Annotated in this window: 53 protein-coding genes and 2 rRNA genes (2 of these 55 cut by a window edge); 23 read left to right on the plus strand and 32 right to left on the minus strand. The window is 66.6% G+C overall.

The features are described 5' to 3' along the window. The 8 genes in view from JOF55_RS06970 to JOF55_RS07005 are tightly spaced (at most 56 nt apart) and all read right to left on the minus strand, a layout consistent with a single transcriptional unit that may run on beyond the window. Window positions 1-487 carry the 5' portion of an amino acid kinase family protein gene (locus tag JOF55_RS06970; protein ID WP_310271327.1) on the minus strand. The gene continues 329 nt to the left of window position 1, outside the view, so the window shows 487 of its 816 coding nt (coding positions 1-487); the start codon lies at window positions 485-487; its stop codon lies beyond the left edge, outside the window. A gap of 56 nt (window positions 488-543) precedes the next feature. Further along, window positions 544-1,191 carry a hypothetical protein gene (locus JOF55_RS06975; RefSeq protein WP_310271330.1) on the minus strand — a complete coding sequence of 216 codons (648 nt, stop codon included), beginning with the start codon at window positions 1,189-1,191 and terminating at the stop codon, window positions 544-546. Beyond that, window positions 1,188-1,460, minus strand: coding sequence for a phosphopantetheine-binding protein (locus JOF55_RS06980; RefSeq protein ID WP_510184009.1), 273 nt, complete (start codon window positions 1,458-1,460; stop codon window positions 1,188-1,190). Before JOF55_RS06980 ends, JOF55_RS06975 begins: the two co-directional genes overlap by 4 nt. Window positions 1,461-1,496: 36 nt before the next feature. Next, the gene (locus JOF55_RS06985; RefSeq protein ID WP_310271336.1) at window positions 1,497-2,675 is read right to left on the minus strand and encodes a nucleotidyltransferase domain-containing protein; all 1,179 of its coding nucleotides are present in this window, start codon (window positions 2,673-2,675) and stop codon (window positions 1,497-1,499) included. After that, window positions 2,672-4,339: an amino acid adenylation domain-containing protein gene (locus tag JOF55_RS06990; protein ID WP_310271339.1), complete on the minus strand. Its 1,668-nt coding sequence runs from the start codon at window positions 4,337-4,339 to the stop codon at window positions 2,672-2,674. Before JOF55_RS06990 ends, JOF55_RS06985 begins: the two co-directional genes overlap by 4 nt. After that, window positions 4,336-5,394 (minus strand): 2,3-diaminopropionate biosynthesis protein SbnB, encoded by a 1,059-nt coding sequence (gene sbnB / locus JOF55_RS06995; protein ID WP_310271342.1) that lies wholly within the window; start codon window positions 5,392-5,394, stop codon window positions 4,336-4,338. Before sbnB ends, JOF55_RS06990 begins: the two co-directional genes overlap by 4 nt. Beyond that, on the minus strand, window positions 5,391-6,359 hold the full coding sequence (sbnA, locus tag JOF55_RS07000) for a 2,3-diaminopropionate biosynthesis protein SbnA (protein ID WP_310271346.1): 969 nt from the start codon (window positions 6,357-6,359) through the stop codon (window positions 5,391-5,393). Before sbnA ends, sbnB begins: the two co-directional genes overlap by 4 nt. A gap of 47 nt (window positions 6,360-6,406) precedes the next feature. Next, complete coding sequence (locus JOF55_RS07005; RefSeq protein WP_310271350.1) at window positions 6,407-7,144, minus strand: isocitrate lyase/phosphoenolpyruvate mutase family protein; 738 nt, start codon at window positions 7,142-7,144, stop codon at window positions 6,407-6,409. 329 nt (window positions 7,145-7,473) lie between these two features. Between JOF55_RS07005 and JOF55_RS07010 the strand changes: the two genes are divergently transcribed. The 6 genes from JOF55_RS07010 to JOF55_RS07035 all read left to right on the plus strand — a co-directional run bounded on the left by JOF55_RS07010 (window position 7,474) and on the right by JOF55_RS07035 (window position 13,289). Further along, window positions 7,474-8,424: a hydroxyacid dehydrogenase gene (locus tag JOF55_RS07010; protein WP_310271353.1), complete on the plus strand. Its 951-nt coding sequence runs from the start codon at window positions 7,474-7,476 to the stop codon at window positions 8,422-8,424. 14 nt (window positions 8,425-8,438) lie between these two features. After that, window positions 8,439-9,494 (plus strand): zinc-dependent alcohol dehydrogenase, encoded by a 1,056-nt coding sequence (locus tag JOF55_RS07015; protein ID WP_310271356.1) that lies wholly within the window; start codon window positions 8,439-8,441, stop codon window positions 9,492-9,494. Then, on the plus strand, window positions 9,491-10,588 hold the full coding sequence (gene argC / locus JOF55_RS07020) for an N-acetyl-gamma-glutamyl-phosphate reductase (protein WP_310271359.1): 1,098 nt from the start codon (window positions 9,491-9,493) through the stop codon (window positions 10,586-10,588). The genes JOF55_RS07015 and argC overlap by 4 nt, the downstream gene beginning before the upstream one ends. Window positions 10,589-10,679: 91 nt before the next feature. Continuing rightward, complete coding sequence (gene pgk / locus JOF55_RS07025) at window positions 10,680-11,813, plus strand: phosphoglycerate kinase (protein WP_310271362.1); 1,134 nt, start codon at window positions 10,680-10,682, stop codon at window positions 11,811-11,813. Then, window positions 11,810-12,931 (plus strand): iron-containing alcohol dehydrogenase, encoded by a 1,122-nt coding sequence (locus JOF55_RS07030; RefSeq protein ID WP_310271365.1) that lies wholly within the window; start codon window positions 11,810-11,812, stop codon window positions 12,929-12,931. The genes pgk and JOF55_RS07030 overlap by 4 nt, the downstream gene beginning before the upstream one ends. A gap of 145 nt (window positions 12,932-13,076) precedes the next feature. Beyond that, window positions 13,077-13,289 (plus strand): DUF6104 family protein, encoded by a 213-nt coding sequence (locus JOF55_RS07035; protein ID WP_310271368.1) that lies wholly within the window; start codon window positions 13,077-13,079, stop codon window positions 13,287-13,289. Window positions 13,290-13,336: 47 nt separating this feature from the next. Here JOF55_RS07035 and JOF55_RS07040 read toward each other — a convergent pair whose 3' ends face one another. Continuing rightward, window positions 13,337-14,059 (minus strand): TetR/AcrR family transcriptional regulator, encoded by a 723-nt coding sequence (locus tag JOF55_RS07040; protein ID WP_310271371.1) that lies wholly within the window; start codon window positions 14,057-14,059, stop codon window positions 13,337-13,339. Between the two features lie 178 nt (window positions 14,060-14,237). On the opposite strand from JOF55_RS07040, the gene JOF55_RS07045 reads away from it, so the two are divergent. The 5 genes from JOF55_RS07045 (at window position 14,238) to JOF55_RS07065 (ending at window position 22,340) form a co-directional block, all read left to right on the plus strand. After that, window positions 14,238-16,961, plus strand: a complete 2,724-nt coding sequence (locus tag JOF55_RS07045) for an MMPL family transporter (RefSeq protein WP_310271373.1) — start codon at window positions 14,238-14,240, stop codon at window positions 16,959-16,961. Between the two features lie 19 nt (window positions 16,962-16,980). Next, complete coding sequence (locus JOF55_RS07050; protein WP_310271376.1) at window positions 16,981-18,930, plus strand: YhgE/Pip family protein; 1,950 nt, start codon at window positions 16,981-16,983, stop codon at window positions 18,928-18,930. A gap of 277 nt (window positions 18,931-19,207) precedes the next feature. Beyond that, a complete protein-coding gene (gene tdh, locus JOF55_RS07055; protein ID WP_310271378.1) occupies window positions 19,208-20,242 on the plus strand; it encodes an L-threonine 3-dehydrogenase in 1,035 nt (344 codons plus the stop codon). After that, window positions 20,242-21,444 (plus strand): glycine C-acetyltransferase, encoded by a 1,203-nt coding sequence (locus JOF55_RS07060; RefSeq protein WP_310271379.1) that lies wholly within the window; start codon window positions 20,242-20,244, stop codon window positions 21,442-21,444. The genes tdh and JOF55_RS07060 overlap by 1 nt, the downstream gene beginning before the upstream one ends. Next, window positions 21,441-22,340 (plus strand): LysR family transcriptional regulator, encoded by a 900-nt coding sequence (locus tag JOF55_RS07065; RefSeq protein WP_310271382.1) that lies wholly within the window; start codon window positions 21,441-21,443, stop codon window positions 22,338-22,340. Before JOF55_RS07060 ends, JOF55_RS07065 begins: the two co-directional genes overlap by 4 nt. Before the next feature lie 32 nt (window positions 22,341-22,372). Here the strand turns inward: JOF55_RS07065 and hutI are convergent, their stop codons facing one another. The 8 genes from hutI to JOF55_RS07105 all read right to left on the minus strand — a co-directional run bounded on the left by hutI (window position 22,373) and on the right by JOF55_RS07105 (window position 31,804). Further along, window positions 22,373-23,539, minus strand: a complete 1,167-nt coding sequence (gene hutI, locus JOF55_RS07070; RefSeq protein WP_310271384.1) for an imidazolonepropionase — start codon at window positions 23,537-23,539, stop codon at window positions 22,373-22,375. 155 nt (window positions 23,540-23,694) lie between these two features. Continuing rightward, entirely contained in the window at window positions 23,695-24,897 is a 1,203-nt protein-coding gene (locus JOF55_RS07075) for an allantoate amidohydrolase (RefSeq protein WP_310271387.1), read from the minus strand. A 147-nt stretch (window positions 24,898-25,044) separates the two neighbouring features. Continuing rightward, entirely contained in the window at window positions 25,045-26,703 is a 1,659-nt protein-coding gene (gene hutU / locus JOF55_RS07080) for a urocanate hydratase (protein ID WP_310271390.1), read from the minus strand. Then, complete coding sequence (hutH, locus tag JOF55_RS07085) at window positions 26,700-28,274, minus strand: histidine ammonia-lyase (protein WP_310271393.1); 1,575 nt, start codon at window positions 28,272-28,274, stop codon at window positions 26,700-26,702. The genes hutU and hutH overlap by 4 nt, the downstream gene beginning before the upstream one ends. 138 nt (window positions 28,275-28,412) lie before the next feature. Then, window positions 28,413-29,297: an ABC transporter substrate-binding protein gene (locus tag JOF55_RS07090; RefSeq protein ID WP_310271396.1), complete on the minus strand. Its 885-nt coding sequence runs from the start codon at window positions 29,295-29,297 to the stop codon at window positions 28,413-28,415. A gap of 43 nt (window positions 29,298-29,340) precedes the next feature. Beyond that, window positions 29,341-30,024, minus strand: coding sequence for an ABC transporter permease (locus tag JOF55_RS07095; RefSeq protein ID WP_310271399.1), 684 nt, complete (start codon window positions 30,022-30,024; stop codon window positions 29,341-29,343). Next, window positions 30,021-30,695: an ABC transporter permease gene (locus JOF55_RS07100; RefSeq protein WP_310271402.1), complete on the minus strand. Its 675-nt coding sequence runs from the start codon at window positions 30,693-30,695 to the stop codon at window positions 30,021-30,023. Before JOF55_RS07100 ends, JOF55_RS07095 begins: the two co-directional genes overlap by 4 nt. Next, window positions 30,692-31,804, minus strand: a complete 1,113-nt coding sequence (locus JOF55_RS07105; protein WP_310271406.1) for an ABC transporter ATP-binding protein — start codon at window positions 31,802-31,804, stop codon at window positions 30,692-30,694. The genes JOF55_RS07100 and JOF55_RS07105 overlap by 4 nt, the downstream gene beginning before the upstream one ends. Window positions 31,805-32,144: 340 nt before the next feature. On the opposite strand from JOF55_RS07105, the gene JOF55_RS07110 reads away from it, so the two are divergent. Then, window positions 32,145-33,815, plus strand: coding sequence for a bis-aminopropyl spermidine synthase family protein (locus tag JOF55_RS07110; RefSeq protein ID WP_310271409.1), 1,671 nt, complete (start codon window positions 32,145-32,147; stop codon window positions 33,813-33,815). A gap of 46 nt (window positions 33,816-33,861) precedes the next feature. Here the strand turns inward: JOF55_RS07110 and JOF55_RS07115 are convergent, their stop codons facing one another. Both JOF55_RS07115 and JOF55_RS07120 read right to left on the minus strand, forming a co-directional pair. Further along, a complete protein-coding gene (locus JOF55_RS07115) occupies window positions 33,862-36,234 on the minus strand; it encodes a putative bifunctional diguanylate cyclase/phosphodiesterase (protein ID WP_374727412.1) in 2,373 nt (790 codons plus the stop codon). A gap of 366 nt (window positions 36,235-36,600) precedes the next feature. Then, the gene (locus tag JOF55_RS07120) at window positions 36,601-37,812 is read right to left on the minus strand and encodes an NAD(P)-dependent malic enzyme (protein WP_374727413.1); all 1,212 of its coding nucleotides are present in this window, start codon (window positions 37,810-37,812) and stop codon (window positions 36,601-36,603) included. A 393-nt stretch (window positions 37,813-38,205) separates the two neighbouring features. Here JOF55_RS07120 and JOF55_RS07125 point away from each other — a divergent pair, with 393 nt between their 5' ends. After that, window positions 38,206-38,814 carry a dTDP-4-dehydrorhamnose 3,5-epimerase family protein gene (locus JOF55_RS07125; RefSeq protein WP_310271417.1) on the plus strand — a complete coding sequence of 203 codons (609 nt, stop codon included), beginning with the start codon at window positions 38,206-38,208 and terminating at the stop codon, window positions 38,812-38,814. A 90-nt stretch (window positions 38,815-38,904) separates the two neighbouring features. On the opposite strand, the gene JOF55_RS07130 is transcribed toward JOF55_RS07125, so the two are convergent. Then, window positions 38,905-39,219 (minus strand): S26 family signal peptidase, encoded by a 315-nt coding sequence (locus JOF55_RS07130; RefSeq protein ID WP_310271421.1) that lies wholly within the window; start codon window positions 39,217-39,219, stop codon window positions 38,905-38,907. Between the two features lie 79 nt (window positions 39,220-39,298). Between JOF55_RS07130 and sodN the strand changes: the two genes are divergently transcribed. The 3 genes from sodN (at window position 39,299) to JOF55_RS07145 (ending at window position 40,738) form a co-directional block, all read left to right on the plus strand. Then, window positions 39,299-39,706, plus strand: a complete 408-nt coding sequence (gene sodN, locus JOF55_RS07135; RefSeq protein WP_374727242.1) for a superoxide dismutase, Ni — start codon at window positions 39,299-39,301, stop codon at window positions 39,704-39,706. A 132-nt stretch (window positions 39,707-39,838) separates the two neighbouring features. Next, window positions 39,839-40,321 carry a GNAT family N-acetyltransferase gene (locus JOF55_RS07140; protein WP_374727243.1) on the plus strand — a complete coding sequence of 161 codons (483 nt, stop codon included), beginning with the start codon at window positions 39,839-39,841 and terminating at the stop codon, window positions 40,319-40,321. Between the two features lie 78 nt (window positions 40,322-40,399). Beyond that, window positions 40,400-40,738 (plus strand): hypothetical protein, encoded by a 339-nt coding sequence (locus JOF55_RS07145; protein ID WP_310271428.1) that lies wholly within the window; start codon window positions 40,400-40,402, stop codon window positions 40,736-40,738. 92 nt (window positions 40,739-40,830) lie between these two features. Here JOF55_RS07145 and JOF55_RS07150 read toward each other — a convergent pair whose 3' ends face one another. Then, window positions 40,831-41,265, minus strand: a complete 435-nt coding sequence (locus JOF55_RS07150) for a hypothetical protein (protein WP_310271433.1) — start codon at window positions 41,263-41,265, stop codon at window positions 40,831-40,833. Window positions 41,266-41,491: 226 nt separating this feature from the next. On the opposite strand from JOF55_RS07150, the gene JOF55_RS07155 reads away from it, so the two are divergent. Beyond that, on the plus strand, window positions 41,492-42,418 hold the full coding sequence (locus tag JOF55_RS07155) for a diacylglycerol/lipid kinase family protein (protein WP_310271436.1): 927 nt from the start codon (window positions 41,492-41,494) through the stop codon (window positions 42,416-42,418). 245 nt (window positions 42,419-42,663) lie between these two features. Continuing rightward, window positions 42,664-42,918, plus strand: a complete 255-nt coding sequence (locus tag JOF55_RS07160; protein ID WP_310278298.1) for a WhiB family transcriptional regulator — start codon at window positions 42,664-42,666, stop codon at window positions 42,916-42,918. Between the two features lie 250 nt (window positions 42,919-43,168). On the opposite strand, the gene JOF55_RS07165 is transcribed toward JOF55_RS07160, so the two are convergent. Continuing rightward, window positions 43,169-44,659, minus strand: a complete 1,491-nt coding sequence (locus tag JOF55_RS07165; protein WP_310271439.1) for a sensor histidine kinase — start codon at window positions 44,657-44,659, stop codon at window positions 43,169-43,171. 39 nt (window positions 44,660-44,698) lie between these two features. Next, window positions 44,699-44,914: a biotin/lipoyl-binding carrier protein gene (locus JOF55_RS07170; protein WP_310271442.1), complete on the minus strand. Its 216-nt coding sequence runs from the start codon at window positions 44,912-44,914 to the stop codon at window positions 44,699-44,701. 139 nt (window positions 44,915-45,053) lie between these two features. Between JOF55_RS07170 and JOF55_RS24740 the strand changes: the two genes are divergently transcribed. After that, window positions 45,054-45,134 carry a 50S ribosomal protein bL37 gene (locus JOF55_RS24740; RefSeq protein ID WP_033374540.1) on the plus strand — a complete coding sequence of 27 codons (81 nt, stop codon included), beginning with the start codon at window positions 45,054-45,056 and terminating at the stop codon, window positions 45,132-45,134. A 76-nt stretch (window positions 45,135-45,210) separates the two neighbouring features. On the opposite strand, the gene rsrA is transcribed toward JOF55_RS24740, so the two are convergent. The 5 genes from rsrA to JOF55_RS07195 form a co-directional block, all read right to left on the minus strand. Continuing rightward, on the minus strand, window positions 45,211-45,543 hold the full coding sequence (rsrA, locus tag JOF55_RS07175; protein WP_310271446.1) for a mycothiol system anti-sigma-R factor: 333 nt from the start codon (window positions 45,541-45,543) through the stop codon (window positions 45,211-45,213). After that, entirely contained in the window at window positions 45,540-46,229 is a 690-nt protein-coding gene (locus tag JOF55_RS07180; protein ID WP_310271449.1) for a sigma-70 family RNA polymerase sigma factor, read from the minus strand. The genes rsrA and JOF55_RS07180 overlap by 4 nt, the downstream gene beginning before the upstream one ends. Before the next feature lie 274 nt (window positions 46,230-46,503). Then, window positions 46,504-47,115, minus strand: coding sequence for an alpha/beta hydrolase family protein (locus JOF55_RS07185; RefSeq protein ID WP_310271451.1), 612 nt, complete (start codon window positions 47,113-47,115; stop codon window positions 46,504-46,506). Continuing rightward, a complete protein-coding gene (locus JOF55_RS07190; protein ID WP_310271454.1) occupies window positions 47,112-47,846 on the minus strand; it encodes an SOS response-associated peptidase in 735 nt (244 codons plus the stop codon). The genes JOF55_RS07185 and JOF55_RS07190 overlap by 4 nt, the downstream gene beginning before the upstream one ends. A gap of 6 nt (window positions 47,847-47,852) precedes the next feature. Continuing rightward, a complete protein-coding gene (locus JOF55_RS07195) occupies window positions 47,853-48,662 on the minus strand; it encodes an SOS response-associated peptidase (RefSeq protein WP_374727414.1) in 810 nt (269 codons plus the stop codon). A gap of 115 nt (window positions 48,663-48,777) precedes the next feature. Here JOF55_RS07195 and aroA point away from each other — a divergent pair, with 115 nt between their 5' ends. The 3 genes from aroA to JOF55_RS07210 all read left to right on the plus strand — a co-directional run bounded on the left by aroA (window position 48,778) and on the right by JOF55_RS07210 (window position 52,034). Continuing rightward, complete coding sequence (gene aroA / locus JOF55_RS07200; RefSeq protein WP_310271459.1) at window positions 48,778-50,046, plus strand: 3-phosphoshikimate 1-carboxyvinyltransferase; 1,269 nt, start codon at window positions 48,778-48,780, stop codon at window positions 50,044-50,046. Further along, on the plus strand, window positions 50,046-51,059 hold the full coding sequence (gene rsgA, locus JOF55_RS07205; RefSeq protein ID WP_310271461.1) for a ribosome small subunit-dependent GTPase A: 1,014 nt from the start codon (window positions 50,046-50,048) through the stop codon (window positions 51,057-51,059). The genes aroA and rsgA overlap by 1 nt, the downstream gene beginning before the upstream one ends. A 129-nt stretch (window positions 51,060-51,188) precedes the next feature. After that, window positions 51,189-52,034, plus strand: coding sequence for an SCO4651 family lipoprotein (locus tag JOF55_RS07210; RefSeq protein ID WP_310271463.1), 846 nt, complete (start codon window positions 51,189-51,191; stop codon window positions 52,032-52,034). Window positions 52,035-52,082: 48 nt separating this feature from the next. Here the strand turns inward: JOF55_RS07210 and JOF55_RS07215 are convergent, their stop codons facing one another. Together JOF55_RS07215 and JOF55_RS07220 are read right to left on the minus strand one after the other, a co-directional pair. Continuing rightward, window positions 52,083-52,586 (minus strand): DUF6912 family protein, encoded by a 504-nt coding sequence (locus JOF55_RS07215; RefSeq protein WP_310271466.1) that lies wholly within the window; start codon window positions 52,584-52,586, stop codon window positions 52,083-52,085. Next, entirely contained in the window at window positions 52,583-54,019 is a 1,437-nt protein-coding gene (locus JOF55_RS07220) for a WS/DGAT/MGAT family O-acyltransferase (RefSeq protein WP_310271469.1), read from the minus strand. Before JOF55_RS07220 ends, JOF55_RS07215 begins: the two co-directional genes overlap by 4 nt. Before the next feature lie 68 nt (window positions 54,020-54,087). Between JOF55_RS07220 and JOF55_RS07225 the strand changes: the two genes are divergently transcribed. Then, window positions 54,088-54,849 carry a TrmH family RNA methyltransferase gene (locus JOF55_RS07225; RefSeq protein WP_310271472.1) on the plus strand — a complete coding sequence of 254 codons (762 nt, stop codon included), beginning with the start codon at window positions 54,088-54,090 and terminating at the stop codon, window positions 54,847-54,849. 98 nt (window positions 54,850-54,947) lie between these two features. Here JOF55_RS07225 and rrf read toward each other — a convergent pair. Both rrf and JOF55_RS07235 read right to left on the minus strand, forming a co-directional pair. Further along, a 5S ribosomal RNA gene (gene rrf / locus JOF55_RS07230) occupies window positions 54,948-55,064 on the minus strand. Between the two features lie 93 nt (window positions 55,065-55,157). Then, window positions 55,158-57,671 (minus strand): 23S ribosomal RNA (locus tag JOF55_RS07235); it runs 573 nt beyond the window's last position.

Genomic DNA, 57,671 nt, shown 5'->3' on the forward strand with positions numbered 1-57,671 from the left:
GCGTCACGATGCGCACAGGAGCGAGGGAATCTTCGATGAGCATCCCGGGCACATGGTCGCTTCCGAATATCCGCAAGCCCCCGGCAGCCGTGAGAACGCAGTCACCCGACAGCACCGGCAGCACACCTTCGGCCAAGAGCCGTCGAACAACTGTGATGTCAGCTGCGATGCCGTCCCCGCGTTCCGAGCAAATCGCCGCGACCTGCATTGGCATGGCACGTATGCCCGCCTCGCGGAACGCCGTGGTCCACGCCCACTTGACGGCGAACGTCGCATTGGTGAGTCCCAGAGATGCGAATTCGTCCGCGGCATCGAGGTCGCGGACCGAACCGTGGCCAAGTGCGCCGCCACCGGCGACGAAGACGGCCCTCCCCGGGAAGGTCCGTACGAGATCGGCGACGAGACTCGCGTAGTCACGTACGGCGGTGGCGTCGAGATGGTCGTCGGTGCACTTGTCGGAGACCAGACTGCCCCCGACCTTGATCACGAGTGTGCGCGGCTCCCCCACCCTGCAACATGGCCGGGACACCGCTGTCCGCGTCCTCACCGGGCCCCCACAGCGACCCGGGAAGCCTCGGTGACGACCCGTTCGACCACGTCGTCCAAGGGCTCTTCCGCGTCCACGGTCAGCCACCCGTATCGTTCCGCCCAACCGTCGAGCACGGAGAGGAGGCGCTCCTGGTGCGTCAGGAAACTCTCCCGGGCACACTCCGGGTCCATCCCGCACTCGTACGGAACGACGTCCCTGCCGACCTTGCGTTCCCAGGCTCGCTCGGGGGAGAGCCGAAGGTAGATGGTCTGCTCGGGGACGGGCAGAGCGGACACCACACCCTCCGCCCAGGAGCTGTCGAGACCGTAGACGATCTCGCTCGCGGCATGCTTCATCCAGTAACCGTCGAGCAGCGTGACCGTATCCGAGCGGATCGCCTCGGGGACTCGCCCCAGGAGGGCGTGGGAGATGGACCACATCAGAAAGAGAAACCGGGTGGTGTTCGGCATCTCCGCGACGCAGAGCCGGGTGTCGGGAACATCCGGCTTCATGAAGCGAGTCGCAGGGTAGGCGGAGTTGTCGACGATGTCCCACCGATCGACCCGCTCGGTTGGTATCTCGCTGTCATCGAGGCGTTGAGCGACGAGCCGGGTGACAGTGGACTTGCCGGCTCCGTCGGAACCTACGAGCGAGACGATCATGCCGTACCCCCCTTGCTCGGAATCCGCTCCTGCAACTCGGAAACGACCGACCACAGAACTCCCGGAGTCGCGAAAGTCTGCTGAGTAAGTTTCTCGTCCTGAATCTCGATGCCATAGGTGTCCTCGAGGGAGACGACCAGCTCGACGATGGCGATGGAGTCGAGCCCATGGCCGGGCAGATCTGTGTCCACCCGCATTACGGCATCGGAGGCGAGGTCGACATGGCGCCTCACCAGCTCCTCGAAACGGCTGTCCCAGAGTGGGTTCATGGATTACCCCGATTTCGATGAAGTAGCGGATGCAAATCAGTCGTGGGGAACATTCGAGCTTCCGCTGCCCTCCTTGCGTCCGGTGTCGAAGAGACGTTCCAGGAATCCCAGTGACCACCGAGCCGTCCTGCCGTCGAGGGTTCCGTACTCCTCCAGGTAGTCGGTGTTCCCGGGCCGCAGCGCATCGAGAACCTTCGTCGGAATCGCTTCCGGATAGAGCACGGCGGTAAAATGCAGCGAGTAGTACACGATCGACTCGGCGCCGTAGTTCCCGACGCGGACGAGGAACTCCTGCCAGTCGGCATCGCGGTAGCTTTCGGCCACGAGTGCGAGGTCGAGAAACTTGCTCATCTGCAGATCGACGCTGTCCTCGATGAAGCGCAGGCTGGTCGCCTCCTTATGCAGGTGGGAGCACAGGTCCAGAAGGCGGTCAGCGGGGCTCGGAACCCGAGTCCTGGATCCGCACAGTACAGCGGGCACACTCCTGTCCAGCAGTTCAGCGGCCGGTGCACTCACGCCCGATTTCTTCTGGAAAACGTCCTGACACAGGTCCACGTTGAATTCCGGCACATCCGGTCGGTGCCCGGCTTTCAGGTAGGGGAGCTGATTGCTCAGGTTGACGCGCCAGAAGATCCGAGTCTTTCGGCTGAACGGCTGCACCTGTTCGCCGTCCTCGACGAGCTGTCCTTGGACGTAGCCGAGTCGTTCCAGCACCTCGTGAGCCCGCGGAACGTCCTCGATGTCCACCAGCAGGTCCAGGTCGTTGATCCGACGCAGCGACGGGTCACCGTACTCACCTTCAGCGAGGGAGAACCCCTTGCGCACGGCATGCCCGACTCCCGCCTCCGCCATCTCGCCGAACACCCTGCCGAACTCGTCGGCCAGTGCCAGGTTTCGCTGACGGTTCCCGAGATGGGCGGTGGTGAAGACCCACCCGTAGGGAAATCCCTTCATTCCATCGACGGCGCGGTCCAGCCGATAGTTGAAGACATGGCGCCCAACCAGGGGGAGCAACTTGTGTCGAGCCGCAGCGTCGAGGAAAGCGCCCCAGTCAATCTCGTCGCTCGCCGTGAGGGCACGAACAGCATGCCGCTGCTCCGGGCCGAGCCGTAGCCGAGCCAAGATCAACAGCAAGCGGGCGTGTGCGGGCAGTTCGGAATCGGCCGTGGAGGCGGTCCCGGCAGGAGAGGAACTCCTCTCCGGTGCAGTGGTCATCGTGCTCCTTCCTGATCGACAGCCGCCCGGAGGGATCGGTGGTCGACCTTTCCGTTGTGGGTAAGGGGCAACTGGTCCCATTCCCGCCATTGCCGGGGCACCATGGCCGGAGGGACTGCGGCACGAAGGGCTTCCTCCAGCTCCTTCGGTGCGACCGGTCCGCGCGGGGAGTAATGGGCGACGAGTTCCGGGCGATCCCCATCGCCCGAGACCGTGACGGCGCAGTTCTCGATTCCCGGATGACGGCTGAGTGCAACCTCGATCTCGTCGAGTTCCATCCGCACACCGGCCACCTTGACCTGCCGATCACTACGCCCGAGGTACTGGACGAACCCCTCGTCGAAACAGGCGAGATCACCGGTTCGATACAGCCGCCGGGTCGGTGAGGCCGGGTCGAAAGGGTCATGGAAGAAGGCCCGTGTGGTGGTTTCGGGATCGTTGAGGTATCCCAAGCCGACGCCGGTACCACCGACGAACAGTTCACCGGGCTCACCCGGCTCGGCCGCGCGCCAAGTGCCGTTCTCCCCCTGCACGAGAAGGTAGAGCACCGTGTTGGCGATCGGTGAACCGACCGGGAGCCGCGGGCGGGCGATGTCCGCCCGCGTCACCACATGATGGGTCACGTCGTCGGAGCACTCGGTCGGCCCGTAAGCGTTGATCAGGGACACGTGCGGCAGCGCCTCGAGAACACGTGCCGCCGTGGCCGGACGGAGTTCCTCCCCTGTGGAGAGCAGTCGGCGCAGTCCGTTCAGCTCCGCACCGCCGGGCCGGCACGTCTCGTCGACGAGCCAACCGACGACGGTGGGAACGAGTTCGACGACAGTCACGCCGGTGCGCTCGAGGGTCTTGACGAGGCGGCGCGGGAAACGCATGTCCGCGTCGTCGACGACCACGACATGTCCGCCGACCAGCAGCGGGCAGAGCATCTGCCAGATCGAGATGTCGAAGACCAGCGGGGCCGTGAAGGCGAGCACGTCATCGGCGTCCAGTGCCAGGTCTGCGACCTTGGCCCACAGGTGATTGAGCATGCCTTGGTGCTCGACCGTCGCCCCCTTGGGGCGTCCGGTGGTGCCCGAGGTGAATATCGTGTAGCGAATTTCCTGTGAGCGGTCCGACACGTCCATCGGCGGGAGTCCCCCCGTTCCGCCCAACTCGGACAAGCGCAGCACCTCAGTCTGTTCGGCGACCGCGGCCGCCCGCGCAGTCCGGGAGTCGCTCTCGGTGGCGGCGTAGTCGAGCAGCAGGGCGGACCGGCTGCGTCCGAGCACGTAGCGGACGCGCTCCTCCGGCCAGTCCGGGTCGATGGGCAGGTAAGACGCCCCGATGCTCTCCAGAGCCAAGAAGACGACGAGGGTGTCGGTGCTACGGGGACCGACGGTCGCGACGACCTCTCCAGCACCGAGTCCTTGGGCCAGCAGCGACGTACGTACCCCGGTGACCCGCTCCAGCAGGGCGCGGTAACTCAGCGTCAGATCACCTTCGGTGATGGCGGGACGCCCCGGGTCGCTCTCCGCGCGCCTGGTGACGTACTCCAGAACACCGGTCCCCGTGTCGATCTCCACGGAATTGCGCAGGGCCAGGTCGGCGGCGCGCGAGGTCGCTTCGGGGGCGAGGGGCAGTTCCCCCCGGATACGCGCGGCCCCGCCCGTGTGCTGCGTTGTCATCGTTCAGCACCCCCGGCGGGGCTGCGATGACGCTCCACGTCGTGGAAGAACCGTTCGACCACGGTGAGTTCACCGGCTTCCCTGGCGCGGGTGTGGACGTGCTCGCCCACCGCCAGGTCGAGCACGCCGAGCCCGAAGGGCGAGAAGACCACAGTGCGGTCGGTGGGGATGTCGGTGGTTCCGGTGAGGACGTCGTACAGGGTGCCGTCGATGAAACCCCTCCCACCGGCCCGCTGTGCGGCCAGGTGAACCGAAGTGTTCGCCTGGAGGACGTGCTCGGTGTCGTCGACCACGTTGACGCTGTCGAGGATGACCTCCGGGCTCAGGTCACGCAGGGACACGTGGAGCACCAGCGGATGGTGGTCGAACCAGGACGGCTCGGTGATGTGCGGAGTGGCCGCGGTGGTGGCGCAGACGACCACGTCCGACGACCGGATCAGCCGCTCGGCGGAATCGTGGACCCGGACGGGGACACCGCCCGCGGTGTTCCGCAAATGGTCCGCAAAGCCCTGGGCGTATTCCTCCGACAAGTCGTGCACACCGAACTCCTCCGGCGCCCAACCGAGATCGGACAGGTATGCGTGCAAATAGCGGGCGATGAGGCCGGTGCCCAGGTAACCGATACGGCGTGGTGCAGGCCTGCCTCCGGTGAGGGCACGTGCTGCCACCGTGGCAGACGCGGCCGTGCGAGCCGCGCTGATGATGGAGCTCTCCAGACAGGCGTATGGGTATCCGGTAACCGGATCGTTGAGGATGAGGACAGCGGAAGCCCGGGGGATCCCTCGCTCCGGGTTGTCCGGGAAGCTGGCGATCCACTTGAGACCGTCAACCGCGGAAGCACCGCCGAGCGAAGCGGGAAGGGCGATGATGCGAGCGGTGGGGCGGTCGGGGAACTTCAGGAAGTACGAGGGCGGGTTGACGGTCCTGGCTTCTCCGTGCAGGAGGTAGGTCTTCTGAACGAGTTCGACGACCTCGTGCTGCCTGCCGTCGAGCATGCGGTGAACGGTTCCCCCCGGTACGACCGAGAAGTCCGGGATTTCAGCCTGATTGTTCACTGGTTCTCCAAGAAATCCTGCGGGATGTCGCGGTAGTGCTCGGCTACCCATGCGTCGTCGTAGATCGTGTCGATGTATCGCTCACCGAGATCGGGGGCGATGGCTACGGCTGTGGGCGCCTTCGCCGCGTACCGGTTCAGCCACTGGAGGGCAGCACTGACCACGGTTCCCGACGAACCGCCGAGAAGCACCCCCTGCGCCGCGAGCCTTCTGCACATTCGAATGGCGTCCGGCTCGGGGACCCGTACGACCTCGTCCACCAGTTCGGGATCGATCAGTGGCATGGGGGTGCTCGCGCCGAGTCCCGGAATGTGCCTGGCCCCGGGGGCACCGGAGAAGTTCACCGATCCGACGCTGTCGACGGCAATGATGCGCACCTGCGGCCGATGTTCGCGGAAGTACCGAGCGCAGCCCATGAGAGTGCCGCCGGTACCGGTCCCGATGAACAGGGTGTCGAGGTGGGGGAACTGCTTGGCGATGTGGGCGGCGGTGTTCTCGTAGTGTGCGATCCAGTTGTCGGGGTTCTCGTACTGGTTGAGCCATACACACGACGGATCTTGCGTGCAGCGTTCCCGCACATAGGTCTTGCGGGCGGCGAGGTAGCTCCCGGTGGCATCGGGCTCGTCGACCACCACGACCTCGGCACCGAGTGCCCGCATGAGACCGGCCGTGGACGGGTTGCACTTCGGGTCGGTCACGCAGACGAATCTCAGCCCCTTCGACGCGGCGACCATGGCCAGTGCCACGCCGAGATTGCCGGAGGACGACTCGATCAGCACGGAGTCGGGGCCGATGATCCCTTCGCGCTGTGCGCTCGCCACCATCCAGGCGGCGGATCGGACCTTGACCGAGCCCGCGAAGTTGAAACCTTCGCACTTGAGGTACAGGGGGGAGTCGAGTACGTGGCGCAGGTCTATGTACACCTCGCTGTCGAGAAACTCGTGGGCCCCGGTTATGACGGTCATGCGCTCTGTTCACCTCCAGCCCGCCCGCCATGCGTCATGAGCAGTTCTCACGCGTGCTTTTGCCAGTCGGACATACGCTGCAGATGAAAGATTTCCCCCACGGAAGCGATCTTCTGCTCCAGAACAGTGGTATCGCCGGCTTCGTAAATGGCGCTGTACGCGTTGCGCAGGGCGGTGAGCGCGGCACGCATGCCCTGGTTGGCGTAGATGACCGCGGAGACGCCGGCCGCCCGGACATCGTCTATATGCCAATCGGGGTACGTGGTGGGAACTATGACCACCGGTAGGCGGTTGTCCCAGCGATCGAGGAAGTCCATCACCTCGTCCTTGCTCGGAGCCTTGGAATGAATGAGCACGGCATCGGCACCTGCCTGGGCGTATGCCGCGCAGCGCTCCACGGCCTTATCGACCCCCAGGCCGGCGATGAGAGCCTCGGTCCGAGCGATGACGAAGAAGTCCTCGGATGACTGCTCATTTTTGGCGGTCTCGATTTTGCTCGCGAAATCCATGGTGCTCAGCAGGGTCTGGTCACCACTCGCGAAGCTGTTCATCTTGGGAAACAGCTTGTCCTCTATACAGACCGCAGTAATGCCGGAACCCTCGAATTCGTGGACCATGTGGGCCACGTTGTAATTGCCTCCGTAGCCCGTGTCGCAGTCGGCCACCACCGGGATCTCCAGAGCCTTCTGAATGTTGGCGGCCGCCTCGAGGTACTCCTTCATGCTGAGAATACTGGCGTCGGGAAGGCACCGCGATGCGGATACCTCGAAACTCGACGACCACACCGCCTAAAAACCGGCCTCCTGAGCAAGAGCTCCACTGAAAGCATGGTGGGCCCCTGCCACGCGGACCACTTCATTTGCCTCGAGCACGGAGCGGAACGAGGGATAGCTGCACTTGAGCATCTCCGGCCTTTCTAAAGAAATGCATGGGCGATACCGGGCGAGCACGCGACTTCGTCGATAACGCTTCCCCGGCTCTTTTCCCACAATTCTGCTGCGTCGATCGGCATGTTCCGGGGAAGCCAATCAGAGGCTGTCAACTCTGTCAACTAATGCACCAAAAGTTGTCATGTGCTTGTCAAGGTGCCTTCGCTCGGTGCAGCATGTCGTGCATGACATACCGGCCACACATCGTCGTGCTGGATCCCGTGTCCTCAAATGCCCTCGCTGACCTGCGTCAATACCACGAGGTCACAGTGCGGACGCATCCCGGCCACGACGAACTCCTGGCCCTGGCCGCAGAAGCCGAGGCCTTGGTGGTGCGCAGCGGAGTGCGGATTACCGCCGATGTCATCCGGGCAGGGCAACGCCTGAGGGTCGTGGCACGGGCCGGCTCCGGAACCGACAACATCGATCTGGCTGCATGCCGTGAAGCCGGCGTGCAGGTCTTCAACATCCCGGGTGCCTCGGCACCTGCGGTGGCCGAACTTGCCATCGGACTCATGCTCGCCGTGACTCGCAACATTGCCTTCGCCGACCGCCAGGTCCGCTGTGGACTGTGGGACAAGCCCAACCTGGCCGGGCCGGGACTGCAGGACCGCATTCTGGGCATGGTGGGCTTGGGCCCGATCGGCTCCCGAACGGCCGAACTCGGCGCGGCCTTCGGCATGCGCGTACTTGCCGCCGTTGCACGGCCGTCCGAGGAACGTGACGAGAGGCTGCGCGGGCGTCACATCGAGAGGGTCGAGCTTCCCCGCCTGCTCGAGGCGTCGGATATGGTTTGCCTCGCGGTACCTCTCACCGAGGAAACCGAGGGCCTCATCGGCGCCCCCGAACTCGCCCTCATGCGCAACGACTCATATCTGATCAACATCTCCCGCGGCGGAGTGGTGGACGAGCAGGCTCTGTTCCATGCGCTCCGAGAAGGCACCATCGCGGGAGCCGCACTCGACGTCCACGAGCACGAGAGCGGCATTTCCGGTCTGTCCGAACTGGACAACGTGGTACTGACCCCGCATATCGGCGCCACCACCACCGACACGCAGGAAAGAGTCGGCCGTCTCCTGGTGCAGGAGCTGCGTACCGTCCTGGCAGGCGGGTCGGCGACGAACAGCGTGTGCTGACCGTGGCGGATTCCATGAATGCGGCCGTGCTCACCGAGCTCCGCTCCATCGAGTACCGCGAGACAGCAGCTCCCGAGCCCGGCACCAATGAACTGCTGGTCAAAGTTTCCTCCACCGGCATATGCGGATCCGACCTCGCGGCCTACCGGGGTACCCATCCCTACAAAACCGCTCCCGCCGTGCTGGGCCACGAGTTCTCCGGAGTCGTCGAGGCCGTCGGCGACGAGGTGACCGGCTTCGTCATCGGGGACCAGGTGTGCTCGGCTGCTTTCTCGCACTGCGGTACCTGCCCCGAGTGTCTCCGGGATGCCGGCCACTTGTGCGGCCGGAAGCTGAACCTCGGTCATCTGGAATGGACGGGTTCGTTCGCCGAGCGGATCGTCCTGCGTCCCAATATGACTCATCAGCTGCCGCCCGAACTACACCCCGTGGCAGGGGCACTGGTCGAGCCGCTCTCCATCGGTCTGCATGCGATGCGCCTCATGGCCGAAGACGTGAGCAAGGTACTCGTACTCGGTTCCGGCACCATTGGCCTGAGTTGTCTCATCGCTGCGAAACAGCTCCGGCACAGCTATGTGGCGTGTGTCGATGTCGGCACCGAGAAAGGTGAGCCCGCTCGAAAGCTGGGAGCCGACGCCTACGTCGACGCTCTGCTCGGCAACCCCGTGGACAGAGCGTGGAAAGCCCTGGACGGGCCTGCGGACGTCGTCGTGATCGCAGCCGGATACCACGGGGTAACCGACCAAGCTCTCCACGCAGTACGTGCCGGGGGCGAGATCATCGTGGTCAGCTACTTCGATGGTCGGCACCCGGTTGAGTTGAACACCCTGGTCAGCAGCGAAGTGACCGTGCACGGCTCGGCACTGTCCACCGGCCGAGACTTCACCGAGGTAATCAGCTGGCTCGCAGCCGGAGCGGTCGATCCGCTCCCCCTGGTCACCCATCACTACCGGCTCACCGAAGCGGAGACGGCATTGCGACTGATGGACCAGGCCGAGGTCCCGACCGGCAAGATCATGCTCCACGTGTCCACCGATCCGGACGAGTTCGCGGAAGAACGGAAGAAATGAGCAAAGGTATACAGGCTGCCGTTGTCGGCGGCACGGGTTATGCCGGTGGCGAGATGTGCCGGCTGCTACTCAACCATCCCGAGGTGACGGAGATCGTTCCCACCGCTCGTGGTGACGAATCGTTCGAACGGCTCCACCCGAACCTGCTTGGGTCCGGTCTGGAGTTCGCCGACGCGGAGGACGTTACCGCCCGAGCGGACACGCTGGATGTGGTCTTCTTGTGCACACCTTCGGGAGAGGCCATGCGCCGGGTACCGAAGTTGCTGGAAGCCGGTGTCCGCGTGATCGACCTCAGCGCAGACTTCCGATTCGCCGATCCGAATGCGTACCGAACCGCTTACGGAGCGGAACACAGCGCACCCGACTTGCTGTCCGAAGCCGTGTACGGAGTCACCGAAATCAACCGGGACCGATTGCCACAGGCACGACTGGCCGCGAATCCGGGTTGTTACGTCATCACCGCACTGCTCGGTCTCGAACCGTTGCTGACCGGCGGGTTCGCAGCTCTTGACTCGCCACTGCACATCGCGGCCGTCAACGGCACCACCGGAGCCGGCAACAAACCACGCACCGAGACACTGCACGCCGAGGTCTTCGGTTCGATGCTCCCGTACAGTCTCCAGGGGCATCGACATGCCCCCGAGCTGGAGGACCGGCTCTCCGCTCTCGCAGGTGGCGCTGTCACGGTGGACCTGAGTACCGCGCACGGAAACTTCGCCCGCGGCATCTACATCCAGTCCAGTGTCCGTATCCGTGCGGAGTTGCGCGAGGAGCTCACTCGCGAACTGCTGCTGTCCCGCTACGTCGAGCGGTACGGGACCGGATCCGGCGGGGAGTACTTCGTACGGATCAACGACCAGCCCCGGCTGGGCGGTCTGACCGACAAGGATTACGGCAGGTACCCGAGCTTGGCGGGAGTGGTCGGCTCCAACTTCTGCCACATCGGTCTGGACTATGACGACAAGCGCGGCATCGCCAAGGTCGTCTCCGTTACCGACAACCTGGTCAAAGGCGCTGCCGGTTCCGCGATCCAGAACATGAATGTGATGTTCGGCCTGGACGAGACCGCGGGGCTGCGCAGTTATGGGTTGTGAGACCGCTGGCTCCCCCCTGACGGGGATACTCCAACTGAGCCGACAGACCATCACATCCGGACAGCGCTGGATTTACTCAGCAGGGTTCAATGTGGACCCGGAACTGATCAGCACAGCACGGATCGACAGCGAATTGGCGGATCTGGAACGGCTCGTGGAGTCGGGAGCACGGGTTGCCGTACTCTCGCATCAGGGTAGTCATCGCGACGGCAGCGCCACCTCGCTCGAACATGTCACAGAACACCTGGCCCGACGGCTGAACAGGCCGGTGCGCTACTTTCCGGAGAACGCCTCCGACGAAGCGGTGCGGGTCTCCAGGAACATGCATCCCGGAGACATCGTGGTGTTCGGCAACACCCGGCACCATGCCGGCGAGGAGCAGGGCGATGCCGCTCTGGCGTATCGGTTCGCACAGTTGGGGGACCAAGTCGCCGTGGGCGGCTTCTCCAAGGCCCACCGAGCTCACGCCTCCAATACCGGCCTCTTGGAACACCTTCCCGGCTTCGCGGCCGGCAGCCTGGTGACGGAGGCGCGGTTCCTGTCCTCCTGGGCCGGAGAACGCCCGGACACCTGCTCGGCGGCGATCCTCGGGGGGCGCAAACCAGAGAAGACGCTGATCGGCCTGGTTCACTTCGCGGAGACCTGTGACCTGGTCATCCCGGCAGGTGTGGTGCTCAACACGGTGCTGCGCGCGCTCGGCCATGACGTCGCCGATTCCGACCTGGGAACCAAACCGGCTGCTTGCCTCGATGCCGCCCGAGAGGTCCTCGCATCCGGAAATGCTCGGCTGCACGTTCCCCGGACGGTTTGGGCCGCCCCCGACGACGGGACCACACCCCGAGCAGCACATCCCGTCGCCATCGAGGACGGAGTCCCGGATGGCCACGCGATCGTGGACTTCGCACTCGAACCATGGGCCGCCGAATTACTGGGCAAGACCGGACGGACGGTCCTGGCCGGCACTCCGACCCGCTACCTCGACGGACACCGCGAGGCCTCTGACGCAATCCTGGCCTCCCTGGAACCGGTAGCCGGCACCACGCTGCTGCTCGGAGGCGACACGGTGGCCGAACTTCCCTGGTCCGGGCCGGTGGCGACCGGCGGCGGGTCAGCGCTCGAACTCCTCGCCACCGGGACATGCGCTGTGCTCGACGCGCTGCGGAACAACACACGCCTCGCCGTTTCGAACCTTCCCCACGACGTTCCCGGTGAGGTGAACACATGAAGTTGGAACTGGACGTCCCGACGCACGTGGATTTCGGACGGGGCGAGCTCGATCGGATTGGCGACCACGCCCGTGCGCAGGGAACCTGCGCATTGGTCGTCACCGGCAGGACCACGGCGAAGGCGCACGGCTACCTGGACCGTGTCCTGGCCTCCCTGGAATCCTCCGGAGTCCGCTCCACGGTCTTCGACCGGGTGTCCGCCAATCCGCGCTCGGACGAGGTGGAGGCGGCGGCCGAGCAGGCTCGGCGGAACGGATGCGACCTCGTCGTGGGCCTCGGCGGGGGAAGCGCCCTGGACGCGGCCAAAGGCGTCGGCGTCAGCGTGGCAACCGGAGAGTCCGTCCGGGATCTCATCGGTGTGACCCTCGAAGCCGACACTCCCGCACTCCCGCTGATCGCGATACCGACAACGGCGGGCAGCGGTTCGGAGGTCACCAAAGGGGCGATCATCACGGACACCGTGCGCAATTTCCGCTCCGGCCTCCGGGGTGACGCGGTTTTCCCGCGCGTCGCGATCGTGGACCCCGACCTGATCGCCTCCGTGCCACGAGAGGTGATGGTGGAAACGGTTTTCGACTCCTTCGCTCATGCTGTGGAGGGTTGCGTCACGGCCCGTTCCGACGTCTCCAGCAGGGCACGTGCCCACCAGTCCATCGAGCTGATCGCCACTCACCTGCCGGCCGTGCTGCGCGGGGAGGATTCTTCCGCCGCCCGAGAGGCCCTGTGTCGGGCAGCGGTACTCGGTGGCGTGAACGTGGCCACGGTCAGCACCTGCTTACCTCATCGACTTCAGCAGGCGATGGGATCGGTACCCGGATTGGACATATCGCACGGCCGGGGACTGGCGGTCCTGTACCCGAGCTGGCTGCGACACACCGCCCCGCTGGTGCCGGACGAGTTCTCGGCGATCGCCGGTCTGCTGGGCGGATCCACGCTCCATGGGGCGGTGGACCGGCTGCTCACCTCGGCGGGACTCCGCTGCCGACTTCGCGACTGGGGCGTGACGAAGGACGACCTCGAGCGGTTCACCCAGAGCGTTACCGGCAACCTCGGCAACGACCCCGCCCCCGAGATCGGCACGGAGTACATCCGGACTCTCTACGCCGAGTCTTACTGAGCGGTGCCTTGCACGGGCATTCGGCGTAACGAACGCTCGCACTCTTCTGGAGTAAACGGGTTCACCACCTCGGTACCGGCCGCGCTCCGCGCACTCCGGTGCGTAAGCTGCGGGTGAGCAGGACGAGGACGTAGCGGAGGAAGCAGTGTACTTCACCGACCGTGGCCTGGAGGAGCTCGAGGAACGGCGCGGCGATGAGGAGGTGACGCTGACCTGGGTCGCCGACCGGATGCGCGCCTTCGTCGACCTCAACCCCGAGTTCGAGAACGCCGTCGAGCGGCTGGCGACCTTCCTCGCCCGGGACGACTCCGACGATCCCGATACCGAGGAGAACATCAATCCGGGCGAGGAGCTCTGAACGTCCGGTACGCACCCGCCCGCGCAGCGGGCGGAGTTCACGGGAGCTCATGCTTCGCTGCTGTCGACCACGTCGGTCAGGCTGTGCAGCAGCGTCGGCAGCGTGTGCATGATCGTTTCGCGGGTGGCGCTCTCCGGATCGGCGGCACCGGACAGGATCGCCTCCTCCATCGCGGACTCGTACTGGTCGATCAGCAGCCGGGTCAGGTGCACCGGATCGATGACGAAGCGCAGGCCGACCGACCGGGCCGTGGCCTCGGTCAACTCGGCAAGTTGCTGCCGGAAGGTGCGCGCGCTTTCGAGGAATCGCGGCGCGACCTCGGGGTCGCGCATGGCCAGTAACCGGAACTCGCCGAGCATGAGGCACCACTGTCGGGTGTCCGGCTGCGTGCTGAGCAGGTCGGCGACCATCTCCTCGAAGAACTCCCGGCTGGGCTTGTCCCGGGCACGTCCGAGCGGTTCGATGACGCTGTCGAACCGCTGCCGCAGCGTCTCCAGCCGGGTGCGGTTCTCCCGCTCGGTCAGGGCGAAGAACAGCTCGGTCTTGCTCGCGAAGTTGGAGTAGAAGGCGCCTCGGGTGAATCCGGCCTCGTCGGTGATCGCCTCGATGGCGGCCCCGTTGATGCCCTGCTCGGAAAAGACCCGGTATGCCGCGTCCATGAGCCGCTCGCGTGTCCTGGCACGACGCGCGGTTTCGCGGCCGCCGCCCCGACTCGCGGCATACCTCGCAGCGCCCTGGGCTGCGGGGTCTCTCCCGGTCGCCTGCACCATGACCTTTCCCTTCCGCCGGGCGGGGCGATTCGCGCCAACACCGGCGAACCGTCCTCACCGCCCCGCCATCCTAAGCGGATACACCCCTGTATCACGATGCACAGCTGTATCCGATACGTTTCCGTATCGGATACGATGTTGTATCCACCTCCCCCCGTTCCGGCGACAGGAGTGTGGCGTGTCCTCGTTCCTCTACTCACTCGGTCGAGCGGCCTACACCGCTCGGAAAACCGTCCTCATCATCTGGATGCTCGTTCTCGTCGCCACCGGCGGTTTGGCACTGGCTCTCAACAACGGCCTGAACAACACCGTGACCATTCCGGGCACCGAATCCCAGGAGGCACTGGACAGGCTGGCGATCACCTTCCCGGCAACCAGCGGGGCGTCCGCGCAGATCATCGTGGTCTCCCCCGGCGAGGGCAGCGTGCACGAACCGGCCATCGAGGAACCCGTTCGGCAAGCCATCGACGATCTGTCCACGATGGAGGCGGTCGCCTCGGCCGTCTCCCCCTACGGCGAGCAGTTCGGCGGCACGATCAGTGACGACGGTGACGCGGCCCTGATCTCCGTCCAGCTCCACGGTCAAGCCTCCGCCATCGACCAGAGCACCAAGGAACGGCTCGCCGAGATCACCCGGTCGCTCGACCAGCGGCTGCCCGCCGATGCCCGGGCCTCCCACGGTGGCCCGCTGTTCAGCCAGGAGATTCCGGGCGCGAGCATCGTGGAAGCGCTGGGGCTGGTCTTCGCCGTCATCGTGCTGACGATCACTCTCGGCTCGTTCCTGGCCGCCGGAATGCCGCTGGTGAACGCGCTGATCGGTGTCGGCGTCTCGGTCGCTTTGATCTTCCTGGCCACCGCGTTCACTCAGGTCATGGCCACGACACCGCTGCTGGCGCTGATGCTGGGGCTGGCCGTGGGCATCGACTACGCGTTGTTCATCCTCTCCCGCCACCAGCAGGAACTGACCAACGGCGTCCCACCGCGCGAGGCCGCGGCGCGCTCGGTGGCCACGGCGGGCTCGGCGGTGATCTTCGCCGGGATCACCGTCATGATCGCGCTGGTCGGACTCGGGGTGGCCGGAATCCCGTTCCTCACCACCATGGGTCTGGCGGCGACCCTCGCCGTGGGGATCGCCGTGCTGGTCTCGCTCACGCTCATCCCGGCGCTGCTGGGCTTCGCCGGGCAACGGTTGCACCCCCGCACCCGGCTCCGCCGTCGACGGAAGGCCACGCGAAGCACTCCCGCGGGCGAGCGGTTCTTCGCGGGCTGGGTCCGTGCGGCAACCCGGTTCCCACTGGTGACCGTGCTCGCCGTGGTGGCCGCGCTCGGCCTGGTCACCGCCCCCGCCACCGGCCTCCGCCTGGCCCTGCCGGACGCGGGCGCACTGCCGAAGGACGATCCGGCGCGAATCACCTACGACCTCATCTCCGAACACCTGGGCCCGGGTTACAACGGTCCTCTGCTGGTGACCGGCAACATCGTCACCAGCACCGATCCGCTGCAGCTGATGGACGACCTGAAAAGCGAGATCGAGCGGCTCGACGGGGTCGCCGAGGTGCCGATGGCCACCCCGGATCCCGACGCCACCACCGGCATCATCCAGGTCATTCCGGAAGGCGCTCCCGACTCGGAGCAGACCAAGGAACTGGTCGAGCGGATCCGCGCGCTGGACGAGCACTTCCAGCAGACCTACGGCGTCGACATCTCGGTCACCGGGTTCACCGCCGTGGGCATCGACGTGTCCGACAAGTTGGGCAAGGCGCTGCTGCCGTTCGGCATCGTGGTAGTCGGCCTGTCGCTGGTGCTGCTGGCAATGGTGTTCCGATCGATCGCGGTGCCGGTCAAGGCGGCGCTGGGCTACCTGCTCAGCATCGGAGCCTCGCTGGGCGTCATCGCTCTGGTGTTCCAGGACGGCTACTTCGCCGAGCTCCTCAACGTCGCAGGCACCGGACCGGTGATCAGCTTCATGCCCATCGTGCTGATGGGAGTGCTGTTCGGGCTGGCGATGGACTACGAAGTCTTCCTGGTCTCCCGGATCCGGGAGGAGTACGTGCGCACCGGGGACGCGCGCAGCAGCATCCACACCGGGTTCGTGTCCTCGGCGAAGGTGGTCACCGCCGCTGCGGTGATCATGTTCGCGGTGTTCGCGGCCTTCGTGCCGGAAGGCGACGCGAACCTCAAGCCCATCGCCCTCGGCCTGGCTGTCGGCGTCTTCGTCGATGCGTTCGTCGTACGGATGACGCTGGTGCCCGCAGTGCTGGCCCTGCTGGGCGAGTGGGCGTGGCGGATACCGCAGCGCCTGGATCGGATCCTGCCGTCGTTCGACGTCGAGGGTGAGAACCTGCGCGAGGAGCTGGAACTCGCCGAATGGCCCCGGCCCGACTCGGCGGACGCGGTGGCCTGCGCGGAACTGTCGCTGGTCGACCCGGCTTCCGGGCAGCGGATGTACACCGGCGTCGGTTTCACCGTGGCGGCGGGCACAGCGCACGTCGTGCGTGACGCGGAGGAATCCTCGGTCACCGCGCTGCTGCTGACACTGGCCGGTCGACTCAAACACGACGACGGCAAGTTGAAGGTCCTCGGTTTCGCACTGCCCACCCGGGCCTCCTCGGTGCGCTCCCGGGTCGCCTACGTCGACGTGGGCTCCGACGGTGCCGCCGCAGTGCGCCGAGCCATCGACGAATCCCCCGAGCTGCTGGTTCTCGACCGGACCGACCGGATTTCGTCCTCGTCCGAACGGGAGTCGGTTCGGCGGCTGTTGGCCGGTTCCGCAAGCACGCTCACCATGATCGCCGGAACCACCGGTTCTTCGGAGGTGCGCGAACTGCTCCCCCCGGACCGCCCCATCACCCTCTCCGACATCCGCGACGACGTACCGGACCTGTCCGGTGCGACGCGCTAACGAAGCGGAGGTACACCCCGTGAACTCACTGACGAACAGGACACGACCTCGCGCCGACGGCGATCGGCGTTTCCCGGTCCGTCGGCGCCTCCTGCCGGTACTCGGACTGTTGCTCGTGCCCCTGACGATCGCGGGCCTGCTGAGCTGGTCGCTGGGCAGCGCGGAGGAACGGCTCACCGATGTCGAGGCCGCTGTGGTCAACCACGACGAACCGGTGAAGGTGGACGGTCGGTCCGTCCCGCTGGGCAGGCAGCTGGCCGGGAAACTCGTCGGCGACGAGATCACAAGCAACTACTCGTGGGAGTTCGCCACGGAGAAGACGGCCGAGGAGGGCCTGCGCAGTGGCAAATACGTCGCGGTGGTGACGATTCCGAGGAACTTCTCGGCGGCGGCAACCTCGTTCTCCCGCGACCCCGCGCAGGCGCGGCAGGCCCGGATCGACGTCACCACCGGCGAGCACAGCCGGTTCGCCGACGAGGCGATCAACCGGTACGTGACCAGCACGGCCGCAGACCTGCTGGGGCAGCAGCTCACCACGACCTACCTGGACAACGTCCTCGTCGGGTTCAACTCGCTCGGTGACCAGCTCGGCGATGCCTCCGCGGGAGCGTCCTCGCTCGCAGGCGGTGCCGAGCAGCTGGCCTCCGGGATCGGTGAACTCTCCGGCGGCGCCGAGCAGCTCGCCCAAGGCTCGCGGGAACTCGCCGGGGGACTGGGCGAGCTGGAGAACGGCGCGGCACAGCTGGCCGGCGGTCTGGACCAGCTGCGCGAGCAAACCGCGCAGCTGCCACAGCAGGCGACCGCGCTCGCCGACGCCGCCGCCCGGGAGTCGAAAGGTGTGCAGCAACTCTCGAAGGGCCTGAGCACCCTGGCAGGCAACCTCCAGGACCTGCGGAAGCAGTGCCCGCCCGGGATCGTTCCGCTGTGCAACAAGATCGCGGTGCAGGCGGCGATCGCACAGAAGCTCGACAAGGGTGCGGGCCAAGTCGAGAAGGCCAGCACCGGCATCGCAGGTGGGTTGGCGAAGATGGCCGGGCGTGCTCCGGACTCCGGCGGCGGCCTGCCCGCGCTCGCCAAGGGAGTCGGCAAGCTCTCCGACGGCGCCGAGCAGCTGCACAGCGGAATCTCCCGGTCCCACGACGGCGCCACCGAGCTCTCCGGCGGCGCCGAGCAGTTGGCCTCCGGAATCGGTGAGCTCTCCGACGGCGCCGAAGAGCTCAGCAACGGCACCGAAGAGCTGTCCTCCGGGCTGAAGCAGGCCACGGAGGAGCTGCCCACCTACCCGGAGGAGCAGCGGCAGACCCTCGCCGACACCGTGGCCGAGCCGGTCACGACCTCGAACGGGACGAAGGTGGAGGTCGGAGGCACCGGCCTGCCGATGTACGCGGTGCTCGCCCTGTGGGTGGGCGCACTGGCAACGTTCCTGGTGCTGCGGCCCGTACCTGCGCGGACGCTGGAGTCGACCCGCTCATCTCTCGTGCTGACGCTGCGGAACTTCGCGTTGCCCGTCGGCATCGCTATCGCGCAGGGCGTGTTGGTGGCCGCGATGCTCGGCTGGTTCCGGGAGCTCTCGCTCGGTGACTGGGTGGCTACCGCAGGCATCGCCGCGCTGGTCGCCGTCGCCTGCACCGCCGTCAACCACGCGCTGGCAGCCGCGCTGGGTGGTGCGGGACGCTTCGTGTCGATGCTGGGCGCGCTGATCGTTGTTGCCAACGGGTTCGTTTCAGCGGTGCCTGCCGTGCTGGAGCAGCTCGCGGTGGCGCTGCCCACCGGCCCCGCGCTGAACGCGCTGCGCGCCGTGGTGACCACCGGCACCGCTCCCTCGGGCGGCGCGATCGCGCTCCTGGTCGTCTGGGCACTGATCGGGCCGGCCGTCAGCTGCCTGGTCGTCGAACGGCACCGCACGGTCCGCCCGGCACAACTGCTGGCCACCTACGGCGTGCGCGGGCACCGACTCGGGACCACCTGAACCGACTTCCGGAGGGCTGGTTCGAGCTTTGCCCGGATCGGCCCCCGGACCCCGGGTTCGCACCATCGGCTTTCGCGGGTTTCTCGTTCCTCACCGCGCAGTGCACCGCGCAGTGCACCGCGCAACGGGATTTCGGCTGCTCGCCGGTGCTGTGCAGTGTTGCTAACCAGCCAGTGCAGAAACTCCTGATGGACCTGCGGGCTCGCGCACACCAGACTCTGCAGCGGCCGTCCCCGGTCACCACCGGAAACGGGCCGCCGTGCAGAAGGGAGACAGCGTGCGTGCACTGGTCAAATCCTCGCCCGCACCGGGACTGGAGCTGACCGAGATTCCCGACCCCGCTCCGGGCCCCGACGAGGTCCTCGTCCGGGTCCTGCGAACCGGGATCTGCGGCACCGACCTGCACATCGCATCCTGGGACGACTGGGCCGCCCGAACGGTCCCGACGCCGCTGGTCGTCGGCCACGAGTTCGCAGGCGAGGTCGTCGAGGTCGGCAACGCGGTCGAGAAGGTCCGGGTCGGCGAGTTCGTCAGCGGTGAGGGGCACCTGGTGTGCGGCGACTGCCGCAACTGCCGAGCGGGCAGACGTCACCTGTGCGCCCACACCCGGGGCATCGGTGTGCACCACGACGGTGCCTTCGCCGAGTACGCGGTCCTGCCCGAGCACAATGCCTGGGTGCATCGCCACGACGTCGACCCGGACGTCGCCGCGATCTTCGACCCGTTCGGCAACGCGGTGCACACCGCACTGAGCTTTCCCGTGCTCGGCGAGGACGTACTGATCACCGGCGCCGGACCGATCGGCCTGATGGCCGCCGGGGTGGCCAGGCATGCCGGTGCCCGCAACGTCGTGGTCACCGACATCAGTGAGCACCGCCTGGAACTGGCACGCCGGTTCGATGTCGACCTGGCGCTGAACGTCTCCGAGCACACCGTGGCCGATGCGCAGCATCGACTCGGAATGGACGAGGGCTTCGACGTCGGCATGGAAGTGTCCGGGCAGGCTTCGGCGCTGCGCGCGACGATCGCCAACATGGCGCACGGCGGCCGCATCGCGATGCTGGGACTGCCCGCCGAGGAGTTCCCGGCCGACTGGAGTTCCGTCGTGCTCAAGATGCTCACGATCAAGGGCATCTACGGCCGCGAGATGTTCGAGACGTGGTACTCGATGTCGGTGCTGCTGCAGGCAGGCCTCGACCTCGCACCGGTGATCACGCACCGCTTCCCCTACACCCGTCACACCGAGGCCTTCGACACGGCGCGCGGCGGCCGCTGCGGCAAAGTCATTCTGGATTGGACGGTGGAAGAGTAATGTTCGGCACCGCGGCCGAGGACGTGCGCTCCCGGCTCGACGAAATCCGTTCCGAAGGACTGTACAAGCACGAACGTGTCCTCGGCTCGCCCCAGAACGCGCGCGTGGGGGTGACCGACTCCGGCGGAGACGATGAGCTGCTCAACTTCTGCGCCAACAACTACCTGGGACTGGCCGACCACCCGGCGCTGCTGACCGCCGCCAAGGAATCCCTCGACGAATGGGGTTTCGGGATGGCCTCGGTGCGCTTCATCTGCGGCACCCAGCAACCGCACAAGCGGCTGGAGCAGCGGCTGAGCGAGTTCCTGGGGACCGGGGACACGATCCTGTACAGCTCCTGTTTCGACGCCAACGGCGGCCTGTTCGAAACCCTGCTCGACGAGCGCGACGCCGTCATCTCCGACGAGCTCAACCACGCCAGCATCATCGACGGCATCCGGCTGAGCAAGGCACGCCGCACCCGGTACCGCAACCGGGACATGGCCGATCTGGAACGGAAGCTCGAAGAGACGGCCGGGGCACGGCACCGGCTGATCGTCACCGACGGCGTGTTCTCCATGGACGGTTACCTCGCACCGCTGGATGAGATCTGCGACCTCGCCGAGCGACACGAGGCGATGGTGATGGTCGACGACTCGCACGCCGTCGGCTTCACCGGACCGACCGGTGCGGGCACGCCGGAACTGTTCGGCGTCACCGAACGGGTCGACGTGAACACCGGGACACTCGGCAAGGCACTGGGCGGAGCCAGCGGCGGCTATGTGTCCGCCCGCGCCGAGATCGTCGAGCTGCTGCGGCAGCGGTCACGGCCCTACCTGTTCTCGAACTCGCTGGCACCACCGATCGTGGCCGCCGCACTGGCCGCCCTGGACCTGGTGCGTTCCGAACCGGAACTGCGGGATCGGCTGCGCAGCAACAGCGAACTGTTCCGCCGCCGCATGACCGAGGAAGGTTTCGATCTGCTGCCCGGCAACCATCCGGTCATCCCCGTCATGATCGGGGACGCGGCCGATGCGGCCCGGATGGCCGAACTCCTGCTCGGCGAGGGCGTCTACGCGATCGGCTTTTCCTACCCGGTCGTGCCGCGCGGCGCGGCCCGGATCCGCACCCAGATGTCGGCGGCGCATTCGCCCGCCGACATCGAGCGAGCGGTATCGGCATTCGTCACGGCACGCAACCGGATGGGTAGTCTGACCAGGTGATTGACCCACGTCGGCTGCAGGTGCTCCGCGCGCTCGCCGACCACGGAACCGTGCGAGCGGCCGCCGAAACCCTGTACCTCACCCCCTCGGCGGTCTCCCAGCAGTTGAACGCGCTGGAGAACGAGGCGGGCCAGCCGCTGCTGACCCGCTGCGGCCGCCGGGTGCGGCTGACGGCCGCGGGAGAACTGCTGGCCGAGCATGCCAAGGCGGTGCTGGCCGAACTGGAACGCGCCGAAACGAGCCTCGCCGCCTGCGCGGCGGGGACCGTCGGCCGGGTCGAGGTCGCCTCGTTCGCCTCGGCGATCACGCAGGTCGTCGCCCCGGCCATCGCGGCACTGCGGCAGCGGGCCCCGGGGGTGAACGTGCTGGTCCGCGACGCCGAGGCACACACCAGCCTGCAGTTGCTGCTGGCCGGGGAGATCGACGTGGCGATCTCGATGGAGTACGACTCCACGCTGCAGTCCGACGGCGGCAGGTTGACCCGCTACCCGCTGTACGCGGAGCCGTTCGACGTCGTCCTCCCACCCGGGCACCCGCTGTGCGAGTCCACGAGCGTGCCCCTCGAGGAGTTGAGCGAGTCCGACTGGATCGTTCCCCTGCCCGGCAACCCGTGCCGTGCGGTGATCCAGACCTGCTGTGCGAACACCGGATTCGTCCCGCGCATCACCCACACCTCGGACGATTTCCATGCCGTGGTGGCCCTGGTCGCGGTCGGTACGGGTGTCGCGCTGGTGCCGCGTACGGCCATTCCCGCCGACCACGGCGCGATCGTGCTGCCCCTGGCGGGTGATGCCCCGACACGCCGGGTCTTCGCCGCCGTCGAGCGCGGGCGCGAGAACCACCCGCTATTGCATTCGGCGCTGAATACCGTGCTGAACACCGCGAAAGACCTGTGACCGGGCTGGAGTCGAAGTTCGCGAGGAAAACTTCAACCCCGGCGCACGCGGTGTCCCGCTCGCCACACCGAGTGCGTCAGCGGCACGCCGGGGCGGTAGGCCAGCCACGCGGCGCTCGGCGCGTCGAGCACGTGTACGTCCGCGCGCGCTCCCGGACGCAGCACACCGACAGCTCCGTCACCTTCCTCCCGCCGGAGTGCCCGGGCCCCGCCCCACGTTGCTGCCCGGATGGCCTCGTCGATGCTCATCCGCATCTGCAGGACCGCGGTGGTCACGCAGAACGCCATCGAGGACGTGTACGACGAGCCGGGATTGCAGTTCGAGGCGAGCGCCACGGTCGCCCCGGCGTCGAGCAGGGCGCGAGCATCCGGCAGCGGCTGGCGAGTGGACAGATCGCAGGCAGGCAGCAGCGTGGCGACCGTGTCCGACTCGGCCAGTGCTTCCACGTCGGAGCCGTCGAGGTGGGTGCAGTGGTCCACGCTCGCCGCACCGAGTTCGGTGGCCAGCCGCACGCCGGGTCCCGCACCGAGCTGGTTGCCGTGCACCCGCAGTCCCAGGCCGCGTTCCGCCGCCGCCCGCAGCACCCGCCCGGACCGGTCGGCGTCGAAGGCCCCTTGTTCGCAGAAGACGTCACACCAGCCGACGTGCGGGGCGAGCGCGTCGAGCATGTCACCGCATACGAGATCGACGTAGTCATCGGTGTCCTCGCCCGGCGGAACCAGGTGTGCACCGAGGAAGGTCACCTCGTCGACCTCGGTGGCGGCGATTTTCGCCGCCCGCAACTCGTCGGCGACGGTGAGCCCGTAGCCGGTCTTCGTCTCGATGCACGTGGTCCCCTGGGCGGTGGCTTCGGCAACGTGGCGCCGCAGGTTCTCGGCGAGTTCGGCCTCCGAGGCCTGCCGGGTCGCATCCACCGTCACCGCGATGCCGCCGGCACGGTAGGGCCTGCCCGCCATGCGAGCGGCGAACTCGGACGTGCGGTCCCCGGCGAAGAGCAGGTGGGTGTGGCTGTCGACCCAGCCCGGCAGCACCGCGCGGCCTTCGACGTCGACACGTGTGTCGGCCTCCGGTGCCCTGGTCTCGGGGCCGACCCACACGACCCGGTCCCCGTCGAGCACCAGTGCCGCGCCGGTGAACGTGCCCGGGTCGTCGGTGTTCGTCGTGAGCTCGCCGACTCCGGTGATCACCGTGCTTGTCATAGGCGTCCGCTTTCACTCCTGGTGTTCACAGGTGCCCCCAATCGAGGAAGCATTTCTGCAGTTTCGCGCGAAACTGCAAAAATCACGTCCTTGCATCAGCATCCTGATCACGCAACGTATTTCTACCGGTATTCAATGCTCGACCGAAAGCCATGTCAGCTCGCCAGGTGTTCGAGGGTGCGCGCGAGCGCGACCACACCGGTGTCGCAGTCCTCGGATTCGGCGTGTTCCTCCGGCGCATGGCTCACCCCGGTGGGATTGCGGACGAACAGCATCGCGGTGGGCTTGTGGGCCGCGAGGATGCCTGCGTCGTGCCCGGCCCCGGTGGGCAGCATCGGAGCATCATCGAGCAGCGAAGCGAGCTCCTCCCGCAGGCCCGCGTCGAAGTGCACCGTGTCCGCATAGGACTCCTCGGTGACCTCGACCCGGCAGCCCTCCTCGGACGCATATCCATCGGCCTGCCCGGCAAGGTCGTCCACCAATCCGCGAGTGGCCGCGTCCGCGGGCGAACGCACGTCCAGCCACACATCCACAGTGGAGGCAATGACGTTGGTGCCGCCCGGTGTCGGGACGAGCCGACCCGCCGTCGCCCGGGCACTCTCGGTACCGAAAGCGGCCTCCCGAGCCGCGAGAACGAGCCGGGATGCGGGCAGCATCGGGTCGCGGCGGTCGGTGATCGGCGTCGCTCCGGCGTGATTGCCCTGGCCGCTGAACCGGAAGCGCCATCTGCCGTGGGACAGGATCGATGAGGCCACGCCGACCGGACGATGCAGGTCGATCAATCCGCGTCCCTGCTCCACATGCAGCTCCACGAAGTGCCCGATCCGATCCAGCGCCACATCGTCGCGCCCGGCACGCTCCGGTGCCATACCGGCCGAGCGCATCGCCTCGGCGAAACTCACCCCGTCGGGATCGCGGAGATTACGGGCCCTGTCCGGATCGATCGTGCCTGCCAGCAGGCGCGATCCCAGGCACGGCACGCCGAACCGGCCACCCTCCTCCTCGGCGAACACCGCCACTGCGAGGGGGCGCCGCGGGGTGAATCCCTCGGCACGCAACAGATCCAGCGCGGCCAGCGCGCTCACCACACCGAGGGGCCCGTCGAAGGCTCCACCACCGGGGACGGAGTCGAGGTGACTGCCGGTCACCACCGCATCCGTTCCGGGCTCACCCCACCATGCCCACAGGTTCGCGTTGCCGTCGGTGGTGACCTGCAATCCCCTGCTGCGGGCCTGCTCGGTGAACCATTCCCGTAGCTCCTGCTCGGCGTGGTCGAAGACGTGCCGGGAGAAGCCACCGCGTGCGCGGTCGACCCCGATGTCGTCGATCGACACCAGCAATTCACTCGCTGTCGTCACCTTCACTCCTCTGTGGAAGACCTTCGCCCTTGTGACGAGCGCCCACGGTTGTTCCGCACGTTGCGTTACCCCCGATGCGGGTGATTTGTGCAGTTTCGCGCGAAACTGCACAAATTCTCACTCGGACGGAGGGGATGCTGCAGAGAATCAACCCCCGAGTCGGGGGACGTGTATTCCGCGCTCGGTGGCCACCTCACGGGCACGGTCATAGCCCGCGTCGACGTGCCGGATCACGCCCGTAGCCGGGTCGTTGGTCAGGACTCGCTCCAGCTTCTGCGCCGCCAGTGCCGTGCCATCGGCGACCGTGACCTGACCGGCATGCAGCGAGCGCCCGATGCCGACACCGCCGCCGTGGTGCAGCGATACCCATGTGGCTCCCGAAGCGGTGTTGACCAGGGCATTGAGCAGCGGCCAGTCGGCGATGGCGTCCGAACCGTCGGCCATCGCCTCGGTCTCCCGATACGGTGAAGCCACCGAGCCGCAGTCCAGGTGGTCCCGGCCGAGCACCACGGGAGCCGTCAGCTCACCGGAGGCCACCATGTCGTTGAACCGCTGAGCCGCCACATGGCGCTCGCCGTAGCCGAGCCAGCAGATCCGCGCCGGGAGCCCCTGGAACGAGACCTTCTCCCCCGCCATCCGGATCCAGCGAGTCAGGTGCTCGTCCTCGCCGAACAGGTCCAGCACGGCCCGGTCCGTCGCGGCGATGTCGGCCGGGTCCCCGGACAGTGCCGCCCACCGGAACGGCCCCTTGCCCTCGCAGAACAGCGGCCGGATGTAGGCGGGCACGAATCCCGGGTACTCGAACGCGCGCTCGTAACCGGCCTCCCGAGCTTCGCCACGCAGCGAGTTGCCGTAATCGAAGACCTCCGCACCCGCGTCCAGGAAGCCGACCATCGCCTCGACGTGCTTGGCGATGGAATGCCGGGCACGGTCGGTGAACTCGTCGGGCTTCTGCGCCGCATAGTCGTCCCAGTCCTCCGGCGCGACACCGACCGGCAGGTAGGACAGTGGGTCGTGCGCGGAGGTCTGGTCGGTGACGATGTCGGCGTCCACACCACGGCGCAGCAGTTCGGGCAGCACGTCGGCGGCGTTGCCGATGACGGCGACCGAATACGCCCGGCGCTGCGCCTTCGCGGCCTCGGCCTTCTCGACGGCCTCGTCGATGCTGCCCGCCACCTCGTCGAGATAACCGTGGTGGACACGACGGTGTGCCCGCCTGCCGTCGCACTCGACAATCAACGCGGCCCCACCGTTCATCGTCACCGCCAGTGGCTGTGCGCCTCCCATCCCGCCGAGTCCGGCGGTGACCGTCAGCGTTCCCGCGAGGCTGCCACCGAAGCGCCGCCGGGCGACTGCTCCGAAGGTCTCGTAGGTGCCCTGCAGGATGCCCTGGGTTCCGATGTAGATCCACGATCCGGCGGTCATCTGCCCGTACATCGTCAGGCCGAGTGCGTCCAGGCGGCGGAATTCCGGCCAGGTCGCCCAGTCTCCGACGAGATTGGCGTTGGCGATGAGCACCCGCGGCGCCCATTCGTGGGTGCGCAGGACACCGACCGGTTTGCCGGACTGAACCAGCAGCGTCTCGTCCTCACCCAGAGTGGTCAGCTCCCTGGTGATCGCGTCGAAACTCGCCCAGTTTCTGGCCGCCTTGCCGGTGCCGCCGTAGACGACGAGGTCGTCGGGACGTTCGGCGACCTCCGGATCGAGGTTGTTGTGCAGCATCCGCAGCGGTGCCTCGGTGCTCCAGCCGCGGGCTGTCAGTCCGTTTCCGCGCCCCGCGCGCACGGGCCTGGCTCCGGTACTCATGAGGACCTCCCGTCCGTGGTGCCGTCGAAACGCCGGAGCACCTCGCCCACGGCGCCGGAGCGGATGAGCTCTTCGGTCGCGGCGATCTCCGGTGCCATGTGCCGATCGGGACCGGGGCCGTCGACCCGCTGCCGCAGCAGGTCACGAACCGCTGCCGTGGCCGGTGCCGGCTGCAGTGGGGCACGCAGGTCCAGGGCCCGCGCGGCCGTGAGCAGTTCGACCGCCAGTACCGTGGTCAGCCCGTCCACGGCCCGACGCAGCTTGCGTGCGGCCGACCACCCCATCGACACGTGGTCCTCCTGCATCGCGCTGGTCGGGATGGAATCCACCGACGCGGGTGCGGCCAGGCGCTTGAGCTCGGTGACCACTCCGGCCTGGGTGTAGTGCGCGATCATGTGCCCGGAGTCCACGCCCGGGTCCGCGGCCAGGAAGGCGGGCAGGCCGTGCGAGCGGGCGACGTCCAGCATCCGGTCGGTGCGGCGTTCGGCCATACTCGCCACATCGGTCAGCGGGATGACCAGGAAGTCCAGCGCGTGCGCCAGCGGTGCACCGTGGAAGTTGCCGTTGGACTCCACCCTGCCGTCACCGAGGACCACCGGGTTGTCGATGGCCGCGGCGAGCTCACGCTCGGCCACGGTCCCGGCGTGGGCGACGGTGTCCCTGGCGGAGCCGTGTACCTGCGGGGCACAGCGCAACGAATACGCGTCCTGTACCCGGTTGCAGTCCGGCCCGCGGTGACTGGCCACGATCGCCGAGTCGGCCAGCAGCGCCTCCATCCTGGCCGCCGAATGCGCCTGGCCGGGATGCGGGCGAAGGGCCTGCAGATCCGCGGCGAAGGCACGATCGGTGCCCAGCAGTGCCTCGACACTCATCGCCGCGGTGAGGTCGGCGACGTCCAACAGCGCGGACAGATCGTGCAGGGCCAGCACCAGCATGCCGAGCATGCCGTCGGTGCCGTTGGTCAGCGCGAGCCCTTCCTTCTCGGCCAGCACGACCGGTTCGATTCCGGCCTCGGCCAGCGCTTCGGCAGCGGGTCGATACTGCCCTGCCGGGTCGATGACCTCCCCTTCACCGGTCAGCGCCAGCGCCACGGCGGCCAGCGGTGCCAGATCACCGGAACACCCCAGCGAGCCGTACTCGTGAACGACCGGGACGATGCCGGAGTTGAGCAGCGATGCCAGCGTATGCGCCGTTTCCGGCCGCACACCGGTGTGCCCGGTGGCCACGGTCTGCAGGCGCAGCAACATCAGTGCGCGCACGACCTCGGGTTCGACCGCAGCACCCGCACCGGCCGCGTGGGAGCGCACGAAGGAGTGCTGCAGCGCGACCCGCCGATCGGAGGGGATATGGCGGACCGCGAGCGCACCGAAGCCGGTGGAGACCCCGTAGGTGGGCTGCTCGGCGACGGCGAGCGCGTCGATGTGCTCGCGGGTGGAGCCGATGCCCTGCTCGGCAAGGTCGGTGAGCCGAACCCCGGCACGGCCGCGAGCGACCTCGATGACCTGCTCGGGAGTCAGTGGCTCCGGCCCGACCTGCTGCGGGTTTTCCGTGTCGGAACGTTCGATGTGCATGTGTCCATACCACCGTGACGAGCACCGAGACGGAAAGCCCGACGAAGACAACTCTGTCTGAAATACCAGACCACGGGGTGTCCGAGCAGGGGTTGACGTTCTCGGGAAAACGTCAACCCCTGATACGGAGTCGAACGGTTACCGGCCGAGCCGGGAAACGAATGTCTTGGCCAGGTCCGCCGCGTTGGCCTTGTCGACCACCATCCGCTTGTTGAGTTCGGTGAGCTTCGTGGTCGTCAACGCCTTCGAGACCCGGTTGAGCGCGTCGATCTGCTGCTGATTCAGGTCTCCCCGGTGCACCAGCGGCACGACGTTCTGCGCCGGGAACATGTCCTTCGGGTCCTCGAGCGTGACCAGGTTGTTGCGCTCGATCGCCGCCGAGGTACTGAACAGGTTGGCCACCTGGATCTTGTCGCTGAGCAGTGCGTCCACCGTGATGCTGCCCGCCTGCAGCTCGCGGATCTCCCGGAAGGTACAGCCGTAGAGCTCGGCGATGCGGTCCTTCCACCGCGACTTCCACTCGGCCGGTGCCCCCAGCACGAGCTCGCCACAGCGCGGGCCGAGATCGGCCATCGACCGCAACCCGGAGGCGGCCGTTTCGGCGGTCACCGTCAGCACGTCGGAGTCCTCGGCCGGGGAATACTGCAAGACACCCAACTCCGCGGGCAGGGCCTTGTCCAGCGCGTCGTAGACCGGCTGGGACCTGGTGGCCTGCGCCTTCTCGTCGAGATACTTCAGCAGGTTGCCGGTGTAGTCCGGAATGACGCTCAGCTCACCTTGGCGAACCGCTTTCACGTAGACCTCGCGGGCGCCGATGCGTCCCTTCGTCCGCACCTCGGCACCGGTGGAGCGCAGCGCTTCGGCATAGATCTCCATCAGCAGCTCGCTCTCGGCGAAGTCGGCGGAGCCGACCACGATCGGACCACCCTCGCCCGATTGCGAATCCAGCGGGTCACCGGGACCGCACCCGGTCAATGTCAACGCCGCGACCAGCGCAAGTCCCAGCGCGAAAACACGTTTCATGCCTGCCTCCCGTTCCTTCGAGATCCTGTCGGAGTTGCGTTTCTCAGTTGCCTGCGCGGTTCGCTTCGGCGATCAGGACAAGACCTCGCGGAACCATCAGTCGCGAGATCCCCGCCAGCACGAGATCGACCGCGACGGCCAGCAACGCGATGAACATCGCGGCGGCGGCCATCTGCGCGTAGTCGTTGATGGCCAATCCGTTCAGCAGGATCCGTCCGAGCCCACCCAGACCGACATAGGCGGCCACGGTGGCCGTCGCCACCACCTGCAACATCGCACTGCGCACACCACCGATCAGCAACGGCAGTGCGTTCGGCAGTTCCACCTGCCACAGTCGCTGAGCGGGCGTCATCCCCATGCCTTTGGCCGCATCGACGATCTCGGTGGGCACGCTGTCGATGCCCGCGTGAGTACCGGACAGAATCGCCGGGATCGCCAGGATCACCAGCCCCGCCAGCGCAGGTGCTTCGCCGAGACCGAAGATCAGCACCAGCATCGTGACCAGGCCGAGCGTCGGAAGTGCTCGCAGCGCATTGCTCGCGCCGACCACCACGGTTCCACCGCGCCCGGTGTGTCCGATGTAGAGACCGAGCGGAATGGCGATCAGCATGGCGATGCCCACCGAGACCACGCAGTAGTACAGGTGCAGCAGGGTCTGCGCGGGCACCCCCTCGGAGCCGTGCCAGTGCTCGGGGTTCGTCAACCAACCGATCAGATCCGCGATCACGGCTCGCTCACCACCTTGTCCACGCGGGACCACGGTGTCAGCAACCGCCACAGCCACACCAGCAACAGATCCACCACCAGCGCCAGCAAGAGCGTGAGCACGATACCGACCACGATCTCGGCCATGTGATCGTTCTGAAAACCATCGGTGAACAGCCCGCCCAGGCCGCCGATACCGATCACCGCACCCACGCTGACCAAGCTGATGTTGCTGACCGAGGCCACCCGCACGGCCGAGATGAGTACCGGGGTCGCCAGCGGCAGTTCGACCGTCGCGAAACGCCGCCACGGCCGGTAGCCCATCGCCGTCGCCGCAGCGGTGATATGGCCCGGCACCGACTCCAGCGCGTCGAGTACCGGACGCACCAGCAGCGCGGCGGTGTAGAGCGTCAGGGCGAGCACCACATTGACCGGAGACAGCAGCGGCGTGCCCAGCACGCCGGGAATGAGGACGAACAGGGCCAGCGACGGGAGCGTGTAGAAGATGCTCGCCGCGCCCAGTAACGGGCCACGCAACTGCCGATGTCGTTGAGCGAGCCGACCGAACGGCAGCGCCACCAGCACTCCCAGAACCAGCGGCACCAGGGACAGGTACACATGCTCGCCGAGCAGCGTCAGCACCATCTCGCGGTAGCCGGGGCTGGCGAAGAAATGCAGTAGTTCCTCGATCACGGTGCGGCACCTTCGACCGTGGTCGACCTGCGGTGGTCCTCGATGAGATCGAGGACCTGCCGCGCAGTGACCACGCCGACATAACCGCCGTTGTCGTCGACCACCACGCCCAGCCCCGACGGCGCGGACAGCGCCGCGTCGAGAGCCCCACGCAGCGGCGTCCCTTCGATGTAGAGGGAGCCGCCCGCCATCAGCTGACCCTCGGTGAGCTGTCCATCCACAGTGGCATCGGGAGGCAGCCAGCCACGCGGGCGCTGCTGCGCGTCCAGCACCAGCACCCATCCGGCTCTGCTGGGCACGTCGGCGCTGGTGTCACCGATGTGGACGATGTCGGCGGCCTCCGGCCGGAGGCCGCGCGCGTCCATGAAGGACAGGCGCCGATAGCCTCTGTCGCGTCCCACGAACGAGGTGACGAAGTCGTCGGCGGGTTCCGCGAGCAGGTCATCGGGCTCGGCGTACTGCGCGAGGTAGCCGCCCTGCCGAAGCACCGCCACCTTGTCGCCGAGTTTGACGGCCTCGTCGATGTCGTGGGTGACGAACAGGACCGTCTTGCCCAACTCGCCCTGCAGCCGCAGTAGCTCCTCCTGCAATCCCGCTCGCACGACGGGATCGACCGCACTGAACGGTTCGTCCATGAGCAGCACGGGCGGGTCGGCCGCCAGCGCACGGGCCACGCCGACACGCTGCTGCTGCCCTCCGGAAAGCTGCGCCGGGTACCGCTTGCCCAGGTCCGTGGGCAGGCCGACCCGTTCGAGCAGCTCCGCCGCGCGCCTGCGCGCCGTACGTCGCTTTCGGCCGAACAGCAGCGGCACCGTGGCGACATTGTCGAGGACCGTGCGGTGCGGGAACAGCCCGGCCTGCTGGATCACGTAGCCGATGCCCCGCCGGAGATGTGCCGGATCGACCTCCCGGACGTCCTTGTCGCCGACGAGTACGGATCCGGATGATGGCTCGATCATGCGGTTCACCATCCGCATCAGGGTGGTTTTGCCGCATCCGGACGGGCCGACCAGAACCGTCATCGTCCCGGCTTCGACCGACAGGCTCAGCTCCTGTACCGCCACGGTGCCGTTCTCGTACTGCTTGCGCACGGACCGGAACTCGATCACCGAGCCCCCTCGTCGACCACCGACGGTCACTTGCCGACCGCCGCAAATCTCGCCGAGCCTAACCCGATCGAGCGTTTCGTGCGACGTGCTGACAGTGATACGTGACATCGCCCTCCCCGCCACTCGAACGTTTCGGCCCGTCAACGGACCGGTGCCGGTCGGGTGTGAAATTTCGCGAGAAATTGGCATTTACTCGAGGGGCACCGACTTCGCAGGTCTCGCCCCACCATCCTCACCGGACACAATCCCGCCGCGCACCGCGGTGGGGAACCAACGGCGCTGCGGCGAACAGCCGGGCAAACAGCGACGCCCACAGTAAAACCGTAGGCTTGAGAACCTGATGAACAGCAGTCCGAGCGGCGCAGTGCCCCACCCCGAGAAACCCCGGCCCGAGACGCCGCAGCCCGAGACACCCCAGCCCGAGCAGCCCGAGGCGCCGCAGGGCGAAACCCCGGCTTCCGCACGAACCGGAGAACCCGCCGCCTCCGAGCCGATCGATGCCGTCGCTGCGCTTCTTGCCGCGGCGGGTGTTCGCGCACGCCCGCTGCGCGAGGTCCTCGCACAGCTCACCGAGGGCGCGCATACGCTCGATGACCTGGTCCGCACTCCCGCCGTCCCCCGCCGTATCGTCGAGGAACTCCTCACGGCGGCGGGCAGCGACATCGATGTCGAAAACGGCACCTATCGACTCGTGCCCGCAGTGCTCCACCGTTACCGTGCTCGCTTCGCGCTCGACGCACTAACCGGCACCCCCGACGGTCCCGAGGTGCTCGACCGCGTCCGCGAGTTCGTCGCATCCGGCCCCGCACCTGCTGCCGCGCTCGACCACGTGACGGCCACGCCGGAGACCACGCTGCGCCGGGCCGAATGGCTCCGTGACCACTACGACCTGCGCGGGGCACGAATCCTGTGCCTCGGCGACCACGATCTGACCTCGCTCGCGGTGGGTCTCATCGAGCCCTCCGCACAGGTGACCGTCGTCGACCTCGACGAACGGGTCCTCGCACATATCGACGGCCTCACCGCGGAACACGGGCTGCGTATCCACACGTTGCACGCCGATCTGCGGTTCGGACTGCCTCCGGCCGCGAAGGGCGCGGCCGACGTGGTGTTCACCGACCCGCCCTACACCCCGGAAGGGGTGGGACTGTTCGCCGCAAGCGCCACCGAGTGCCTTGCCGATGCCAACAGCCGGGTGCTCATCGCCTACGGCTTCAGTGACCGGAGCCCGGCACTCGGCCATAAGGTGCAGCAGGAACTCCTGCAACTGGGCATGGTGTTCGAGGCGATCCTGCCGAATTTCCACCGCTACTACGGTGCCCAGGCCATCGGTAGCGCCAGCGACCTCTACGTCTGCCTCCCCACCACGCGAACCCGCAAACTCGCGGGCGGGAAATCCGCGAGCATCTACACGCACGGTCCCCAGTCGGTGGAGGCCGCCACGGCAACACCGACCGAGGCATTCCTGCGGAAACTGGGTGATCTCACGCGTACGCCGGTGGAGAAGTTGCGCAGGCCGGGCTGGGACCGGCCGGTTCCGGCACCCCGCGACTGCCCCGTCTTCGATCTGCGCGCCGACCCGGGACCGTGGCTGCTGCGCATGCTGCTGGCCTGCAACGCCGATCGTGTTGCCTTCGTGGTCGGCAACCGGCACCCGGACATCACCAGCGAGCACGCGCAGACCTCGCTGGCGAGCTTGATCGCAGCCAAGTACACGCTGCGCTTCCACCGCAGCAGCCCGGACCCGAATTGCGCGGTCGTCTTCGCCACCCCTCCGGCGCGCGAGCCGGGCATCGCAGGCCACCTGCTGCACCGCGCTCACGGCAAGGTCGGAAACATCTGGCGTGAAGCGCTCATCGCCGAAGCGGATCGTGCGGGTTCCACCCTCACCAAGAAGGAGGCCAACCAGCGCGTTGCGGCACTGATCCAGGACACCACCGATCTGGGCGCTCGCCTCGTCGATCTCCCGCGGCACCGTCTGGCCGCACTCCTGCACACCGCCGACGTGTGATCCTGCGGCCGAGAGGAGCGGCAACGAGAACACGCACGAGCCGCCGTCAGGTGCCTTGCGGAATCCGGAGAGGGCCGAGGGAAAGGAGGGTCCGCAGTTCCGCGGGGGGCATCGGGTAGGAGAACAGCCACCCCTGATAGGCGTCCACATCGATGCCGGAAAGCACGTGGAACTGCGTGGCCGTCTCCACTCCTTCCGCGATGCACTGCCTGCCCATGGCGCGAGCCATGTCCACGACGGCCTTGGCCACCGCAAAGTCCGAAGTGTCCCCGTCGACTCCGGAGACGAATCGCCGATCCACCTTGATGATCTGTGCGGGAAGTTCCTTGAGCCTGGCCAGCGAGGAGTACCCGGTCCCGAAGTCGTCCACCGCGAAACGCACCCCGCGATCCACGAGTTCCCCCATCGCCTGCCGCGAACGCGAGGGCAGGTCGACCAGGGCGGTTTCGACCAGCTCCAGCACGACCCGGTGCCAGTCGATGCCGGATTCCGCAACCGTGTCGGCCACGAGATCGACGAAATCGTGATCGCCGGGCACGAGACCGGCCATGTTGATCGCGATCGCCACCGGCCGTGCACCGGGCTCCGGCCAACTCGCCGCTTCCCGCAGGGCGGTGCGCAGCACCCACCGATCGAGCTCCCGGAGCAGATCGCCCTGCTCGGCCACCGGCAGGAACGCACCGGGCGAGAGCATTCCTCGTTCCGGATGCGGCCAGCGCAGGAGTGCCTCGACACTGATGATCGAGCCGTCACCATCCACGACCGGTTGGTAGTACAGCATCAGCTCATCGTTGTTCAGCGCCTCGCGAAGCTGTCCTTCCAGGCGAAGCTGCCGGTCCGCCGAGGCCATCAGTGCGGGGTTGGCCATCGAGACCCTGCCCGCACCACGCCGCTTCGCCTCGAACATGGCCGCGTCGGCAAAGCGCAACAAATCCGCACCGCCCACTTCGGTATCGCTCGGCACCGCTGCGCCGATCGAGGCCGACACCCGGACGAGCTGGCCGTACACGGGAACCGCCGTGCGGAGCAGGCCGCCGACCTCGGTCGCCAACGAATCCACACCCCCGGCAACGTCGATGTTCGCGCAGATAACCACGAATTCATCGCCGGACAGACGCGCGGCGATGCATCCCTCGGGCAGTCCTTCCTCCAGCCGACGGGCCAGCGCGACAAGCAATTCGTCGCCCGCGTCATGTCCCAGCGAGTCGTTGATCCGCTTGAAGTTGTCGAGGTCGCAGAACAGCACGCCGACCCGGTCGGCTCCGGGCCCCTCGAGCATCCGGCCGAGTATTTCCTTGACGGCCGCCCGGTTCGGCAGGCTCGTCAGTTCGTCATGAGTGGCTTGGAAGCGCAGCGATTCGGCCGTCCGGCGCCGCTCGGTGATGTCCTGGAACACCACCAACCAGAACTGTGTCCCGTCGTCCTGCACCGACAGCGCCACGTGCAGTTCGCAGTACACCGGTTGCCCATTGGAACGCACCAGCCGCCGCTGTGGAACCTTGCGGTGACGCCCGCCGTCTCCCGCGCAGAGATCACCCAAGGCGGTGCCCCGGTCATCGGGGTGGGTCATCCGCCCGGCGGTCCTCCCACGAAGCTGGTCCAGGCTGTAGTCGAGCAGAACGCAGAGTGCATCGTTGGCATCGACCAGCCGCTCGGCCTGATCGAACAACCCGATGCCCACCGGTGTGACGGTCACCAGGTCGGTAAAGCGCTGACTGGAGCGTTCCATCCTGGTCACTGCCGCACGTTGTTCGGTGACGTCCTGTGCGGTGCCGACCAGCAACGTCCGCCCGTCGCAGTTCTCGATCGGGGCGCCGTGCAGCCGGAGAATGCGCACCGCCCCGTCCGGCCGGATGTAGCGGTGTTCGATCTCGACCGGTTGGTGCTCCTCGGACAATGGCCGCCACGCATCACGCACCCGAGCACGGTCCTCGGGATGCACATGATCCAAATAGGAATGATGCGTGCTCACGGAATCGCGGTTCCTGCCGATGACCTCGCAGAGAATCTTCGACAACCGGGTGACATTGGTTTCCGGATCCCATTCCCACGTTCCCAGCCGCGCGACTCGCTGCGCATCGTGGAGCTTGCGACGTTCGTCGGTGAGTCCGGAGACATCGACGAGGTCCGACACATCGACGAGCACGGTCACCGTGAGCCGCATGTTCGCGTGGTGGGGCCAGGTGAGCACCCGCACTCCGAGCTCGCCGCGACGGCCACGCAAACGTACGAGATCACCGTCGGCCACGAGCAGGTCCCGCAGATTCCGTCCGATCAGTGCCACGGGGGAGAACTCCCCCGTCAGCGTCGCCGCCTGCGGAGTGGCGCGAATCACCGTCCCGTCCGATGTGCTCAGCAGGGCCGGCGCCTCCGGCAACGGCTCCGGATCCAGCCGCCCCCCCACATCCACTTCGGGCATGCGCAGCACGCCGGAGGCATGGCGGTACCCCCCGTTGTGCTCGGTCAAGATCCCCCCTCCTCCTGCATCGCCCGCACGTCCACGCAGGCGTCAACCCAACCGGATGAGTGGCGTGCGCCACATTGCGCCTGACTGACCTTACCTGCAAACGAGTGAGCAGAACAGCTCAGGTGATCGTCAGCATAACGTTATCCGATCGGTATTCCGTGGAGAGCGGTGATCATCGCCAGCCACGTCTGCGGCGAACATCGGCGGCCACGGGTCTCCGTCCCCATCCCGGAGCACGGAGGCCGAGACGGATAAGGCCGGAGCGCCGTCCGGGCAATGGGGACGGCACCCCGGCCTCGTCTTCGAAGCGAAACCGCCTCAGGCGGTGGCGACACCGTCCTGCCGGGCCGCCTTCGCGACAGCAGCGGTCACCTCGGGGGCCACCCGCGGATCCAGCGGGCTGGGCACGATGTACTCAGCCGCCAGTTCGTCGGCGGCGACCTCCGCGATCGCCTCGGCCGCCGCAACCTTCATCCGGTCGCTGATCATGCGCGATCCCGCCTCGAGGGCTCCCTTGAAGATTCCCGGGAAGGCAAGCACATTGTTGATCTGGTTCGGGAAGTCGCTGCGTCCGGTTGCCACCACCGAGGCGTGCCTGGCCGCCACGGCCGGGTGAATCTCGGGGTCCGGATTCGACAACGCGAACACGATCGCGTCATCGGCCATCGATTCGATCAGTTCCTCGGGAATCTGGCCCGCCGAAACACCGATCAGGGCGTCGGCACCCTGCAGTGCCTCGGCGATCCCGCCCGTGACACCCCGGGGATTGGTCCGCTCGGCCAGTTCGGCCTTGATGGGAGTGAGGTTGTCCCGGCCCGCGTGAATGACACCTCGCGAGTCCGCCACGATGACCTCGCCGATACCGGCGGCCTCCAGGATCTCCGCACAAGCCACTCCGGCCGCACCCGCACCGGAGATCACCACGCGCAGGGAGCTCAACTCGCGCCCCACCACCCTGCAGGCATTGCGCAGAGCGGCCAGGGTCACCACCGCCGTGCCGTGCTGGTCGTCGTGCATGACCGGGCAGTCCAGGGCCTCGATCAGCCGGCGCTCCAGGTCGAAGCAGCGCGGTGCCGCCACGTCCTCCAGGTTCACGGCCCCGAACGAGGGGCGCATCCGGACCAGGGACTCGACAATCTCGTCGACGTCGGTGGTGTCGAACACCAGCGGGATCGAGTCGAGCCCGGCGAAGGTCTTGAACAGCGCCGACTTGCCCTCCATCACCGGCAACGAGGCGCGGGGACCGATGTCTCCCAGCCCCAGCACGGCAGTCCCGTCACTGACCACGGCCACGAGCTGCCGAGTCCACGTGTAGCGCGCGGCCAGCGTCTCGTCACCGGAAATCGCGCGGCTGACATCGGCCACCCCGGGTGTGTAAGCGATCGAGAGGTCGCGGGGGCTGGTCAGCGGAGCAGTCGGTGCGATGGAGAGCTTGCCGCCCTCGTGAGCACCGAAGACCTCCTCGTCGGTCAGCGGGGCATTCGGCTCCTGGCTGTCGGCATCGCCGGGAGTGTCCTGCGAGCCAGGCACGGTACTGCGATCGTTCACGGTGGTCACGGCGTCCCTCCTGTTGCCTTGACCTGGAAGTCGGGGCCACACCCCCAACTCAGGCGAATGGGCGACGGCTCGCACCTGCCCGGACGGTACCGGCAAGGCGAGCGTCTCGAACTACCGACATCCGCTGCCCTGGTTGGCGGGCAGCGGTTCCGGCGGACGCTGCGGTTTGACCAGTGTGCCAGGCAGCCCCGCCGATGTCTGCGATGCGAATCACATGGCACCAGCATCTTCAACAAATTGTCAATGTTTCCGTGCTCTCCCGATGCCCATATGGCATTCGCATGCGCGGATGTGGTACGGACGTAACCGCACGGATGGCTCAGGGCCCCCGTGGATACACCGAAAGCCACTCCTAGGCTTTCGGTCGTGCAGGCACGACAACTTGAGCTCATTGGCGCGTTCGAGTTCATCCCGAAATCCTTTCCCGACCACCGCGGGTTGTTCGTCGCGCCGTTCCAGGAAGCGGTGTTCGCCGAGGCCGTCGGCCACGAGCTCCACGTCGCGCAGACCAACCACAGCGTGTCGGCACGCAATGTCATCCGCGGCGTACACTTCGCCGATGTGCCTCCCGGCCAGGCCAAGTACGTCTACTGCCCGAGGGGTGCGATCCTCGATGTCGTCGTGGATGTCCGGATCGGCTCGCCCACCTTCGGACGCTGGGAGACGGTACGACTGGACTCCACCGAATATCGGGCCCTGTACCTCGCGGAGGGACTGGGGCACGCATTCGCCGCGCTCAGCGACGACACGGTGCTGACCTACCTCTGCTCCACCGCCTACAACCCCGCTGCCGAGCACGGGATCGATCCGAGAGACCCGGAGCTCGGTCTACCGTGGAGCGAACTCGGCGGTGATCCGATCCTGTCCGCCAAGGACCGCGACGCACCGAGCCTCGCCGAGGCTGCCGACGCCGGACTGCTCCCGCGCTATGCGGACTGCCTCGCCCGCTACGAGCACCTGCGCACACAAGTGTGAACTGCCTCGTTCGGCACGCAAGGCCAGCACCACGGACGGATGACATTCGAACTACTGCGCACATCGGTCGCCAGGCCCAACAGGTCATCTTCACCGCACGCGGCCCGGATGTGGCCACAACCTCCAACGAACCTCGCCGAGCACCGCGGCCGGGCCGAGCTCCCGAGAATCCGTGGACCCGGCAGCGTTGTCGCCCACGACGCGCCAGCCGTCCCCCTCCCGGCACACCGCCCGTTTCACCGACAACTGCTGTGGCCGCTGCGGCCAGCGCACCAGCACCACCGACCCGGGCTCCGGCCGGGCACGCGGCCGGACCAGAACCACATCACCGTCGCGCAGTGTCGGGGCCATCGAGGGCCCACGCACCAGCAAACGCCGCCATGGCAACCGGCCGAGCGAATTCACGGGCACCTCCGATAAGACAACGGCGATCTTAGGCGAGTAAGGTCACGCATGTCGGAGCATTCACTGCTAGGGAGGAATCATGCGACTGCTGTCGCGAATCCTCAGCCCACGCCTGGAGGCGACCGCACACTGCGACCTCCCCTGCGGCGTGTACGACCCGGCGCAGGCCCGGATCGAGGCTGAGTCCGTCAAGGCCATCCAGGAGAAGTACCAGTCCAGCGAGGACTCCGAGTACCGCACTCGCGCGATCATGATCGCCGAGCAGCGCTCGGAACTGGTCAAGCACCACCTGTGGGTGCTGTGGACGGACTACTTCAAGCCGCCGCACTTCGAGAAGTACCCGCAGCTGCACGAGCTGGTCAACAAGGCCACCAAGGCTGCGGGCGCGGCAGGTACCAAGGGGTCGATGGACCCGGCCAAGGGCCAGGAGCTGCTGGACTACATCGCCGAGATCGACAAGATCTTCTGGGAGACCAAGAAGGGCTGAGGTAGTCACCCGCATCACGATGCCGGCGGGCGGAAGCGACTTCCGCCCGCCGGCGTCTTTTCTCGGTCGAGGTGACCGGTGCACGGCCCACCGTGGCAGGGTACGACCGAATGTCGACGACGGAGGCAGGACATGTTCGAGCAGCGTATCCGCAGGATCACCGAATCCGACGTGCCCACCGTGGTCGACCTGGTACACGAACTCGCCGGTTATGAGAAGGCTTCCGAGGAATGCCGGCTCACTGCCGAGCAACTGCACGTGGCATTGTTCGGTGCAACCCCCGCACTGTTCGGCCACGTGGCCGACGTGCGCGGTGAACTCGTCGGTTTCGCGCTGTGGTTTCTCAACTTCTCCACCTGGCGCGGTGTGCACGGGATCTATCTCGAGGACCTGTTCGTCCGCCCGGAGCACCGGCGCTCCGGACTGGGCCGGGCACTCCTGCGCACACTCGCCCGGGAGTGCACCACACACGGGTACGCGCGGCTGGAGTGGTCGGTACTCGACTGGAACACCCCGGCGATCACCTTCTACAAGTCGATCGGTGCCGTCCCGATGGACGAGTGGACCGTCTTCCGCCTCACCGGGCAGGCACTGGATCGGTTGGGAGACTCGTGAACAGCGTGTCGATCGGTTTCGCTGTGCCTGCGCGGTAGCCTCCCGCATGGACCACTCACACGAGTCGAGGTGCCACCCATGCCCACACGTCCCGTCAGCAGATACTTCAACTACGGGCTCACGTTCCGCTGGACGCAGGGCGATCGCGAGATCGCGGTCAAACGGGGCTACGTACTCGAAGGCAGCCCGTTCATCGAGGTGACGCGACCGCGGCACTTCACGCTCGTGGACCGCCCCAGCGAGGACCCGGCGAACGATCGCGCGAGCTGGGTCACTGCGATCCCGGCCAATCCGGCCGACTGGGACAAACCCGGCGCCCTCGCCAAGGCCGCGGAAACCTGGGCCACGGCGAACCCGCGCACCGCCGACCTCAACGATCGCACCGACCGACGCACCGACGGCCAACTGCGCCGATGACCGAACCTCCGCTCTCGGCCGCTCTCGGCCATAGCCTGCCGCCTGAGGCGACCGACGGTTCGACAGTCATCGACGCAGGGCTTCAGGAGCTGCTATCTCGGATCCTTGTCCGCATCCGGAGCCGTACTGGCCCGGAGTGACCAGGCACGCCCGTGCCGGTTGAACAGGCACCACAGCACCGCCACGGCCGGACCGGCAAGCACCAGGCCGACCAGCGGACTCTCGGAGGGACCGAACGCATACCAGGAGACACCGAGCAGCAGTAACTGCAGCAACAACGAGGGCGTACGCGCCCAATGCCTGCCACGCCACAATCCGATCCCCGCGGCCAGGACGAATGCGGACAACACCGCGTAGTACCCGGCTTGGCCATAGATCGAGCTCCGATCCAGAGCGCCCGCACCACCGAGTCCACCGGTCGCAGCCCGGATCAACAACGCGGCGACGAAGGCGAATCCGACGAGGCCCTGCAGAGCGGTCACGACACCGGCGGAACGCACGGCACGGGGGGCGGCTTCTGCAGGCACGGGCAGCCTCTTTCCTGGAGGAGACTTTCGGTCACGCTACGTATGTGGTTTCGATGGTAATACCGCCCGATCGCCGTGACCGGCATTCCCCGGTCACGATCGAGTGAGATGAATTCGACATCGGTCATGGGCCTCGAGGCTTGCCACGATCCGGTGCGGATGCGGCCACCGGCGGAAACCCGGTGACGGTGTACGAACCCGAGCACGTCTCGCCTACGCTGCGAGTGTGCGCGCGGTTCTTATCGTCAACCCTCAGGCGACCTCCACCACTGCTGCCGGCCGAGACGTGCTGGCGCACGCCCTGGCCAGCGAACTGAAGCTGGAGTGCGTCGAGACACGGTACCGAGGCCACGCCGCGGACACCGCACGACAGGCGGTTATCGACGGCGTCGATGTGATCATCGCCCACGGCGGGGACGGCACCGTGAACGAGGTGGTCAACGGTATGCTCGCCGATGATCTGCCCCGTACCGATCCGGTGCCGAGCCTGGCAGTGGTGCCCGGTGGCTCGGCGAATGTCTTCGCGGGTGCACTGGGATTGCCCCGAGATCCGGTGGAGGCGACACACCGGCTGCTGCGCGCCCTCGCCGCGGACAGACGACGCCGAATCGGGCTGGGCAAGGCCAACGGCCGATGGTTCACGTTCAATGCGGGCGTCGGCTGGGACGCCGATGTCGTGGCCGAGGTGGAACGCCTGCGTTCGAAGGGCCGCCACGTGACCCCGGCTCTGTACGCCCGCACCGCACTCGCCTGCTATTTTCGGGTCTGCCTGCGTCATCCTTCGCTCACGGTGCAGGCGGACGAGAGTGCTCCGATCAGCGGGCTGCACACGGCCTTCATCTCCAACACCAACCCGTGGACCTATCTCGGGCACCGGCCGGTGCATGCGAACCCGGAGACCACTTTCGACACCGGGCTCGGTGTTTTCGCGCTACGCAGCCTGAATACTTACTCTGTGTTACGACATGTAGCGCAGATGCTCCGCAGTAGAGCGAAACCACACGGAAAGAGCCTTTTTAGGCGTGCGGACGTGGGGCATCTCCACGTAGGCTGTGAGGAGCCGTTGCGTCTCCAGGTCGACGGCGACACCCTTGGCGAGTACTCAGTGATCGAGTTCGTCTCGGTCCCTGAGGCCTTACGAGTCGTCGTATAACCTTTTCGTAACGCTGGTGCCACCACCGGTCAGCCACCGAGGCTGTATCCGGTGGCCAACCGAACCCCCCAGGTCAAGTTCCGTCGATCTTTCGAGTGAGTTCACTCACCGGTCACGATCGATCCCTTGACATTGCGGCAGTTCGTGAAAGTATTCACAAGCGCACGGACTCCGTGAAAGCATTCACAAACACCCCGAAGGAACTACCGGCACGAATGACCGTGCCTAGCAAGGAGCAAGGAACGATGGACTGGCGCCACCGTGCGGTTTGCCGTGACGAGGACCCGGAACTGTTCTTCCCCGTGGGAAACAGCGGTCCCGCGCTCCTGCAGATCGCCGAGGCAAAAGCCGTTTGCAATCGTTGCCCGGTCGCGTCCGAGTGCCTGGCATGGGCGCTGGAGAGCGGACAGGACGCCGGCGTATGGGGCGGCATGAGTGAGGACGAGCGTCGTGCCCTCAAGCGACGCAATTCCCGCACCCGTACCCGCACGAACGCCTGAATCGGCCTGTTACCGACAGCATAACGGGTCGCCCTGATTCCAGGTCGCCCCGAATGTGTTCCAACTCGGCGAACAAGCACAACGGCACCGCAACCGACAACACAACCGCTACGAGAGACGGATCGATCCGCGTCGATGTCGGCCATGAACGCGCCCCTGCGTTCCCGGGGATGGCCGACCCGGTCGATCTTCGCGTGTCACTGATTCGGTGACGTGCACATCATCATCGACGCACCCTGTGGTCGGAGTGTCAGCGGCGATACTGGAGAGGGACACGAAGTACCGCCTCGGTCCCACGCTGACTGCGACCGCGCAAACTCAACGAACCCCGGAGCTCGGACTCCACGAGGGTTCGCACGATCTGCAGGCCGAGGCGTTCGGCGTGTTCGAGGGAAAAATCCTCCGGCAGGCCACGACCGTCGTCGGAGATAACAACGTCCAGCCAGCGCGCCGAACGCTCAGCCTGCACCACGACCTCACCACCTTCTCCTTCCGGGAAGGCGTGCTCCAGTGCATTCTGAACCAGTTCGGTGAGCACCATCACCAGGGGAGTGGCCAGTTCGGCGGAGACGATGCCGAACCGACCGTCCCGGCGCACCATCACTCCGCTCTCCGCCGTGGCCAGATCACTCATCATCGGAATGACCCGATCGACGACGTCGTCGAGATCCACTCTCTCGTCCACCGACATCGACAACGTCTCGTGAACCAACGCAATCGAGGTCACCCGCCGTACCGACTCGTCCAGCGCCTGCCGTGCGGTGGAGTTGCCCGTGCGGCGTGATTGCAGGCGAAGCAGCGCAGCCACGGTCTGCAGATTATTTTTCACCCGATGGTGGATTTCACGGATGGTCGCGTCCTTCGACAGCAAGGCGCGATCCCGCCGCTTGACCTCGGTGACATCGCGGACCAGTACCAGAGCACCCGCCTGCTGCCCGCGAGGTTGCAGCGGCAGAGCCCGGAAAAGCACCGTCGCCCCACGTGCCTCGGCTTCGATCCGCATACTCGGACTGCCCGCCAGTGCTGTGCGAATCCGCTGTGCGACCTCCTCCGCATCGAACGGATCGGACAGCAAGGAGCGAGTCAGCGGCGCGATCTCGGCTCCCACGAGATCCGCAGCGTGCCCCATGCGGTGGTAAGCCGAGAGCGCGTTGGGGCTGGCGAAAACCACCGCGCCTGCGCTGTCCACACGGATGAGCCCATCACCGACGCGGGGACTCGTATGCACGCCCGGGGCGGGTTCCGCGGTCGGAAACGTGCCGTCGGCGATCATCTGGCACAGGTCGGCGGCACTGCCCAGGTAGGAGATCTCCAGCGGGCTGGGCACTCTCGGCACTGCCAAGTTGGTGTCCCGACTGATCACCGCGACCGCCTCGGAATCCAGCCGGACGGGAATGGTTTCCCGGCGAACCGGTACCCCTTGGTGCCAGCGGGGGTCCTCCTCCCGGCAGATTCGCCCCTCGACCACGGCTCGACGTAACTGCGGGTGCTCCCGAGGGGTCACCTCGGTACCGACCACATCCTCCGAATGCGCCGTGGGCGCCGTGGTCGGCCGCGCCTGAGCGACACACAGGAAGCGATCTTCGCCCGCACTGTCCACGCCGACGGGTACCCACAGCAGAAAATCCGCGAACGACAGGTCCGACAGCAACTGCCATTCGGCGACCACGAGTTGCAGGTGATCGGCCACGGTACCGGACAGCCCTGTGTGCTCGGCGAGCAGATCACTGAGCGTGGACAAACAGCCCCTTTCGGGTCGGGGGAGGCGAGGTCCGCGTACTCACTCGACCACGGCGAGCAGATCGCCCTCCTGCACGACGTCTCCCTCGTTGACGGCAATCCTGCCGACCTTGCCGTCAGCCTCGGTGAGCACCGGAATCTCCATCTTCATGGACTCCAGCACGAACAGTGAGTCACCATCGCGAACCGCGTCGCCGTCCTGAACGACGACCGTCATCACGTTGGCCACCATCTCGGCGCGGATCTCCTCGGCCATCAGTCGTGTCCCTCCTCGATGCCGGCAGTACGGTCCGGCCCTGAGTACCAGGAAACCATGCATCGGGCCACCCACGAGCACCAGGTCAGCCACATGGCAAACTGAACGTAATTGGAGCCGACTCGACGAGGGAGGGGCCATGGCCAAGCGTGCCCGTAAGAAGAAGGCCGCTCGCAAGAACAATGCCAACCACGGCAAGCGCCCCCTGCGCGGCAAGTAGGCGCGACAGCCCATATCGGGCGCACCAGCATTGTGGCCCCGAGCCGGACCGGCTCGGGGCCACAGCGTGTGCACACCTACTCCGTAGGTGAGGCCGGTTTCTCCCGCACCTCCACCGAGGTGCCCTCGGGACCGTGCTCGACCGTTACGTCGGCTTGTCGCAGTACGCTGTCGCGGATCGAACTGCGCAGTCGCTCCCGTAGTTCCTCGGGGGCGTGCTCGCCGCCGCACTTGCGGTGCAGCAGTTCCTTGAGGTGCTCCTCGATGCCATAACGTTCCAGGCAGGTGCCGCACTCGTCGAGATGCTGCCGCAGGATCTCACGGCGAGTACCGTCGCATTCGTTGTCCAGGAACAACCACACCTCGGCGAGTACGTCCTCACACGTGGCGTCCGGGTCGCCGCTGCTCATGACGTGCTCACCTCCTGATTTTTCGCGCGCAGGAAACCCCGGTCCCGGGCCACGTCCGTCAGCATTCCGCGCAACTGCCTGCGGCCGCGGTGCAGCCGCGACATCACGGTGCCGATCGGCGTTGCCATGATCTCGGCGATTTCCTTGTAGGCGAAGCCTTCCACGTCAGCGAGGTAAACGACCATGCGGAACTCTTCGCCGAGCTGCTGCAGGGCGTTTTTGACATCGCTGTCGGGCAGCCGATCCAGCGCTTCGACCTCCGCCGAACGCAGGCCGGTCGAAGTGTGGTTCTCGGCTTGGGCCAGCTGCCAGTCCGCGATCTCATCGGTCGGCTGCTGCTGGGGCTGACGCTGCCGTTTGCGGTAGCCGTTGATGTAGGTATTGGTCAGGATCCGGTACAGCCACGCCTTGAGGTTGGTTCCCTGTTTGAACGACTTGAACGCGGAATACGCCTTGAGATACGTCTCCTGCACCAGGTCCTCGGCATCGGCCGCGTTGCGGGTCATCCGCAGTGCGGCCCCGTAGAGCTGGTCCAGCAACGGCATCGCGTCCCGCTCGAAACGGGCAGCGCGCTGTTCGGCGGTTTCCTCGGCCTGCTCCGCACCGGTCGAGGACGCCGACTGTTGGGCGGCATCCTGCGGCCGCTCGTTCTCAGCAGTGCCGAGTTGCTCCGGGGTGCCAGGCACCGGGCTCCTTTCCCGCCGCCAGGACGAGGTCACAGCTGACGACGTGCCCATGGTGTCCTGCGCATGGGCCTGCCCTGAGGATACCCCGGAGACGCTTTGCTGACCCGGTGGTGAGACCTCGGGGTGCCATGACTGCAAGCGGTCCTGCCGGGAATGTCCTTGCCGGTCAAGCACGGCTGCATTGGTCTGCTCGGTCAACACGTACGGTGCAACGGGACAACGGGGGCCGCTATTCCCCGGCTCGCTGTTCCTGCTCGCCGGTTCCCATGCGGCTTCAGTCCAGCAGGCGCAGGATGCGGCCGAACCACTCACCGACTGCGCGGAAAACAGCATCGGTGTCGGACTTGAGCGAGTGGTCGCCGGGAACCAGGACGATCTCGCGCCGATGTGCGGACTCGGGGCGGCCGAACGTGTCCCGCTCGCCCTGTACCACCAGAGCCGGTACTTCCACACCGTCGAGTTCGGCATGCCTGCTCTTTTCCGGCCGACCCGGCGGATGCACGGGAAAAGCCAAGCACAGCACGGCCGCAGCCTGCCCGCTTTCGGCGGTACGGCAGGCGACCCGAGCCCCCGAGGAGCGACCGCCGAAGATCAACGGGAGCTCGGCGAACCAGCGTTCACCGAGATCCTCGGCGACGGCGAGCCAAGCGGCGTCGAGCTGCCGCGCGGGCGCGGGAGCCCGGCGCCCGGCCACTCGGTACGGCTGTTCGACCAGCGCCACGTGCACACCCGCCTCGGTTGCCGCGCGCGTGACGGTGACCAGGTCGGGTGCCGCAATGCCACCACCGGCACCGTGGCCGAGCAGCAGGACCGCACGACCCTCCGCCGCACCGTGCAACTCTGCCCGGGCCGGACCGTGTGGGGTGGCGATTTCGATGCTGGTCATGATTCGAACAGCGCGGATTGAACGGCGGCAACCGGGCACATGGCGGGATCCACCCGTTCCAGCAGGTCGGGATGATTGTTGCGCGTGCTGTTGACCCGGCTGGAGACGGGCCGCAGCTCCAACGCATCGAGCGCTCCGCCATCCACGGACAGCAGATCGGTCACCTCGGTGCGTTGCGGGTCCAGCCAATCCTTCCAGCGATGCTCGCCCAGCACCAGCGGCATCCGGTGGTGTATCTCGGCAAGATCGCCCACGGCCTCCGTGGTCACCACGGCACACGTCACCAAGGGCTCCCCCGCGAAACCGGGCGCCCACCATGCGGAGAACACGGCTGCCATCGCCAGACTGCGACCATCCCGTCGGGTGCACAGGTACGGTTGCTTGGCACGTTCACCGGGCTTCCACTCGTACCAGCCCGTCGCGGGCATCAGACAACGACGGTGTGCCGCCGACTCGGCATAGGCGGGCTTGACCGTCAACGACTCCGCACGGGCGTTCACCATCGGCGGACCGCTGGTCGCGTCCCCGGCCCACGTCGGCACCAAGCCCCACCGAACCGGCCGCAGCGTACGCTCGACCTCGGAACCCGCCCGGCGCTCCACGACGATCGGCACCGTCGCGGTCGGCGTGATGTTGTAGTCGGGACCGAACGTGTCACCGATACGGTCGGCCGCATCGAACTCCTCGGCCAGTGCGGCCGGGTCGCGCCGGATCGCGTAACGACCACACATCAGGGTTCACACCTCCGCGGACGGTTCCCCGGGCTCACGGTTCCAACCTACCGGTTGACGTCGGCCCGACTGCCCCTCCTCGGCCACCCGTTCGACGAGCGCGGCACCGTTGTTGCGCACGTTGTTCACCGCACGGGACACCGGACGCAACTCCAGTCGTTCGAGCAGTCCCGGCGGCGGGGAGCCGAGCAGCGCGGACACATCCCGAACATCCGGATCGAGCCAATGCTGCCAGGCCGAGGCGGGCAGCACCATCGGCATGCGCTCGTGCACCTCGAGCAGTGGGCCGACCGCCTCGGTGGTCAGAACGGCGCAGCTCACCAGCGGTCGTGCCGCGTCGTCGGCCTCCGGGTCCCGCCAGGTCGCCCAGATTCCCGCCAGTGCCAGGCTCGAACCATCCCCGAAGGTCATGAAATAGGGCTGCTTCGGTGCCGTCTCGCGCTTCCACTCGTACCAGCCGTCGGCAGGCAGCAGACAGCGTGCGTACTTGATCGGTCCACGAAAGGCGGGCTTACTCATCACCGTTTCGGACCTGGCATTGATCATGCGATTGCCGACCGCGGGGTCCTTGGCCCACTTCGGAACCAGCCCCCACCGCATGACACGGATCGTGCGCTCGGTGCGTGCGGGATCGCGGTGGCCGTCCGCATCATGCGGATGCCGCTGCACGACGCCGAGCACCGGCTTCATCGGAGCGACGTTGTAGTCGGCCACGGGACGACCCGTCCCCGAGACCTCCGCAGCGGTGGCATCCACCGCATCGAACTCCGCCGCGAGAACGTCCGGAGCCTTGGTCGAGGCGTACCTGCCGCACATCGGCGTCATCATCTCCACTCCATGCCGCACCGCCCGTGCTCATATCGTGACAGCCCGGACTCCCAGGAGCGACCCATATCCCGTCCTGCTCGAGGCCATGCGCGACGATGGAACCATGACCCAGTCCTGGTCCGCCCCGGTCGCGCACGGCCCCGTGCACGCCACGGTTCCGGTTCCCGGCTCGAAGTCCCTCACCAACCGGGCTCTCGTACTCGCCGCTCTCGCGGAGGAACCCTCGATTCTGCGAGACCCCCTGCACAGCAGGGATACCGAGCTGATGGCCTCGGCGCTGCGAGCGCTGGGGACAGTGATCGAGGAAGCCCCGGACGGAGCCTGGACGATCCGTCCGGCGCCGCTACGCGGTCCTGCACAGGTCGACTGCGGCCTGGCGGGTACCGTGATGCGCTTCGTGCCTCCCGTGGCGAGTCTGGCGCAGGGGCACGTCACCTTCGATGGTGATCCCCGTGCACGACAACGTCCGCTGGATACCGTGCTCGACGCACTGCGGACGCTCGGCGCCGAGATCAGCGGGTCCGCACTGCCGTTCGAGGTCCGCGGAACGGGGGCGCTCGCCGGGGGCAAGGTCACCATCGACGCCTCCGCCTCCTCCCAGTTCGTCTCCGGACTCCTGCTGTCGGCAGCGCGCTTCGAGCACGGCATCACCATCCGGCACGAAGGAGAGGCCGTGCCGTCCCTGCCACACATCGACATGACCGTGGCGATGCTGCGCGCCGCCGGGGTCGACGTCGACGACCGGCAACAGGACACATGGCGGGTTTCTCCGGGACCCATCGAACGGCTCGACCTGGATATCGAGCCGGACCTGTCCAACGCGACACCGTTCCTCGCCGCGGCAGCCGCCACGGCCGGGCGGGTCACGATCCCGGGCTGGCCCGAGCACACCACTCAGGCAGGCGATGCCATGCGTGGGATTCTCGAACGGATGAGCGCCCGGGTGTATCGCGACTCATCCGGACTCACGGTGACAGGACCGGCCGAACTCGACGGGGCCGATCTCGATCTCCACGAAGTCGGCGAACTCACCCCGACCGTGGCCGCACTGGCCGCGCTGGCCAACGGGCGCTCCCGGTTGCGCGGTATCGCGCATCTGCGCGGGCACGAGACCGATCGACTGGCTGCCCTGCAGCGGGAGATCAACGGCCTCGGCGGCGCGGTCGAACAGACCGACGACGGACTGCTGATCGAGCCGCGCCCGCTGCACGGCGGCACCTGGCACTCCTACGCCGATCACCGGATGGCCACCGCGGGCGCGATTCTCGGCCTGCGCATTCCCGGAGTGGCCGTCGAGGACATCACCACCACGGCGAAGACGCTTCCCGATTTCCCGGCGATGTGGGCCGCGATGCTGGAACAGGTGGCCTGATGGGCAAGCGCGGCTGGCGTGAACTGGACGAGTCCGATGTGCGGGTGCGCCCCGGACGCCGGGGGAGCCGGCCACGCAGCAAGCGCAGACCCGAACACGCCGACGCTCAGGACGCGATGGTCGTCGCGGTGGACCGGGGGCGCTGGACGTGTGCCCTGGGCGGGGACCCGCAGCACATCGTCGTGGCCATGCGTGCCCGCGAACTCGGCCGTAGCCCGATCGTCGTCGGCGACCATGTGGGCCTGGTCGGCGACACCTCCGGACGTCCGGACACGCTCGCACGGATTGTGCGGCTCACCGAGCGCACCAGTGTCCTGCGCCGTACCGCCGACGACACGGACCCGTATGAGCGGGTCGTCGTGGCCAACGCCGAACAGCTCATCATCGTCACGGCACTCGCCGATCCGCCACCCCGTCCCGGATTCATCGACCGGTGCCTGGTCGCCGCCTATGCCGGGGGCCTGACACCCGTGCTGTGCCTGACCAAGGCCGATCTGGCCTCGCCGGATGAGTGGATCGAGGCGTACTCCGGGTTCGCGATGCCGGTGATCGCCACCCGCTTCGACGAGGAGCCCGAGGAGCTGCGCGAGCGTCTGACCGGCCGCGTGTCCGCGCTCGTGGGTCATTCCGGAGTCGGCAAATCGACTCTGGTCAACCGGTTGGCGCCGGAAGCCGCGCGTGCCACCGGCGAGGTCAGCGGCGTCGGCAAGGGCAGGCACATTTCGACTTCGGTCGTGGCCATGGCACTCCCCGACCCCGGGCGGGGCTGGGTCGTGGACACCCCCGGCATTCGCTCCTTCGGCCTGGCACACGTCACTCCGGACGATCTGGTCGCCGCCTTCGAGGGATTCGACGAAGCCGCAGAGGAGTGCCCGCCCAACTGCGGACACCTGGGCGGCAGCGAGGATCCCGACTGCCATCTCGACACCTTCGTCGCCGAAGGAGGCGGCAGTGCGGAGCAACTGGCTTCGCTGCGGCACCTCCTGCTCTCCCGCGCGGGACGCGATTCGTAGCCGGGCCGACCACACCGACCCCCTCGCTCACCGTCCGGTCAGCCGTATTTGGTGAAAAAGGCCCACACCACACGCTCCGCTTGCTAGTTTCCTCCCGAATCGACTCATCGGGAAAGGTAGGACCACGTCGTGCGTCGTACGGCAATTGCGCTTTCCACTGCTGCGCTCGTGACCGCACTGGGCGCCTGCGGGAGCCAAAGCGGAGGAACCGCACAGTCGGCAGGCAGCCAGGATTCCGGTCGGAAATCCATAGCACCGGTCAGCAACATCTCCGCGCTGGTCTCCAAGGCCGGCGAATCCATGGACAAGAAGCAGACAGTCACCCTGAACATCGACATCTCGGGGGGAGCGCCCGCCATGGCCGGGATGGGCGAACAGGAGTGTCGACTCGACACCGCCAAGTCGATGATGTCCTGTGCCGGTGCCACGCCCATGGTCATGACCAAGAAGGCCATGTACATCAAGATGCCCGAGGCCATGGGCGGCTCCCGGAGCAAGCCGTGGACGAAGATGACCTTCGACGCCAACGGCATGCTGGGTCAGAGCATGGCCAAAATGGGGAAGTTCCGGAAGTTCTCCGACCTCGAGGCGATGCTGCCGCCCGGATCGACGATCACCAGTACCGCCGAGGAACAGGTGAGCGGTAAACAGGCCATCCGCTATGAGGTCACCACGGACCTCACCAAGGCGGCCGACCAGGGAAGCAAGCTCGTCAAGTCCAGTCGCCAGATGCTGATCAAGCAGGGTATCACCGAGCTCGATCAGACGATCTGGGTCGGCTCCGACGGGCTACCGCTGAAGGTCAAGTCGGTCACTCCGTCCATGACGGTCATGAACCAGCAGGTTCCGGAAACAACGACCACAGTGACCTACTCCGACTGGGGGAAGCCGGTGGACATCACCGTTCCGCCCGCGAGCAAGGTCAGCGAGATGGAGATGCCGCAGATCCCGGGGATGCCGCAGCCTCCGAAGTGATGCGTTTCCGGGCGGGCCTCCCTCCAGGAGGGGAACCCCGCCCGGATGTCACATCAGTTCCAGCACGAAGTGCACCTCCTGGGGGGCGTACCAGGCGAGCTCGTGGTCCTCGGCATCCCCGAGAGCCAGCTCCGCATCCTCGTCACCGAGATCCGCGGCATCGATCACGGCAGCAGCCGCTCGCACGGCCTCTTCCGCCTCGGCCGCGTCCATGTGCACCGCGGCGACCTTCTTCCACGGCACCGGACCCGACAACCGCACCACCGCGTCGTCCAAATCCGGCCGCAGCGCCGCATCCTCCACATCGGCCGAGACGACGGCTCTCCGCAACTCTGCCTGCTCGTCCTCGCTGCTCTCACCGGCGATCAGACGCAACGATGCCCGAGCTGCCTCCCGCATCGCCGCGTATTCCAATTCCTCGGTATCGCCGCTGGTGTAGGACTCCCGCAATGCGGGCGTCAACGCGAACGCGGTACCGCTCAACGGCTGCAACTGCCGCTCCTCGACGAGCTGCCGCAGCATGCGCACCGTGGCGGGCAGATACACCCTCATGCTTCGACCGTTCCGATCATTTCTTCCACCGACTCCTCGATCATCGACGCCAGGACATCCACATCGGACATCGCCGAGCGATCTCCGTTCAGGCCGAAGTACAGACCACCGTCGTAGGAGGTCACCCCGATCGACAACGACTGGTTCTTGGCCAACGGCACGACCGGGAACATCTCCATCATCTTCGCCCCGGCCGTATAGAGCGGGACCTGGGGGCCCGGCACGTTGGTAATCAGCACGTTGAACAACCGGTCCGAGATTCCGTTGGCCACCCGGGCACCCAACGAGTGCAGTGTCGGAGGCGCGAAGCCCGACACACGTACCAAAGCATCGGCAGCTACGGACTGGCCGGACTCGGCATGGGCACGCATCGCATGACCGATCTGATGCAGCCGCACGGTCGGATTCGACTCGCCCACCGGCAGATCCGCCAGATGCGCCGACACTTTATTACCCATCGATCCCACCGGCAGACTGCTGGTGTCCGCATACTCCTCGCGAGCCGCATCGTCCTCGGATCGAACCGCTACCGGCACCATCGCACGCACCGACGTGTGTTGCGATACCACCTCACCACGAGACAGCAGCCAACTACGCAAGGCCCCCGTGACCACCGCCAGGACCACATCGTTGACCGTCACACCCTGCTCCCGCCGCACCGTGCGGAAATCGTCGAGTCGTGCCTTGACCACGGCGAAACGTCGCTGACTGCTGGTCGCGGAGTTCAGCGGACCTCCCGGTGACGGCACTGCGGCCGTACGCACCGCCGAGGCGAGCCCTCCCAGTGCCTCGGTCACCTTGCGGAAGGTGGCCGTGGCGTCCACCACTGCGGCGCGCACGTTCTCCACCACCTCACCCGGACGCTGCACTGCCTCGGTGACCGCGTCCACGGCCAACTGCGACATGCTCGGTTCCGGCTGGGGCATCCACAGATCCTCGATATCCTCCTCCTCAGCCCTCGCGGAGGTGTCCAGGATCACCTGACCGATATCGATCGCCCCGATTCCGTCCACCATCGACTGATGTGTCTTGGTAATGATCGCCACTCGGTTCCGCGACAGACCTTCCACCAGGTAGATCTCCCACAACGGACGAGTGTTGTCGAGCTTGCGGGACATCAGCCGCGCGGTGAGGTCGTGGAGCTGTTCGTCCTTGCCCGGCTTGGGCAACGCCGAACGACGAACATGATATGTGATGTCGAAGTCCTGGTCATCGACCCATACCGGCCGTGCCAACCGGCCAGGTACCTCCACCACTTTCTGCCGATAGCGCGGCACCAGCGACAGGCGTCGCTCGATGAACGAGAGCACATGGTCGTAGTCGAAACCAGCACGTGGCCGACGAAACACCGCTACCCCACCCATGTGCATGGGTGTCGTGTGATCTTCCAGGTAGAGGAAGGACGCGTCGAGCGCGGAGAGACGATCGGACATGACCGTGATACTGACACACAACGGCGGCAGCCGAAGAGTCCGACGAGCCTCATGTGACACTGGTCGTCGTGTCCAGCGATGTGTCCCCCCGAGACCGCTTCGTCACGATCTACGGTCGCAAGCCGGTACTCGAAGCGTTGACCGACTATGACCTGCGCGTGGACAAAGTGGTCATCGCCGAGGGGACCGGCGGATCGACCATCAACGAGATCAAGGATACCGCCGCCGACCGTGCCGTACGTGTCCACCGCGCGAGTGCACACCGCGTGAAGGTCCTCGCAGGCAATGGTCGCCATGACCAGGGCGTGCTGGCCGACGTCATCGCACCGAGGATGCGTCCTCTGGTCGATGCCCTGGCCGATCCCGCTACAGCCCCTCGCCACGTGCTGCTTCTCGACGGCCTGACCACTCCCGCAAATGTCGGGATGATTCTGCGTACCGCCACAGCAGCCGGAATCGACGGAGTGGTGCTCCCACACCGGGGTGTGGCCGCTCTCGACCCTCTGGTGGTGAAGGCCTCCGCAGGAATCGCCTTCCACGCGCCCGTATTGCGCGCCAACACCGCCGGGGAGGCCGCAGAGCTACTCACCGATGCCGGCTACCCGCTGTTCGCTCTCGACGCCGCTGCCACCGAGAGTCTTTTCGATGCCGAATTCGGTTCCCGCGCAGTCTTCGTACTGGGCAGCGAAACCGCGGGGCTCTCCGGCGAGGTACGCGAACGCATTGCAGACAGAATCACCATTCCCATGCACGGCGGAGTGGAGTCGTTGAACGTGGCCTCGGCAGCCGCCGTGGTCTGCTTCGAAATGCTCCGGCGCCGCAGGGACTGATCGGTGCTGGTCGGGCTCGAGCCAGGTCGGTGCTGGTTGGGGGTGGATGAAAAAGGTGGAGCCCCCCGAGCGGATCGGGGGGCTCCACCTGTGTTGGGGGTCGGCGGTGTCCTACTCTCCCACACCCGTGGGGGTGCAGTACCATCGGCGCTGGCGGGCTTAGCTTCCGGGTTCGGGATGGGACCGGGCGTGTCCCCGCCGCTATGACCACCGACTCGTTCTGGCCACACAGTCTAGCCCATGGCCAGTGTGTGGAGTTTATGGGGGTGGTTGTTGTTTCAGATCCGTATAGTGGATGCGCACCCTGGGTGGGTAAGTCACTCGGCCGATTAGTACCGGTCGGCTGCACCTGTTGCCAGGCTTCCACCTCCGGCCTATCAACCCACTCGTCTGGTGGGGGCCTTAACCGGTCATGCCGGGGGGAGACCTCATCTGGAGGACGGCTTCCCGCTTAGATGCTTTCAGCGGTTATCCGTGCCGAACGTAGCCAACCAGCCGTGCTCCTGGCGGAACAACTGGCACACCAGAGGTTCGTCCGTCCCGGTCCTCTCGTACTGGGGACAGCATCTCGCAAGTCTCCGAACGCGCGCGGCGGATAGGGACCGAACTGTCTCACGACGTTCTAAACCCAGCTCGCGTGCCGCTTTAATGGGCGAACAGCCCAACCCTTGGGACCGACTACAGCCCCAGGATGCGACGAGCCGACATCGAGGTGCCAAACCATGCCGTCGATATGGACTCTTGGGCAGGATCAGCCTGTTATCCCCGGGGTACCTTTTATCCGTTGAGCGACACCGCTTCCACCAGCCAGTGCCGGATCACTAGGCCCTGCTTTCGCACCTGCTCGACCCGTCGGTCTCACAGTCAAGCCCCCTTGTGCCCTTGCACTCGCCACCTGGTTTCCAACCAGGCTGAGGGGACCGTTGGGCGCCTCCGTTACCCTTTGGGAGGCAACCGCCCCAGTTAAACTGCCCACCAGGCACTGTCCCTGATCCGGATCACGGATCGAGGTTAGACGCCCGCAACGACCAGAGTGGTATTTCAACAGCGACTCCACCCACACTGGCGTGTGAGCTTCCCAGTCTCCCACCTATCCTACACAAGCCGAACCAGACACCAATACCAAGCTACAGTAAAGGTCCCGGGGTCTTTCCGTCCTGCCGCGCGTAACGAGCATCTTTACTCGTATTGCAATTTCGTCGAGTCCGTGGTCGAGACAGCGCCCAAGTCGTTACGCCATTCGTGCAGGTCGGAACTTACCCGACAAGGAATTTCGCTACCTTAGGATGGTTATAGTTACCACCGCCGTTTACCGGCGCTTCCATTCTCCGCTTCGCGGGCGCACCCACTAACGAGTCCTGTTAACGTTCCGGCACCGGGCAGGCGTCAGTCCGTATACCTCGTCTTACGACTTCGCACGGACCTGTGTTTTTAGTAAACAGTCGCTCGGGCCCACTCTCTGCGGCCACCACCAGCTTCGGAGGCAACGCTCCTACACCGGCCATGGCTCCCCTTCTCCCGAAGTTACGGGGACATTTTGCCGAGTTCCTTGACCACGGTTCGCTCGCTCGCCTCGGTATGCTCTACCTGACCACCTGTGTTGGTTTGGGGTACGGACCACCCACGCACTCGCTAGAGGCTTTTCTCGGCAGTACGGGATCACCCACTTCGCCACACGGGCTCGGCCTCCGGTCTCAGGCACCGGTGCACGGATTTGCCTGTGCACCGCCCTACACCGTTACCCCGGGACTACCATCGCCCGGGATGGGCTACCCTGCTGCGTCACCCCATCACTGACCGGACCGCCGGGCCTCGCCACCATGAGCACCGGACACCGTCCCGCACAGCGGAACAGGCCGGCACCGATAGCACCGAGAACACCGACACCGGTATGGGACGCGCGTCGGCGGGTACGGGAATATCAACCCGTTATCCATCGGCTACGCCTGTCGGCCTCGCCTTAGGCTCCGACTCACCCTGGGCGGATCAGCCTTGCCCAGGAACCCTTGGTCATCCGGCGGCAGAGATTCTCACTCTGCTTGCACTACTCATGCCCGCATTCTCTCTCGCATGGTCTCCACGACTGGCTTACGCCGCCGCTTCACCGTCCACACGATGCTCCCCTACCCACCATGACACAGTCACGGCGACACGGCTTCGGCGGTGTGCTTGAGCCCCGCTACATTTTCGGCGCAGGACCACTCGACCAGTGAGCTATTACGCACTCTTTCAAGGATGGCTGCTTCTAAGCCAACCTCCTGGTTGTCCGGGCAGTCCCACATCCTTCCCCACTAAGCACACACTTGGGGGCCTTAGCCGGTGTTCTGGGCTGTTTCCCTCTCGACGACGGAGCTTTTCCCCCGCCGACTCACTGCCGCGCTATCCACGCCATGCCATTCGGAGTTTGGTTGACGTCAGTACCCCACACAGGGCCCTCCACCATCCAGTAGCTCTACCTGCACGACGAAACACACGACGCTGCACCTCAATGCATTTCGGGGAGAACCAGCTATCTCCGAGTTTGATTGGCCTTTCACCCCTACCCACAGCTCATCCCCCAGGTTTTCAACCCTGGTGGGTTCGGGCCTCCACCCGGTATTACCCGGGCTTCACCCTGGCCATGGGTAGATCACTCGGTTTCGGGTCTAGAGCACGCGACTACCACGCCCTGTTCGGACTCGCTTTCGCTCCGGCTTCCCCACCACGGGTTAACCTCGCCACGCACCACTAACTCGCAGGCTCATTCTTCAAAAGGCACGCCATCACCGCGAACGGCTCTGACGGATTATAGGCACACGGTTTCAGGGACTCTTTCACTCCCC

Origin of the sequence: Haloactinomyces albus, from assembly GCF_031458135.1 — a bacterium.
In the GTDB taxonomy this organism is placed as follows: domain Bacteria; phylum Actinomycetota; class Actinomycetes; order Mycobacteriales; family Pseudonocardiaceae; genus Haloactinomyces; species Haloactinomyces albus.

What these genes read in the sequence shown, in the direction of transcription:
- JOF55_RS07160 (WP_310278298.1), top strand. Translation starts at nt 42,664, where the DNA reads ATGGACTGGCGCCACCGTGCGGTTTGCCGTGACGAGGACCCGGAACTG.
- JOF55_RS07010 (WP_310271353.1), top strand. Translation starts at nt 7,474, where the DNA reads ATGACATACCGGCCACACATCGTCGTGCTGGATCCCGTGTCCTCAAAT.
- argC (WP_310271359.1), top strand. Translation starts at nt 9,491, where the DNA reads ATGAGCAAAGGTATACAGGCTGCCGTTGTCGGCGGCACGGGTTATGCC.
- hutU (WP_310271390.1), bottom strand. Translation starts at nt 26,703, where the DNA reads ATGAGTACCGGAGCCAGGCCCGTGCGCGCGGGGCGCGGAAACGGACTG.
- JOF55_RS07185 (WP_310271451.1), bottom strand. Translation starts at nt 47,115, where the DNA reads ATGACCAGCATCGAAATCGCCACCCCACACGGTCCGGCCCGGGCAGAG.
- JOF55_RS07190 (WP_310271454.1), bottom strand. Translation starts at nt 47,846, where the DNA reads ATGTGTGGTCGTTACGCGATCCGGCGCGACCCGGCCGCACTGGCCGAG.
- JOF55_RS06990 (WP_310271339.1), bottom strand. Translation starts at nt 4,339, where the DNA reads ATGACAACGCAGCACACGGGCGGGGCCGCGCGTATCCGGGGGGAACTG.
- rsrA (WP_310271446.1), bottom strand. Translation starts at nt 45,543, where the DNA reads ATGAGCAGCGGCGACCCGGACGCCACGTGTGAGGACGTACTCGCCGAG.
- hutI (WP_310271384.1), bottom strand. Translation starts at nt 23,539, where the DNA reads ATGACAAGCACGGTGATCACCGGAGTCGGCGAGCTCACGACGAACACC.
- JOF55_RS06980 (WP_510184009.1), bottom strand. Translation starts at nt 1,460, where the DNA reads ATGAACCCACTCTGGGACAGCCGTTTCGAGGAGCTGGTGAGGCGCCAT.
- JOF55_RS07040 (WP_310271371.1), bottom strand. Translation starts at nt 14,059, where the DNA reads ATGGTGCAGGCGACCGGGAGAGACCCCGCAGCCCAGGGCGCTGCGAGG.
- sodN (WP_374727242.1), top strand. Translation starts at nt 39,299, where the DNA reads ATGCGACTGCTGTCGCGAATCCTCAGCCCACGCCTGGAGGCGACCGCA.
- JOF55_RS07215 (WP_310271466.1), bottom strand. Translation starts at nt 52,586, where the DNA reads ATGAGGGTGTATCTGCCCGCCACGGTGCGCATGCTGCGGCAGCTCGTC.
- sbnA (WP_310271346.1), bottom strand. Translation starts at nt 6,359, where the DNA reads ATGACCGTCATAACCGGGGCCCACGAGTTTCTCGACAGCGAGGTGTAC.
- JOF55_RS24740 (WP_033374540.1), top strand. Translation starts at nt 45,054, where the DNA reads ATGGCCAAGCGTGCCCGTAAGAAGAAGGCCGCTCGCAAGAACAATGCC.
- JOF55_RS07060 (WP_310271379.1), top strand. Translation starts at nt 20,242, where the DNA reads ATGTTCGGCACCGCGGCCGAGGACGTGCGCTCCCGGCTCGACGAAATC.
- JOF55_RS07170 (WP_310271442.1), bottom strand. Translation starts at nt 44,914, where the DNA reads ATGGCCGAGGAGATCCGCGCCGAGATGGTGGCCAACGTGATGACGGTC.
- JOF55_RS07030 (WP_310271365.1), top strand. Translation starts at nt 11,810, where the DNA reads ATGAAGTTGGAACTGGACGTCCCGACGCACGTGGATTTCGGACGGGGC.
- aroA (WP_310271459.1), top strand. Translation starts at nt 48,778, where the DNA reads ATGACCCAGTCCTGGTCCGCCCCGGTCGCGCACGGCCCCGTGCACGCC.
- JOF55_RS07195 (WP_374727414.1), bottom strand. Translation starts at nt 48,662, where the DNA reads ATGTGCGGCAGGTACGCCTCGACCAAGGCTCCGGACGTTCTCGCGGCG.
- JOF55_RS07015 (WP_310271356.1), top strand. Translation starts at nt 8,439, where the DNA reads ATGAATGCGGCCGTGCTCACCGAGCTCCGCTCCATCGAGTACCGCGAG.
- JOF55_RS07220 (WP_310271469.1), bottom strand. Translation starts at nt 54,019, where the DNA reads ATGTCCGATCGTCTCTCCGCGCTCGACGCGTCCTTCCTCTACCTGGAA.
- JOF55_RS07145 (WP_310271428.1), top strand. Translation starts at nt 40,400, where the DNA reads ATGCCCACACGTCCCGTCAGCAGATACTTCAACTACGGGCTCACGTTC.
- JOF55_RS06975 (WP_310271330.1), bottom strand. Translation starts at nt 1,191, where the DNA reads ATGATCGTCTCGCTCGTAGGTTCCGACGGAGCCGGCAAGTCCACTGTC.
- JOF55_RS07090 (WP_310271396.1), bottom strand. Translation starts at nt 29,297, where the DNA reads ATGAAACGTGTTTTCGCGCTGGGACTTGCGCTGGTCGCGGCGTTGACA.
- JOF55_RS06985 (WP_310271336.1), bottom strand. Translation starts at nt 2,675, where the DNA reads ATGACCACTGCACCGGAGAGGAGTTCCTCTCCTGCCGGGACCGCCTCC.
- JOF55_RS07140 (WP_374727243.1), top strand. Translation starts at nt 39,839, where the DNA reads ATGTTCGAGCAGCGTATCCGCAGGATCACCGAATCCGACGTGCCCACC.
- hutH (WP_310271393.1), bottom strand. Translation starts at nt 28,274, where the DNA reads ATGCACATCGAACGTTCCGACACGGAAAACCCGCAGCAGGTCGGGCCG.
- JOF55_RS07110 (WP_310271409.1), top strand. Translation starts at nt 32,145, where the DNA reads ATGAACAGCAGTCCGAGCGGCGCAGTGCCCCACCCCGAGAAACCCCGG.
- rsgA (WP_310271461.1), top strand. Translation starts at nt 50,046, where the DNA reads ATGGGCAAGCGCGGCTGGCGTGAACTGGACGAGTCCGATGTGCGGGTG.
- JOF55_RS07115 (WP_374727412.1), bottom strand. Translation starts at nt 36,234, where the DNA reads ATGCCCGAAGTGGATGTGGGGGGGCGGCTGGATCCGGAGCCGTTGCCG.